This window comes from Lacinutrix gracilariae (assembly GCF_042684485.1).
GTDB lineage: Bacteria > Bacteroidota > Bacteroidia > Flavobacteriales > Flavobacteriaceae > Oceanihabitans > Oceanihabitans gracilariae.
In genome coordinates this window covers 115344-173014 of record NZ_JBHULM010000009.1, presented here as the reverse complement: position 1 = coordinate 173014, position 57671 = coordinate 115344, and the positions used below count along the sequence as shown (strand labels likewise).

52 protein-coding genes (2 of these 52 cut by a window edge) are annotated in these 57671 nt (G+C 31.0%); 15 read left to right on the top strand and 37 right to left on the bottom strand.

The window, feature by feature from the left end; genetic code table 11:
• Positions 1-1800, bottom strand: partial view of a RecQ family ATP-dependent DNA helicase gene (locus tag ACFSSB_RS06960; RefSeq protein ID WP_379902442.1) — the 5' portion only. It extends 402 nt beyond the left edge of the window; 1800 of the gene's 2202 nt are visible here — the first part of the coding sequence; it begins with the start codon at positions 1798-1800; its stop codon lies beyond the left edge, outside the window.
• A gap of 198 nt (positions 1801-1998) precedes the next feature.
• Between ACFSSB_RS06960 and ACFSSB_RS06955 the strand changes: the two genes are divergently transcribed.
• The 4 genes from ACFSSB_RS06955 to lptB all read left to right on the top strand — a co-directional run bounded on the left by ACFSSB_RS06955 (position 1999) and on the right by lptB (position 5023).
• Complete coding sequence (locus ACFSSB_RS06955) at positions 1999-2964, top strand: KpsF/GutQ family sugar-phosphate isomerase (protein WP_379902439.1); 966 nt, start codon at positions 1999-2001, stop codon at positions 2962-2964.
• Positions 2964-3806 carry a twin-arginine translocase subunit TatC gene (tatC, locus tag ACFSSB_RS06950; RefSeq protein ID WP_379902437.1) on the top strand — a complete coding sequence of 281 codons (843 nt, stop codon included), beginning with the start codon at positions 2964-2966 and terminating at the stop codon, positions 3804-3806. Before ACFSSB_RS06955 ends, tatC begins: the two co-directional genes overlap by 1 nt.
• Positions 3799-4149, top strand: coding sequence for a carboxymuconolactone decarboxylase family protein (locus ACFSSB_RS06945; RefSeq protein ID WP_379902434.1), 351 nt, complete (start codon positions 3799-3801; stop codon positions 4147-4149). Before tatC ends, ACFSSB_RS06945 begins: the two co-directional genes overlap by 8 nt.
• Before the next feature lie 133 nt (positions 4150-4282).
• A complete protein-coding gene (lptB, locus tag ACFSSB_RS06940; RefSeq protein WP_379902431.1) occupies positions 4283-5023 on the top strand; it encodes an LPS export ABC transporter ATP-binding protein in 741 nt (246 codons plus the stop codon).
• Between the two features lie 337 nt (positions 5024-5360).
• On the opposite strand, the gene ACFSSB_RS06935 is transcribed toward lptB, so the two are convergent.
• Both ACFSSB_RS06935 and ACFSSB_RS06930 read right to left on the bottom strand, forming a co-directional pair.
• Complete coding sequence (locus tag ACFSSB_RS06935; protein ID WP_379902429.1) at positions 5361-6242, bottom strand: DUF808 domain-containing protein; 882 nt, start codon at positions 6240-6242, stop codon at positions 5361-5363.
• Between the two features lie 38 nt (positions 6243-6280).
• Positions 6281-7021, bottom strand: coding sequence for a CDP-alcohol phosphatidyltransferase family protein (locus ACFSSB_RS06930; RefSeq protein WP_379902426.1), 741 nt, complete (start codon positions 7019-7021; stop codon positions 6281-6283).
• 275 nt (positions 7022-7296) lie between these two features.
• Here ACFSSB_RS06930 and ACFSSB_RS06925 point away from each other — a divergent pair, with 275 nt between their 5' ends.
• Together ACFSSB_RS06925 and ACFSSB_RS06920 are read left to right on the top strand one after the other, a co-directional pair.
• A complete protein-coding gene (locus ACFSSB_RS06925) occupies positions 7297-8367 on the top strand; it encodes a putative type IX sorting system protein PorV2 (protein ID WP_379902423.1) in 1071 nt (356 codons plus the stop codon).
• 15 nt (positions 8368-8382) lie between these two features.
• Positions 8383-9546: a lipoprotein N-acyltransferase Lnb domain-containing protein gene (locus tag ACFSSB_RS06920; RefSeq protein WP_379902421.1), complete on the top strand. Its 1164-nt coding sequence runs from the start codon at positions 8383-8385 to the stop codon at positions 9544-9546.
• 167 nt (positions 9547-9713) lie between these two features.
• Here the strand turns inward: ACFSSB_RS06920 and ACFSSB_RS06915 are convergent, their stop codons facing one another.
• From ACFSSB_RS06915 to ACFSSB_RS06820, 20 genes are all read right to left on the bottom strand, one after another.
• Positions 9714-11108: a sugar transferase gene (locus ACFSSB_RS06915; RefSeq protein WP_379902419.1), complete on the bottom strand. Its 1395-nt coding sequence runs from the start codon at positions 11106-11108 to the stop codon at positions 9714-9716.
• A gap of 318 nt (positions 11109-11426) precedes the next feature.
• Complete coding sequence (locus tag ACFSSB_RS06910) at positions 11427-12176, bottom strand: hypothetical protein (RefSeq protein ID WP_379902416.1); 750 nt, start codon at positions 12174-12176, stop codon at positions 11427-11429.
• Positions 12177-13150: 974 nt separating this feature from the next.
• Positions 13151-14161: a glycosyltransferase family 4 protein gene (locus ACFSSB_RS06905; RefSeq protein ID WP_379902414.1), complete on the bottom strand. Its 1011-nt coding sequence runs from the start codon at positions 14159-14161 to the stop codon at positions 13151-13153.
• Positions 14124-15494, bottom strand: coding sequence for an O-antigen ligase family protein (locus tag ACFSSB_RS06900; RefSeq protein WP_379902411.1), 1371 nt, complete (start codon positions 15492-15494; stop codon positions 14124-14126). The genes ACFSSB_RS06905 and ACFSSB_RS06900 overlap by 38 nt, the downstream gene beginning before the upstream one ends.
• Positions 15495-15498: 4 nt before the next feature.
• Complete coding sequence (locus tag ACFSSB_RS06895) at positions 15499-16623, bottom strand: glycosyltransferase (protein WP_379902409.1); 1125 nt, start codon at positions 16621-16623, stop codon at positions 15499-15501.
• On the bottom strand, positions 16620-17726 hold the full coding sequence (locus ACFSSB_RS06890; protein WP_379902407.1) for a glycosyltransferase family 4 protein: 1107 nt from the start codon (positions 17724-17726) through the stop codon (positions 16620-16622). Before ACFSSB_RS06890 ends, ACFSSB_RS06895 begins: the two co-directional genes overlap by 4 nt.
• Positions 17723-19051: a glycosyltransferase family 2 protein gene (locus tag ACFSSB_RS06885; protein ID WP_379902404.1), complete on the bottom strand. Its 1329-nt coding sequence runs from the start codon at positions 19049-19051 to the stop codon at positions 17723-17725. The genes ACFSSB_RS06890 and ACFSSB_RS06885 overlap by 4 nt, the downstream gene beginning before the upstream one ends.
• Positions 19052-19100: 49 nt before the next feature.
• Positions 19101-20969 carry a hypothetical protein gene (locus tag ACFSSB_RS06880; protein ID WP_379902402.1) on the bottom strand — a complete coding sequence of 623 codons (1869 nt, stop codon included), beginning with the start codon at positions 20967-20969 and terminating at the stop codon, positions 19101-19103.
• 26 nt (positions 20970-20995) lie between these two features.
• Complete coding sequence (locus ACFSSB_RS06875; RefSeq protein WP_379902400.1) at positions 20996-21859, bottom strand: sulfotransferase; 864 nt, start codon at positions 21857-21859, stop codon at positions 20996-20998.
• Complete coding sequence (locus tag ACFSSB_RS06870; protein WP_379902398.1) at positions 21852-23015, bottom strand: glycosyltransferase; 1164 nt, start codon at positions 23013-23015, stop codon at positions 21852-21854. The genes ACFSSB_RS06875 and ACFSSB_RS06870 overlap by 8 nt, the downstream gene beginning before the upstream one ends.
• Before the next feature lie 7 nt (positions 23016-23022).
• Positions 23023-23844 carry a hypothetical protein gene (locus tag ACFSSB_RS06865; protein WP_379902396.1) on the bottom strand — a complete coding sequence of 274 codons (822 nt, stop codon included), beginning with the start codon at positions 23842-23844 and terminating at the stop codon, positions 23023-23025.
• 74 nt (positions 23845-23918) lie between these two features.
• Entirely contained in the window at positions 23919-25355 is a 1437-nt protein-coding gene (locus ACFSSB_RS06860) for an MBOAT family O-acyltransferase (protein ID WP_379902394.1), read from the bottom strand.
• A 2-nt stretch (positions 25356-25357) separates the two neighbouring features.
• On the bottom strand, positions 25358-26467 hold the full coding sequence (locus ACFSSB_RS06855) for a glycosyltransferase (RefSeq protein WP_379902392.1): 1110 nt from the start codon (positions 26465-26467) through the stop codon (positions 25358-25360).
• Complete coding sequence (locus tag ACFSSB_RS06850; RefSeq protein ID WP_379902390.1) at positions 26460-27842, bottom strand: asparagine synthase-related protein; 1383 nt, start codon at positions 27840-27842, stop codon at positions 26460-26462. Before ACFSSB_RS06850 ends, ACFSSB_RS06855 begins: the two co-directional genes overlap by 8 nt.
• A gap of 6 nt (positions 27843-27848) precedes the next feature.
• On the bottom strand, positions 27849-29042 hold the full coding sequence (locus ACFSSB_RS06845) for a glycosyltransferase family 4 protein (RefSeq protein WP_379902388.1): 1194 nt from the start codon (positions 29040-29042) through the stop codon (positions 27849-27851).
• Entirely contained in the window at positions 29035-29799 is a 765-nt protein-coding gene (locus ACFSSB_RS06840; RefSeq protein WP_379902386.1) for a class I SAM-dependent methyltransferase, read from the bottom strand. Before ACFSSB_RS06840 ends, ACFSSB_RS06845 begins: the two co-directional genes overlap by 8 nt.
• A gap of 9 nt (positions 29800-29808) precedes the next feature.
• A complete protein-coding gene (locus ACFSSB_RS06835; protein ID WP_379902383.1) occupies positions 29809-30726 on the bottom strand; it encodes a glycosyltransferase family 2 protein in 918 nt (305 codons plus the stop codon).
• On the bottom strand, positions 30716-31594 hold the full coding sequence (locus tag ACFSSB_RS06830) for a glycosyltransferase family 2 protein (RefSeq protein ID WP_379902381.1): 879 nt from the start codon (positions 31592-31594) through the stop codon (positions 30716-30718). Before ACFSSB_RS06830 ends, ACFSSB_RS06835 begins: the two co-directional genes overlap by 11 nt.
• Positions 31587-32408: a glycosyltransferase family 2 protein gene (locus tag ACFSSB_RS06825; protein ID WP_379902379.1), complete on the bottom strand. Its 822-nt coding sequence runs from the start codon at positions 32406-32408 to the stop codon at positions 31587-31589. Before ACFSSB_RS06825 ends, ACFSSB_RS06830 begins: the two co-directional genes overlap by 8 nt.
• A gap of 8 nt (positions 32409-32416) precedes the next feature.
• Positions 32417-33385, bottom strand: a complete 969-nt coding sequence (locus ACFSSB_RS06820; protein WP_379902377.1) for a glycosyltransferase family 2 protein — start codon at positions 33383-33385, stop codon at positions 32417-32419.
• Positions 33386-33484: 99 nt separating this feature from the next.
• Here ACFSSB_RS06820 and ACFSSB_RS06815 point away from each other — a divergent pair, with 99 nt between their 5' ends.
• The gene (locus ACFSSB_RS06815; protein WP_379902375.1) at positions 33485-34144 is read left to right on the top strand and encodes a sulfotransferase domain-containing protein; all 660 of its coding nucleotides are present in this window, start codon (positions 33485-33487) and stop codon (positions 34142-34144) included.
• 140 nt (positions 34145-34284) lie between these two features.
• Here the strand turns inward: ACFSSB_RS06815 and ACFSSB_RS06810 are convergent, their stop codons facing one another.
• The 11 genes from ACFSSB_RS06810 to ACFSSB_RS06760 all read right to left on the bottom strand — a co-directional run bounded on the left by ACFSSB_RS06810 (position 34285) and on the right by ACFSSB_RS06760 (position 45721).
• Positions 34285-35481, bottom strand: coding sequence for a glycosyltransferase (locus ACFSSB_RS06810; RefSeq protein ID WP_379902373.1), 1197 nt, complete (start codon positions 35479-35481; stop codon positions 34285-34287).
• Between the two features lie 5 nt (positions 35482-35486).
• Positions 35487-36509, bottom strand: a complete 1023-nt coding sequence (locus tag ACFSSB_RS06805; RefSeq protein ID WP_379902371.1) for a glycosyltransferase family 2 protein — start codon at positions 36507-36509, stop codon at positions 35487-35489.
• 16 nt (positions 36510-36525) lie between these two features.
• Complete coding sequence (locus tag ACFSSB_RS06800) at positions 36526-37590, bottom strand: acyltransferase family protein (protein ID WP_379902369.1); 1065 nt, start codon at positions 37588-37590, stop codon at positions 36526-36528.
• Positions 37591-37598: 8 nt separating this feature from the next.
• Positions 37599-38546, bottom strand: a complete 948-nt coding sequence (locus ACFSSB_RS06795; protein WP_379902367.1) for a glycosyltransferase family 2 protein — start codon at positions 38544-38546, stop codon at positions 37599-37601.
• A gap of 7 nt (positions 38547-38553) precedes the next feature.
• On the bottom strand, positions 38554-39507 hold the full coding sequence (locus ACFSSB_RS06790; protein WP_379902365.1) for a hypothetical protein: 954 nt from the start codon (positions 39505-39507) through the stop codon (positions 38554-38556).
• The gene (locus ACFSSB_RS06785; protein WP_379902363.1) at positions 39504-40781 is read right to left on the bottom strand and encodes an ATP-grasp domain-containing protein; all 1278 of its coding nucleotides are present in this window, start codon (positions 40779-40781) and stop codon (positions 39504-39506) included. The genes ACFSSB_RS06790 and ACFSSB_RS06785 overlap by 4 nt, the downstream gene beginning before the upstream one ends.
• Positions 40782-40787: 6 nt before the next feature.
• Positions 40788-41852, bottom strand: coding sequence for a DegT/DnrJ/EryC1/StrS family aminotransferase (locus tag ACFSSB_RS06780; RefSeq protein ID WP_379902361.1), 1065 nt, complete (start codon positions 41850-41852; stop codon positions 40788-40790).
• Positions 41849-42493, bottom strand: a complete 645-nt coding sequence (locus ACFSSB_RS06775) for a sulfotransferase (protein ID WP_379902359.1) — start codon at positions 42491-42493, stop codon at positions 41849-41851. Before ACFSSB_RS06775 ends, ACFSSB_RS06780 begins: the two co-directional genes overlap by 4 nt.
• A gap of 3 nt (positions 42494-42496) precedes the next feature.
• Entirely contained in the window at positions 42497-43729 is a 1233-nt protein-coding gene (locus ACFSSB_RS06770; RefSeq protein WP_379902357.1) for an ABC transporter ATP-binding protein, read from the bottom strand.
• A gap of 57 nt (positions 43730-43786) precedes the next feature.
• Positions 43787-44632 (bottom strand): ABC transporter permease, encoded by an 846-nt coding sequence (locus ACFSSB_RS06765; RefSeq protein ID WP_379902355.1) that lies wholly within the window; start codon positions 44630-44632, stop codon positions 43787-43789.
• Positions 44633-44740: 108 nt separating this feature from the next.
• Entirely contained in the window at positions 44741-45721 is a 981-nt protein-coding gene (locus ACFSSB_RS06760) for an SDR family oxidoreductase (protein WP_379902353.1), read from the bottom strand.
• Positions 45722-46094: 373 nt separating this feature from the next.
• On the opposite strand from ACFSSB_RS06760, the gene ACFSSB_RS06755 reads away from it, so the two are divergent.
• Both ACFSSB_RS06755 and ACFSSB_RS06750 read left to right on the top strand, forming a co-directional pair.
• Positions 46095-46466 carry an endonuclease domain-containing protein gene (locus ACFSSB_RS06755; RefSeq protein WP_379902351.1) on the top strand — a complete coding sequence of 124 codons (372 nt, stop codon included), beginning with the start codon at positions 46095-46097 and terminating at the stop codon, positions 46464-46466.
• A gap of 281 nt (positions 46467-46747) precedes the next feature.
• Complete coding sequence (locus tag ACFSSB_RS06750) at positions 46748-46870, top strand: hypothetical protein (protein ID WP_379902349.1); 123 nt, start codon at positions 46748-46750, stop codon at positions 46868-46870.
• On the opposite strand, the gene ACFSSB_RS06745 is transcribed toward ACFSSB_RS06750, so the two are convergent.
• From ACFSSB_RS06745 to ACFSSB_RS06735, 3 genes are read right to left on the bottom strand one after another with little or no spacing between them, the layout of a single operon-like run.
• Positions 46865-48154, bottom strand: coding sequence for a nucleotide sugar dehydrogenase (locus ACFSSB_RS06745; RefSeq protein ID WP_379902347.1), 1290 nt, complete (start codon positions 48152-48154; stop codon positions 46865-46867). The two genes, ACFSSB_RS06750 and ACFSSB_RS06745, sit on opposite strands and share 6 nt — an antisense overlap.
• 32 nt (positions 48155-48186) lie before the next feature.
• The gene (locus ACFSSB_RS06740; protein WP_379902345.1) at positions 48187-50673 is read right to left on the bottom strand and encodes an exopolysaccharide transport family protein; all 2487 of its coding nucleotides are present in this window, start codon (positions 50671-50673) and stop codon (positions 48187-48189) included.
• Between the two features lie 3 nt (positions 50674-50676).
• A complete protein-coding gene (locus tag ACFSSB_RS06735) occupies positions 50677-51471 on the bottom strand; it encodes a polysaccharide biosynthesis/export family protein (RefSeq protein ID WP_379902342.1) in 795 nt (264 codons plus the stop codon).
• Between the two features lie 106 nt (positions 51472-51577).
• On the opposite strand from ACFSSB_RS06735, the gene ACFSSB_RS06730 reads away from it, so the two are divergent.
• From ACFSSB_RS06730 to secA, 6 genes are all read left to right on the top strand, one after another.
• The gene (locus ACFSSB_RS06730) at positions 51578-53440 is read left to right on the top strand and encodes an ABC-F family ATP-binding cassette domain-containing protein (RefSeq protein WP_379902340.1); all 1863 of its coding nucleotides are present in this window, start codon (positions 51578-51580) and stop codon (positions 53438-53440) included.
• Positions 53441-53950: 510 nt separating this feature from the next.
• The gene (locus ACFSSB_RS06725) at positions 53951-54724 is read left to right on the top strand and encodes an O-methyltransferase (protein ID WP_379902338.1); all 774 of its coding nucleotides are present in this window, start codon (positions 53951-53953) and stop codon (positions 54722-54724) included.
• 92 nt (positions 54725-54816) lie between these two features.
• Positions 54817-55503 (top strand): ABC transporter ATP-binding protein, encoded by a 687-nt coding sequence (locus ACFSSB_RS06720; protein WP_379902336.1) that lies wholly within the window; start codon positions 54817-54819, stop codon positions 55501-55503.
• A gap of 492 nt (positions 55504-55995) precedes the next feature.
• Positions 55996-56568: a cob(I)yrinic acid a,c-diamide adenosyltransferase gene (locus tag ACFSSB_RS06715; protein WP_379902334.1), complete on the top strand. Its 573-nt coding sequence runs from the start codon at positions 55996-55998 to the stop codon at positions 56566-56568.
• Positions 56569-56724: 156 nt separating this feature from the next.
• Positions 56725-56946 (top strand): DUF2795 domain-containing protein, encoded by a 222-nt coding sequence (locus ACFSSB_RS06710; RefSeq protein ID WP_006989959.1) that lies wholly within the window; start codon positions 56725-56727, stop codon positions 56944-56946.
• A gap of 342 nt (positions 56947-57288) precedes the next feature.
• Positions 57289-57671: the beginning of a preprotein translocase subunit SecA gene (secA, locus tag ACFSSB_RS06705; RefSeq protein WP_379902332.1), read on the top strand. 2968 nt of this gene lie beyond the right edge of the window; only the first 383 of its 3351 coding nucleotides appear in the window; its start codon is at positions 57289-57291; its stop codon lies off the right edge, out of view.

The following is a 57671-nucleotide window of genomic DNA, read 5'->3' as shown; positions in this document are numbered from 1 at the left end:
TTTACCATATTTTTTTGCTTTTCCATCACCAACACCATGAACATTAGAAAGTTCTGCTAGTGTGATTGGGTATTTTAAAGACATATCTTCTAATGAAGGATCTTGAAAAATAACAAATGGAGGCACTCCTAGTTTTTTAGCGTTTTTCTTACGTAAATCTTTTAGCATAGCCATTAACGCAGCATCTGCTACTGCAGCACCACCTTTGGCTTGTGTGATTATAGAATCATCTGTGGTTTGATCAAAAACGTGATCTTCGGTCATCATAAAAGACTCCGGATTTTCAATAAAATCTTTACCTGCTGGCTGTAGTTTGATAACGCCATAAGTTTCTATATCTTTCTTTAACAAACCTGCTACTAGTGCTTGTCTTATTAAAGCCATCCAGAAAATCTTATCGTGATCTTTACCTTTTCCAAAAAACGGTTGTTCGTTTGTTTTATGCGAGTTTATTAAGGCATTTTCTTTACCTGTAATAACGTTTACTAAATCTTTAGATTTATATTTTTGATTTGTACTAGCTACAATTTCTAGGGCTAGTTTTACTTCTTCTTTTGCTTCTTGCTGCTTTTTAGGATAACGTACATTATCATCCATATCGCCTCCTTCTCCAGTTTCATTGTCAAATTCTTCACCAAAATAATGCAGTATAAACTTTCTTCTAGAAATTGAGGTTTCTGCAAAAGCTACCACTTCTTGTAATAAAGCATGGCCAATTTCTTGTTCGGCAACAGGCTTTCCAGACATAAATTTTTCTAACTTCTCTATATCTTTATAAGCATAATAAGCTAAACAATGTCCTTCTCCTCCATCACGTCCTGCTCTTCCGGTTTCTTGGTAATAACTTTCAATACTTTTTGGTATATCATGGTGTATTACAAAACGTACATCTGGTTTATCTATTCCCATACCAAAGGCAATAGTAGCAACCACCACATCAATGTCTTCCATTAAAAACATATCTTGATGTTTTGATCTTGTTTTAGCATCTAAACCTGCATGATAAGGTACCGCTTTAATACCATTTACTTGTAAAGCTTGTGCAAGTTCTTCTACGCGCTTTCTACTTAAACAGTACACAATACCAGATTTACCTTCGTTTTGTTTTATAAATCGAATAATATCTGCATCAACCGTTTTGGTTTTTGGTCGTATTTCGTAGTATAAATTAGGTCTATTAAAAGATGCTTTAAAGGTCTTTGCATCAGACATGCCAAGATTCTTCAATATATCTTCTTGTACTTTTGGTGTAGCAGTAGCAGTAAGACCTATAATAGGAATATTATCACCTATACGTTGTATAATGTTTCTTAAATTTCTGTATTCTGGTCTAAAGTCATGTCCCCATTCACTAATACAATGCGCTTCATCAACAGCCATAAAAGAAATTTTAACCGTTCTAAGAAACTCTACATTATCTTCTTTTGTTAAAGATTCTGGTGCTACATATAATAGTTTGGTAATACCATTGGTAATATCCTGCTTTACCTGTTTTACTTCTGTTTTGTTCAATGACGAATTTAAAACATGAGCAACACCATCGTGTTCAGAAACACTACGTATGGCATCTACTTGGTTTTTCATTAAGGCTATTAATGGAGAAACAACAATTGCTGTTCCTTCTTGCATTAAAGCGGGTAGTTGGTAACATAAAGATTTACCTCCTCCTGTTGGCATTATAACAAAAGTGTTTTGTCCAGATAAAATACTCTGTATTACACCTTCTTGCAATCCTTTAAACTTACTAAAGCCAAAATATTTTTTTAGAGAAACTTGTAAGTCCTTTTCAGTAATAGACATGTATTGTTTTTAATATTAAAATTATTATAAAAATACACTAAATTCTTTTTGCTATTAATTAGTAGTGTATATAATCAACCTCATTAATTTTTCGTTAACTTTGCAGCTAAATTTTGTAGGTCTACAATTTGAAATTACTTGACCAACATTAAAGATAAAAAAATCTTTATTAGCAACAACTTAAAAAACTCATAAATTTTGAGCAATATACATTCTATTATTTCTACGGCAAAGCAAACTATTGAGTTAGAGAGCAAAGCAATTTTAAATTTATCGCATTTAGTAAATGATAATTTTGCAGAAGCTGTTAACCTTATTTATAACTCTAAAGGTAGAGTAATTATTACAGGAATTGGTAAAAGTGCTATTATTGCTACTAAAATTGTAGCTACTTTAAATTCTACAGGTACACCTTCTGTTTTTATGCATGCTGCAGATGCCATTCATGGTGATTTAGGTTTAATATTAAAAGACGACGTAGTTATTTGTATTTCTAAAAGCGGAAACACGCCAGAAATTAAAGTTCTTGTTCCTTTAATTATGAATGCTGGTAACAAAATGATTGCCATTACAGGGAATAAAGATTCCTTTTTAGGGCTGCAAGCAGATTATGTTTTAAATGCTTTTGTTGAAAAAGAAGCTTGCCCAAACAATCTTGCTCCTACAACTAGTACTACTGCACAATTAGTACTTGGTGATGCTCTTGCAGTTTGCTTATTAGAATTACGAGGCTTTTCTAGCAAAGACTTTGCTAAATACCATCCTGGTGGAGCTTTAGGTAAAAAACTATATCTACGTGTTCAAGATATTTCTTCGGTAAACCAAAAACCAAAAGTATCTCTTAATACAAGTATAAAAGAAGTAATTGTTGAAATTACCGAAAAAATGCTTGGAGTAACTGCTGTAGTTGAAAACAAAAAAATCGTGGGTATCATTACAGATGGTGATTTACGTAGAATGCTTAGCAAAGTAGATGATTTTTCTACCCTTACTGCTAAAGATATTATGAGCGAAAACCCAAAACGCATAGATGTTAACGCAATGGCTGTTGATGCTATGGAGGTTTTAGAAACCTATGGTATTTCGCAAATATTAGTAGAAGACAAGGGCAATTATGCTGGTGTGGTACACGTACATGATTTAATAAGAGAAGGTATTATATAATGGCTAAAAAAAATGTAAATGAGATGTCTTTTCTAGACCATCTTGAAGATTTAAGATGGCATCTAGTACGTATTTGTATTGCTGTAGTACTTTGTGCTGTAGTAGCTTTTTTATTTAAAAGCTTTATTTTTGATGTTATTATACTTGGTCCTAAAGACATGGCTTTTCCTACCTACAGATGGTTGTGTAGCGCTAGCCAATTAATAGGTATAGAAGACTCTTCTTTTTGTGGTGAAAGCTTTCCGTTTCAAATTCAAAGTAGAACCCTTGCTGGACAATTCTCTGCACATTTATGGACCTCTATTTACGCTGGTTTTATTATATCGTTTCCATATATATTATACCAACTCTGGGCATTTATTAGCCCTGGTATGCATGAAAATGAACGCAAACACTCTGGTGGCTTTATTGTAATCTCTTCTATTTTATTTTTTCTAGGGGTACTTTTTGGTTATTATATAGTAACCCCTTTATCTATTAACTTTCTTGGTACCTACTCGGTTAGTCAAGAAGTACATAATGATTTTGACTTAGCTAGTTATATTGGACTAGTAAGAGCTACTGTAATTGCTTCCGGATTAATTTTCGAGCTTCCTATTATTATCTACTTTTTAACCAAAGTAGGTCTTGTAACACCAGAATTCTTAAAAAAATACAGAAAATACGCCCTTGTAATAGTGCTTATTCTTTCTGCAATCATAACACCTCCAGATATAGCAAGTCAAATTATTGTTGCTATACCTATATTAATACTTTATCAAGTAAGTATCTATATTTCAAAAATTGTAGTACAAAGAGAGGCTAAAAAAAATCCAGATAATAAAATAACAAAGCATGTCTAATATAGTAAACGAATTTAACGAGTATCGTTCTAAGATGAATGATAAAATTCTTTCAGATAATAATAAAGTAATCAAACGTATTTTTAATTTAGACACAAACGCTTTCGCGGAAGGAACACTAGATAAAAAAACCAAAGAACTTTTAGGGCTTGTAGCATCTATGGTGTTACGTTGTGATGATTGTGTAAAATACCATTTAGAAGCCTGCTACAAAGAAGGACTTACTAAAGAACAAGTGGTAGAATCCTTAAGTATTGCCAATTTAGTTGGTGGCACAATTGTAATTCCGCACTTAAGAAGAGCCTATGAATATTGGGATGCTTTAGAAGAAGCCCAAGGTTAAACTTTACTTAAATTAATAGTGTATACCTTATACTATTATGGTTTTTATTATTTTTAACCACAAGTACACAAAAAATAAAGCAAGAGCATTAACAAGCAAGATGTGCTAAATAAACAACAATAGATCTAAACATATGAAACTTAGAGCAGAACATTTAATGAAATCCTATAACGGACGAAAAGTGGTAAAAGACGTTTCTTTAGAAGTAAAGCAAGGAGAAATTGTTGGTCTTTTAGGTCCTAATGGAGCAGGAAAAACAACTTCGTTTTATATGATTGTTGGACTGATAAAACCTAATGGTGGAAACATTTATTTAGAAGATACTAATATTACAAAATACCCAATGTACAAACGTGCTCAAAATGGTATTGGGTATCTAGCACAAGAAGCTTCGGTATTTAGAAAACTAAGTATTGAAGATAATATTTTAAGCGTATTACAACTTACCAAACTAAGCAAAAAAGAACAACACCTTAAAATGGAATCTTTAATTGAAGAGTTTGGTTTAGGACATATTAGAAAAAGTAGAGGCGATTTACTTTCTGGTGGAGAACGTAGACGTACCGAAATTGCACGTGCATTGGCTACAGACCCTAATTTTATTTTATTAGATGAGCCTTTTGCTGGTGTTGACCCTGTTGCTGTAGAAGATATTCAACGTATTGTAGCACAACTTACCAAAAAGAATATAGGTATATTAATTACAGACCACAACGTACAAGAAACCCTTGCCATTACAGATAGAACGTATTTAATGTTTGAAGGTGGTATTTTAAAAGCAGGAAAACCAGAAGAACTTGCTGAAGATGAAATGGTACGTAAAGTATACCTAGGACAAAACTTTGAACTTCGTAGAAAGAAAATAGATTTTTAATTCTTGCTTTTGGGAATCCCTGTGAAAACAGGAGTTTTTGTCACATTCCTGCGCAGGCAGGAATGACAAACGACAATAATTTTAGAACGTTTAAAATAATACGAATCACAAAAAGACACCATACTGTCATTCCTGCACAGGCAGGAATCCACACATAAAAAGAAGAATAAAAACAGCAAGAAAACACCCATCATTCTTATTGATTCCTGAGTTCCCAGGAATAACGAACAACAGTAATTTTAGACACTTAAATTAATCATACTCACAAAAAGACGCATTACTGTCATTCCTGCGCAGGCAGAAATCCATAAGAAAAACCAAGAAGCCCTTAAAAAGCCTACTGCTTTTCCTTTTTAGGTAAAAATAACTTTACCAATTTCACAACCAATAAAGCCGCAAAACCTACCAATAAACCAACAAGAAAGTCTCTAATAAAACTAGGAATCTGCTCTAAAAAGTGATGAAAGAAATCTACATTATGAACAAAAATACCTCCTGCAACTAATACCAATGCAATAGTACCAATAATTGACAAAGCCTTAATAACTACAGGTAGTGCATTCACTAAAAGGTTTCCTATAAAGGTAGCCACACTTTTTTCACCTTCTCCTAAACGTACCAATCGATACCCAAAGTCATCCATTCTTACAATTAAAGCTACAATACCATAAACTCCAATAGTAGCAATAATAGCCACTATAGTTACTACTATTATTTGAAAATGAATAGGTTTTCCTATAACGGTTCCTAGAGCTATAATTACAATTTCAACAGACAGAATAAAATCGGTAAAAATAGCCGACTTTACTTTCTTTTTTTCTGCAAGAACAATCTCTTCTTTAGTAAGCGCTGTTGTTGCGTCTACCTCAACTGTTTCCTCTTTATGAGGCACAATAAATTCGTAAATTTTTTCTGCTCCTTCAAAAGCTAAATAAATTCCTCCTAATATTAAAGCCAATGTAATTGCCCATGGAGCAAAAGCACTCAATAAAAAAGCAATAGGCAAAATAATTAACTTATTTAAAGCAGATCCTTTGGTAATTGCCCATAAAACAGGAATTTCTCTACTAGCAACAAAACCCGTTGCTTTTTCGGCATTTACTGCTAAGTCATCTCCTAAAATACCTGCTGTTTTCTTGGTGCTAATCTTACTCATTACAACAACGTCATCCATTAACGCTGCTATATCATCTAATAATGCAAAAAATCCTGATGCCATGTACTATCTGTATTTTTGTTTTAAAACCACGTAGGTTTTTATTGTGAAACTAAGGATAAAATAATATACGTAAGAATAATTAAAGGGATTGCTGCAAATTGAAAAACAATTAAAAACACCAAGCTTAAAAGTATAAAGGTATAACGTATGGCATTGCCTTTAAATCCGTAAGTTTTAAATTTTAAAGCAAATAGTTTCACCGAACTATTTAACATATAACAACTTAAAATAGTTATTGCTAATAAAACCCAAGTATTTAAAATAATAGCATTCATAGCGTCGCTATTTTGATATTCTAAAATTAAGGGTAAAGAAATAATTAGCAAGGTATTGGCTGGCGTTGGTAAGCCTTTAAAGTAAGACTGCTGTTCTTCATCTAAATTAAATTTAGCCAACCTATACGCAGAAGCCAAAGTAATGCACAAACCTACTAATGCTAACGGAACCACCTTAAAGCTATCTCCTCCTAAAAAAGAGCTCCATGAAGAAATTTCAATACCTGGATTGTCACTCGCTAAAGTAATTAGTTTATACATAAAAATACCAGGAACCAAACCACTTGTTACCATGTCTGCAAGCGAATCTAATTGTATTCCTAATGCACTTTGTACATTTAGTTTCCTAGCAAAAAATCCATCAAAGAAATCAAAAAATATTCCTAGAAAAACAAATAATGCCGAAGCAACAAATAGGTTGTTTACTGCTAAAATTACAGCAATGCTTCCGCAGAATAAATTAAGTAAAGTTATAAAATTCGGAATGTAGCTTTTTAGTTGCATAATCTTGTATAAGTTGTAAAAATAGCAAACTATTTTCGTCTAAAACAAAAGTTCCTCTTTAAATTTACTACCAATAGGCTCCTTTTTTCACTTCTATCTTTCGTAACAAAAACAGGAATAACTATGGCTATGATTGATTTTCTTAAAAATAGAAGACTAAAATAAACCTCTTTTATTTCTTTTTTAACCAAGTATAAACGTCTGCAAACAATATCTATTGCTTTTTCAAGTTTAATATGTTGAAAAATAATAGCATATTTGTAAAAAATTTATTCTTGAAAAATCTACTAACTATACTACTACTAACTTTTTGTGTATCTGTTTCTGCACAAACCACACGAAAATATTCTAATGAATTTATGAATATTGGTGTCGATGCTGCTGCTTTAGGTATGAGCAATGCAGTAACCGCATTCTCTCACGATGTAAATTCTGGTTACTGGAATCCTGCAGGATTAGTACATATAGAAGACAAACAACTTGCTTTAATGCATTCTAGCTACTTTGCAAACATTGCTAATTATGACTACGCAGCCTTTGCAATGCCTATAGATAATAATAGTGCTATTGGTATTTCTTTAATACGTTTTGCAGTAGATGATATTTTAAACACCACACAATTAATTGATGATGACGGAAACATAAACTATGACCGAATTAGTTTATTTTCTACAGCAGATTATGGGGTTACATTTTCATACGCTAGAAAACTACCTTTTGAAGGTTTAAACTATGGTATTAATGCAAAAGTAATACGTCGTGTTATTGGTGACTTTGCAAACTCTTGGGGATTTGGTTTAGATGCTGCCATACAGTTTGAAACTAGAAACGAATGGAAATTCGGAATTATGGCTAGAGACATTACAACCACCTTTAACTCTTGGGCTATTGATGAAGAGGAGTTTGCTACAGTACAGGATGCTGTTGAAGGACAAAATCAAGAACTACCAGAAACTACAGAACTAACAATACCTAAATTACAATTTGGTATTGCTAAAAAATTCATTTATCGTTATGACTTTTCTATTCTTACAGAAGTAGACCTAAATATAAGGTTTGAAGAAAATAACGATTTAATTTCTACTTCCATAGCTAGTATTACTCCTTCTTTTGGTTTTGAAGTAGGCTATATAGACATGATTTACCTAAGAGGTGGTGTTGGTAATTTTCAAAATGAATTGCAATTAGATAATTCAGAAAAGGTAAGCTTTCAACCTAGTATAGGTATTGGTTTTAAATACAATTGCATTCAAGTAGACTATGCATTTACAGATATTGGCGACCAAAGTGTTGCTTTGTACTCTAATGTATTTTCTTTAAAAATAGACTTTAGCTGTTTTAGATAGTTAATACCGTAAAAAATGACAAAACGCTTTCTAGTTGTAGTATTCTTTTTCTCTTTTGTAATTACCCAAGCACAAAATGTATATAACCATACAGAAATAAGCATTTTAACCATTGGGCCTGGTACTTCGTTAAATGATGCTTTCGGGCATAATGGTATTCGTGTAAAAACTCCATATACAGATGTGGTGTATGACTACGGAAGGTTTCCGTTTAACGACCCTAATTTTTACTTAAATTTTGCTAGAGGAAAGCTCTTATACTCTCAAGGCCATAGTCCTACATATCCTGTTATTGACTATTACAAAAGGCAAAACAGATCTATTAGAGAGCAAGTTTTAAATCTTACTACAAAAGAAAAGCAAGACATGCATGCCTTTCTTGAAACCAATGCTTTACCTCAAAACAAAGATTATTTATACGATTTCTTTTATGATAACTGTGCAACTAAAATTAGAGATGTTGCCGAAGAGATTACAAACAAAAACATACAGTTTAATACTCCTCCTGATCTAGGAGAATACACTTTTAGAGATTTAATTCAGCATAACTTACAATGGAACTCTTGGGGAAGCCTAGGTATTGATATCGCTCTTGGGTCTATAATAGACAAACAAGCCACGCCTTATGAGTATATGTTTTTACCTAAATATATACATCTGTTTTTTAATAATGCAAGTATTAAAACCACAGGAGAAAACCTTGTAACCAAGCAAGAAACACTATATAGCAAAAAAGAAGTAAAGCAAGAACAGCCCTTTTTTAGTAGTCCTATTTTTGTTTTAGGCCTACTAGGTATTTTTATACTAGGTCTTACTTATAAAGACTTTAAGCAAGGTAAAAGAAGTAGATGGTTAGATACTGCCCTTTTTATTATAACAGGTGTTATTGGTGTGTTTATTTTATTATTATGGTTTGCTACAGACCATACAGCAACAGCCAACAATTATAACCTGCTTTGGGCCTTTGCACTTAATCTTTTTGTAGTAAATCAAGTACTAAAAACACAACCTAAAAGCTGGTTTATTAAATATATTAAACTGCTTATTATCTTGTTATGCTTATTAGTATTTCATTGGGTAATGGGAGTACAACGATTTGCTTATGCACTAATCCCTTTACTAGTTGCTTTAACCGTAAGATATGTATATCTGGTGCGTTACTATACCAAAAGCAAGTAAGCTCCTAACTGTCGATCTTTTTTACTAAAGCAAGCTATATATCTCTATTTATAAAAAACTAGAAGGTTTAACACTTCCTGATACCTAATACCTAATACCTCATCCCTAACACCTAACACCTAATACCTACTCCCTAACACCTCATGCCTAATCCCTAAAACCTACCCCTACTGTCCTCTAAAAAAGATCATAGTACTCATGGTCTTAATAATAATATTAGCATCTAAAAAGAAACTTCTATGCTTAATATAGTACAGGTCATACTGTAACTTTAGTAAACTATCATCTACACTAGAACCATATCTAACTTTTACTTGTGCCCAACCTGTAAGTCCAGGTTTTACAATATGTCTAGTCTCATAAAAAGGAATTACTTGTGATAGCTCTTCGACAAAACATGGTCGTTCTGGTCGTGGACCAATTAAACTCATATCTCCTTTAAGTATATTAATAAACTGAGGCAATTCGTCTAACCTTGATTTACGCAAAAACTTACCAAAAAAAGTAACTCTAGCATCGTTTTTACTTGCCCAAACCGCTCCGTTTTTTTCTGCATCTGTAACCATGCTTCTAAACTTAACAATATTAAAGAAGTCTCCGTTTTTACCAACACGTTCTTGGGTATAAAATAAAGGACCTCTGTTTCCTAATACATTTCCTAGTAGTATCAATGGCATTATAAAAACAGTAGCTACAATTCCTAGAATAGACAGGAATATATCAAAAAGGCGATGAAAAAATAAATAAAGCTTATTTTGGTTACTTCTACTAAAAGGGAAATATTTATAAAAATCTTTACCTACAAATTGCACAGGTACACGATTAGTCATGTCCTCATACACCTGGGTATATTCTCTAATAGGAAACCCTTTTTCTAAAAGGCTTATTAAGTCGTGGTAAATTTCTGGAGTAATGGTCTCAGAGTTATAGCTAGCTACTACAACTTCAGAGATTTTTTCTTTAATAATAATCTCTCGTAATACGCTAGGCTGAAACTCTTTAACCCCATTAATTTTAATAGTATCTGCTCGTTTTTCTTCACAGTTAATAAAACCAACGACCTTATAATTAGGATCGGCAATTTTAAAGGCATTAATAATGGGTTGTATATTAGAAACCTCTCCTACTATCAATGCTTTTTTATAAAATCGTGGGGAGGTTATAAAAGTAATATAAGCCAATCTCCAGACCACTAGAGCTATGGTTATTGCTAAATAAAAGTATAAAATCTGTAACCTATTTTCAGGTAAAAAAGGAGTAAAAAAGGGAGTCAGCAAATAAAACAGAACAGTAACCGATACAGTTAATACAATATTAGCTAAAACGGACTCTTTTTTACTTGCTTTTTGTAAGTCGTACAATTCAAATACAGTACCAAAAACGGTTAAGTATATAGCCAATACCGTAATCCATACACAGTTTTCTACATCTATATAAAAGTAATCAAACTCAAAAAAATGACCAATAATATAAAGAGATACAAAGACAGATAACAGATCAAAAATACGTAGCAGTATTTTTCTTTCTGAAATATTAAAATGAATATCTACTTTGTTGGGCATACAAAATCTTAGTTAGCGTAAAGATACTAAGTTAGGATAATTATGCAAGTATTTATTGAAGTAGTTTATACTGCTTGTACTTTGTATGCTGGAGCTTAAAAACTACAAAGTTTTTATTAGGGATTTCCTTTATTGATTTAGGCATACTTTTGATTCTAAATTCTCCGTTTGGACTTCTGTTACCTCTCTAGACCGTAGAGTTTATTATGGGAGGAGGTTTTATTTTATTATTTTTAGTGTTACTATACTAGCATCCTAAAATAAAAAAAGGACTGTACCTATGAACAGTCCTTTTAAAACACCTATTTGTCTAAAGGTTTATATTACCTCTATAAGCTGTAAGGTATTAAACGCCCCATTATTAAGCGGGTATTGTACCGCATTAATCTCTTGAAAAAATGCTGCTTTTAAAAAATAAAAATCCTGTCCGGTACCAGCAGGAACTCCTAGAGGTGTTAATGTTACCGTAGAAACCGTTGCGTCTATAGCTAGATTTACAAAATTGCTTAACTGTAAATCTTTATCACCAGTTTCAAAATCTAGGTTTAAAAAGCCAGCGCTAAACTCAACGTGCGTAGCCCCTTCTGGAGACTCTAATTGCTGTATTGGAATTAGGTCTGGAATAGACACTTCACCAGTAGTAGTATTTAAAGTAAAAGCGGCCTGTAAAACACTCTCTAGAACAGCTTTTTTATTAAAATTAAATCCTTTTAGCCTGGATTTTCCTAGAGGAGTTAAGATACCTGTAGCCACATTACGTTCTCCTCTAGGAGATGTTAGATCTTCATTTTTAACTCTACTCATAACTTGAGTCAATCTTGAAGACACACGATTGTCTTTTGCATCGTTCATTAAACTAACAATACTTCGACGTAGCATTTTACCACTGGTAGCTGAATTTCCAAACTCGGTAAGATTTTCTCTAGTTCTTGCAAAAGCAGGATCGTTTAAAATACGATTTTTACTTACTCCTCCTTTGCTACGGATATAATATTCTGATTCGTTTTTATAAAAGGTTACTTCTCCCAGTGTTCCTTCTACATTAAATAATGACTTTACTTTTGCCATGATTTCTAAGTTTTATGCAAATAGATATAGCTTTGGAATATTTCATTTTAAAAACTATATCTATTTACTGATTAAACAATTCCTTTTTAATGGGTAGGCTGCATAAACATGTCGACCTATTTATTTTGCGCAAGCTATCTACTCTCATTATCATAAAGTTAGCATCCTAATCTTTGCATAATGACAAGAATTCCCATATATGGTAATTGTTTCTATTATTTACTGAAAATAGCTCTGAAATATCTTTTATTTACCTGATTTGTCTTTTTTGTACTTTTTGGTACTTTTTTTTCCGTTTCCTTCTCGTTATTTCCCTTTACTTCCCTATTTGTTTTTCTATAGGGTTCCCCCTAGGTATCTATAGGGTTACCCGCTAGTAGGTATTGGGTTGGTATTATTACAGGGTAGAAAATCATCTAAACAACTCAATTTTAAGCATTTAACAAGATTTTAAGACTTGAAATTGTAGGAAATATATTATTAATTTATTATTTTAGATAAAAGTTCCTAAAAAAAAACAAGACTAAGCCCTTGAAAATTTTTGGATAGATTGTTTCATTATTTATTCCCCAAAAAAACAGTTTGAAGTTATGATTATTCCATTTTTATACACAAAAGATATAGAACTGATAAACGGCATCTGTTCTAAAAAAGCGCGTCAATACATTAAAGACATTAATTCACACTTTGGTTTACCCCCTAATAATTTTGTTAGTCTTAAGGCTTTTTGTGAATATTTCAGGGCGGATGAGAAGCATATTATTGCGCAATTAAAATCAAAGAACTCTGAAGATAAACGTTGATTTTTTTCTTTTATTACCGCTTTTGAAGGTTTACAAAACCTCCGTATCGTTTTTCTTTGGCCAGGTATAGCCATGGATCAGCTCTTCCCTACACTAAAAAAGAACAGGTACTAATTTTTCACGCTTGGTCGTCTTTCACTAAAAGGAGAAGCTAGTAAAAAGAAGAACGTATTAACTTAATATTTCCATCCATTGTTTTTTCATCAAGTTCCAACTGAAGGATTCTACTTTTTTTCTGGCATTTATGGTCATGCTTTGTGTTTTGTTTGGATGCTGTACTAGTTGTTTTATAGCATTTACAAAAGCATCTACATTATTCTTTTCTACCAACAGCCCATCTTTGCCATCTTCAATTAAATAAGGCATCCCTCCTACATTGGTGGAAACCACAGGTAGTCCTAAAGCCATGGCTTCAATGACACTTACTGGCATGTTGTCAAAATTGGTGGTATTTATAAAAACATTATAGTCTTTAGACAATGCTATCCACTCTTCCTTAGGTAGTTTTCCAGTAATTGTAACTTCAACCTTAAGATTTTCTGCTAATTGTTTTACTGTTTCCATAGTCCCATCCGAGTCTGGGCCTACCATACACAGCCTGGTTGGAATACCAGAATCTTGTAATATTTTTAACAACTTGACAGCCAACTTCGGATTGTAGATACTTGCAAATGAACGCACCCATAAGAGCTTTACTTCTTGAAAATCTTTTATATGAAACTTGTAATTTTCCATATTTAAACTGTTAGGAATATAAGTCACCTTTTGATAGCCATGTGCTTTAAATGCTTCTTTTAAATAGACCGAAGGAGAAACTAATTTGTAGGCATGAGCAAAAATAACACGACAAAGCCTTGGGTTATTTTTTAAACGCATAGGCAAATTACCTCCATTTAAACTAGTAACATATTTTAGTTTTAATATTCTACACAATTGACTTGTTACCAATACATAATAAAAATTCAAAGTGCTATATGTATCTATAATTACAATATCTGTACTATTTCTATATTTAAAACAATGCCAAAGCATGTCAAGCATGCGTATTATTTTATTTGGATAGGTAGATGCATACCTAAGGGTATAGCCTTCCTGTTCTAGCCTAGGCCCTAAAACGCAAATGGAAGACAGGTTACTGTTTTTATTATTTAATTTGTTTCCTATGTACAGGATGTTTTTCATATTTTACATTTAATAAAGAAAGTGCATATAATAATGCAGGAGCCGCAATACGCATTCCTGAATGATTTATAGTTGCAAACCAGAAACATAAAAATGCATAAAAATAATTATTCCGTTTATTTTTTGATCTATAAATAAGAGGTCTTAGGCCTAATATCAAAATCATTACAATTCCTAGCAAACCATGTTCTGACAGCAACCTTCCAATTTCATTATGAGAAGGAAGTCTTTTACCTTCTTTTTCTACACGTATATTTTGTGTTTTACTAATTCCAATACCTAAAAAGGGATTCTGTAAAAATCCTTGCATTTCTTCTTCGAATAATTCAAATCTCCCAGTAGATACATCTCCTTTATCTCTACCCAATGAATCTTTATTGGAATATCTTTTATCAATTAAACCGTAAGTTAATGTTGAACTAATTAACCAGGTAACTACTATTGCAATACTTAATAAAATAAATGAAGCTACGATTTGATTTTTTACTTTAACAGATGATTTAAAATAAATAGTAACTAAAAAGGCTATAATTACTATAATTGCGGCAAAAACACCACCACGACTAAAAGTAACAAGAGCTCTAAAAGACATAGCTATTAAAATAGTTAGATTTATTATTTTTAAGATTAATGTTGGAGATTTCACAAATAATCTAACGACTAAAGCAAACATACCTAAACCTAAAGCTGTTGATACTTGGTTAGGGCCAAAACCACCTGATGAAGCAGCATTTGATGCTGTACCAGATAAGGTTTCTTTTATACTTGGATTATATATAAATAAGTACATTGTTGTAGCAATAGATGGTAGTGCTAAGAAATTTATAATTTCTATTAAGGTATTTTTTGTGACCTTTCTATCAAAACAAAATAAAGCAGCAATACCTAAACATACTGGTCCACTTAAAACAAAGGCTACCGCTGTTCTAAAATTAGCACTATATCCTAAAGTAGTTGACGCAACTAAAACTCCTGGAACCAAAAGTATTAGATACAAAAAATACACATATCCTTTACCTGAAATACCTCTAAAGAACATCCCCATTAACATAAATAATATTACTAAATATTTTGATGCTTCATATGCTAACCCCCCTTTAGTCATCCTAAATAAAACTTCTGCTCCAGCAAAGTAGGCACAGGCTAAAAGCACTTCTTTGGTTTTTTGTGAAGCCGGGGACATTATTATTCTAAATAGAAAATACAATAAAGTAACAATAAAATATAATTTTGAAAGTGGCTCAAATAGATATAAAGCAACCCCTATAGCTAAATGAATAAGCACTAAACCTATATAATTATCTTTTTTATTTTTTAGAAACCTGGAATTCAATGAATTAAATTATATCGTTTAATATTCTATTATTATAGTGTTGAAAAGTAAATTTACTAACTACTTGCTCACGTTTAATTACTAATTTCAAATAATCCTCTGTAGTAAAATCTAAAACCGTTTTTATATGTTTTTCTATATTTTCAATAGTTACTTCTTTTATTAAGAAACCATTTTCATGATCTATTATATACTGACCGATGGAAGATATATTAGATACAATTGGAATACAACCAAAATTCATTGCTTCTGCAATTACTTTTGGAAACCCCTCTGAAGCTGTAGTTGGCATTAAAAAAAAGTGAGATTCTTTGTATACATTAAAAACCTCTTTTCTAGATAAAAAACCATGAAATACAATATTAAGCCCACTGTTTTTGGCTAATTCTCTAAAATAATTATAATCGCTACCATTACCAACTAAATGTATTTTATCAACCTTTTGTTTATGTTTTAAAGATAAACTTGTAAAAGCTTTAATAATACGCTCCACTCCTTTTTCTTTTTCTAATCTTCCTACATAACAAAATGAGACTTTACGAAATGTTTTTTTAGATGTAATAATTTGTTCACCTAATGTTACTTCTTTAACGGTTAAACATGGGTTTTCAAAAGTATAACAGTTTTTGGGTTGGTTTTTCCATTTTCCGTTAATGGTTACTTTTCTGTTTTGATGTTTCAGCATATAACGTTGTAATCGATACCCTAAAGGTGGATTTTTTTGATTCCAATTTCCTGCATATTTATACCATCCTTTTTTATTGGAAAAAAATGTAAAATACGGAATTAAATAAACACCTATTCCTGTAGGTGTTCTTAATTGAAAAACATCTACTTTTTTAAGTGTTTCTGACACCGTTTTTAAAACACTCGGAGCATTATAAACAGAATGTAACTTACTTAAGATGGTTTTACCTCCAGATGGTTTTAATGCTACAAACTTTATTCTTTGGTTAGAATAAGCCATTGCACTTTTAGGTGCTTTGCCATCATAGAGCATAGCTACATGATAAATTTCATCAAAAACATTTAGTAAATGATTAATTTCATTAACCGTTGGGCTCCAACCAACAATTTCCCCATTATTTGTTTTATAATGTTCTGTATGCGAAATAATAGCTAGTTTCAATATTCTATTTCTTTAATATATTGTTTTACTATAGAATTCCATTCATGTTGCATCGACCATTTTTTTGCATTTTTTTTGTAGGCTTCATAATTTGCTATAATATCTTGAATGGCAGTTATAAAAGCTTTTGCATTACTAGGTTCTATTAATTTTCCTGAATAATTATTTTTAATAGCATCTTCAATACCACAACCTGTAGCACCTATACATGGTAAACCCATATAATTAGCTTCAATAAGAGCAATACCAAATCCCTCAACATCTCCAGTTTTAGTTAAACCACTCAACATAACAAAAATATCACTTTCTTTTAAACAACTTTTAAGTTCTTGATCGGTTGCCCTTCCGTGAAATGTAATATAATTTAAAACATTTAATTCTTTAGCTATTTGAGAAAATTGTTCTTTTTGCGTAGGAAGACCTATACAATGATAATGTATTTCTGGATAATATTTAATTAATTCTGGCAGATGTTTTATAACTTGTAATTGGCCTTTTCTTTCAGAAACATTTCCAACGGTAATCAATTTTGGATAACCAATTAATGTTTTATTTTTTAATGGTGTTTTATTTAAATTCTCTGCATTTATTCCGTTTGGAATAACAACAACATTTGAACAAACATTTTCAACCAATCCCTTTGTGTAATTAGAAACAGCTATTATTTTAGAAAATCGTTTTAAAGATTTATTTGTAATTGTTTTTAAATATGTATTTGAAAAATTCACTTCACTTCCGTGAATAACAGCTATATATTTTTTTTTATAAAAAACACTTACAAAGGCAACTATCCATAGAGAGAATTTTCCTGAAGCAATGACTTTATCAACAGATTTAATAGTATCAAATAATAAGATTAACCGCTTAACATACATTAAAAATCTAATTTTAGTTATGTGTACGCGATGCACTTTATAATTAAGCATTGCATCAAAACCCTTTTCTTCTTCCCCAGAAACGGAACGTTGATCTGTAATTACTTGCACTGCATAATTATTTTCTAGAAGCTGTTTTGCTATGTTATAGGCATGATTTCCTATACCTCCAGGTTGTGGTGGAAACTCTGATGTAACGAATAGAATATGTTTGCTTTTCTCTATCAATGGTATGATTCAATTAATGCTCCTTCTTTTAGTTTTTTACTTGATAAACGCCAAGATTTAAATACTTGAAAAAGTACAAGTGGAATAAGTAACAAAGAAACAAAAACGCCTAGAACCATCATGCTTTTGTTTGTTTTAAATTTATAAGGCATTATAGATAATGGCACTGTGCGTAACAATGCTAATTTAGTTGTTTTATTACCAAAGTATTTTCTAAAAAAGTATAATACACTTGGTATAGGTCTAGGTGCAAACCATTTTTTAGTCCTAAAAGCATCCCAACTCCCCATTTCACGCAAGCCTCCCGAATCTACTTTTAAATGAAGTCTTTTTGCATAAGGGTTTGAAACATTTAAAAACCCTTGTAAATAAGTTCTTAATCCAAACTCACCATCTCCCATACGTTGCTTTTCAAATTGTCTATCAAACAATCCTAGGGTATTAAAAACATCTTTATTTATAAGTACATTTCCGGTATCTAATTGATCACTTATTCTAAAAAAAGAATAATGCTCTGGTACTTTTGCACCTACAGTTGAAATAGAAACACCAGATGAAATCTCTGCATTAAAAAAGTCTAAACATTTTAAGTGATTACTAATCCAATCTGGATCTACTCTACTATCATCATCAAAAAGCAACACATAATTTCCTTTTGCTTTTTTTATTGCATTATTTCTAGCCAACCACAATGCTTTTTCTTCTTGAAAAGCCACATGTAAATCTAGAGAAAAGGAATCATAAAAGTTTTTTTGAAATGGTTGGGATTGGTCTACAACAATCACTTCAAAATTACTATAATCTTGTTTTTCTAAATCTTTTAAAACGTCTAATAAGTATTTGTATCTGTTTAATGTTGGAATGATAACAGATACTTTAGGTTTTTCTATAAGAAGCGAAGAATTATAGGTTACAAATTCATTATATAAAATTGGCGCCTTTAAATATTTACTTCTTTTTATATTTCTTGAGTTATAAAAAGCTGCAATTTCTGTAAATGGGTTATTAAAACTTAATAGGCGAAGGCACAGTACATAAAAGACCCAAAAACGGCTAAAATACTTTCTGGAAAATATATAGTTATCTACTAATGCTACCTCTTCAAATTCAGAATACTTTTTAGATTTACCAATAAACCCTTTTTGTGCAGCTTGCCAAGACAAGTCATATTGTTTAGCTATTTCAGTTTTAAAGTTTGAATCAACAGTTAACTGCTTTATTATTGCTTGTGGTAAATTGGATACAACAGGAAATATAGTTTCTCCATCTTTATTACGCAGTGAAAAGTAGCTTGTTGGTTGTAAATATTTTAAAAATTCAAACATTCATTAATTTTGCTAGTGGTAAAAGTAAGAAAGCTAAGTGATACGTATCTTATTTTTTATTTTTTTTTAATGGTTTAATAAGGTGTAATTCACTATTTAATGAGGCTAATGAAATAATATCAGAATTAGTTAATGGCCATTTTTCTAAACTTTGTCTTTTCAAAATAGTTTCTTTATAATTATTCACTAATTCTTCACCTAAATAATTTGTATTAAAATAATTATTTAATCGTTCTTTAATGTTTTCATTTTGATATATTTTCACCCAATTTAAACCTTTAAAAAGCCTATATCTTAAATTTGGATTTTTCTTTTTTAAAACTTTTCTTATTAAATATTGATCTATTTTAGAACGGATTCCCCAAACAGCAAACACCAAAATACTTGGAAAATTACGTGGTATTATAGGCGATTGGTTTGTTGGTATTCTATTTAATTTTTTTAATTCTTTATTGGATGCAAAGAGAGCATTCATGAACCTATAATTTAATCTATTATTGGGATGAATTTTACTAGCTGCTCTTAAAACCGCGATAGTCATTGAAGGTGAGATAGCACTAAATTTACTATCACAAATTAATATTTGTTTACCCATAGGAATTCTAGCATGTGTATACCAAGAATACAGTTCATCATAAAGTTCTACATACGGTAATTTATGTGCTTCTACTCTACCTAATAGTTCCTCTAAATCAAGCGTAACTTTTTTAATAAGATCTTCATAATCTATAGTTACCTCTAATTTTGCAAACTTTTGTTTCGTGTAGCGCTGTAATTCTTTTTTTATTTTGGCATTTTTCCACGAAATAAAAGTAGCATTGTTTGCAAGTGTTAAGTTATAATCTTTATTTAAAACATGGGTTTTAAAAAAATTACTTATCCTGGATTCTCTACTAGAAAAAGTCTTTATGTTTCTAGCTGGTAACACTTCGCACATATCACCAAGTAAAATTACAGCATCTTTATCTTGACTATAATTCTCTAAAATCTCTAACCAACTAGCTATATTTAATGCTTCGGTTTTTAATGTATACTTCTGAATAATTTTTGGAGATGGAAAATACAAATCTAAATCAGAATAATTTTTAAATTCGAAACCTTTTAATGTTGCTAATCGCTTAGCTATTTTCACTTCATAACTTTCAGAATTACCATAGGTTAAACAAGTGGTGTTAGAATTATCTGAAAGTGTTCCTAATAGAAGTCTACTGTCCATTCCGCCACTTAAAGCCAAATATGTTTTATTAAACTTTGCAGTAGCGTAACTGACTTCTTTTTTATAACAACTCCAAAATGTTTTATAGTTGTTTATAGTAAGTTTACGCTTAGTGGTATTTATTTTATATAAAGAGTTATCATATTTTTTAATGATAGAAAAGCTTTTATTTTTTAGCGAAATATACTCCCCAGGTAGCAAACGTCTAAATCCGTTTAGGATGGTTCTAGACCCAATATTTGAAAACTCTTTTCCTATTGCTCGTTGTGTAATTCCTACAGCATCTAGTTCTATATCTTCTGCTAAACTGGCAAATATTGTACTAGAAGCAATAATGATACTTTCTTTTTTTATACTATAATACAATGGGTAAACCCCTATTAAGTCATTACAAAAAATGATTTTAGAATCTTTTTTACTAAATATTACTAGCGTAAAACTTCCGGTAATTTCATCAGGAACTGGCCAATTTTCCACTATTTTATTTACTGCAGAAAAGATTTGTTTTTCTACAGCTTCTTTGGGTAAAGATAAATCACTAATATATCCTCTTATACAGACCACATACTCAGAATTCTCATATACTTTTGCATTCTTTTCTGTATATACATTGTATTCACCTATACTTTTCTCTTGTATTTGTATAGCTAAAGTCTCTGCTTTATTAAAATCTATGGATGTATTAGTTATAACAAAATTCATCTATCTAATATTTTCAGGAATAAGAATTACCATTTATTATCTTTTTCATATTCTAATACAATAAGTTCTTTACCTGCTAAATATTTAAAAACAGCTTTTTTAAAAAACTTCCAATGGTTCCATTTGTTAGAGAATTTAAATTTTGATTTGTCGGTTTCTGGTGTCCAATTTGGTTTTGCCATTTTTTTGGTATCTATACCAAAAGAGCTTCCAACCACTGGAGCTTGCAAACAGGCATTAAGTATATCTGCATTACAACGCAACTTAAAATGCTGTAAAAGCTTTTCTATATTTTCTTCGGAATTATTTAAATCTTCATATTTAAACTTCTGAACCTGTTTTGTATTAGCTATTGAAGCTACTTTATTTGCTGTAACCACCCAATCTTTAGTATGATTAATAAAAGACCTTCCAGAATAATAATTCCATCTTTTCTTTAGTTTAATGGAAAATGTATGCCAATTTCTATTGTCATTTGAAGCTTTGACAGAAGAAATAACATTGTCTCTACCATCTCTATAAATTACGGCGATTTGCGATTCAGGAAATGTTTTTTCCCATAAATTAATAGTATGAATGACTGGTGACTTAATAAATATAATTTGATCTTCTTTAATCGCATATTTTTTAATTAATAGTTGCAACCAACTCGCTCCATATAATTTTAAAAAGCCATCTTGTTCTTTAACAGAAACCTCTAATCCAAAACTCTTTTGAGCTACTTTTATAAAAACATTATCAATTATAGCATTATCATAAAACAAATTAAACTCTCCTAATGATTTATTTGGAGGTAAAGTAACCACATCTGGATGCATAGCCATGGTAGAGCCCACAAAATTGGTTCCGCTTCGTACACGTTGCCCTAATAAAATAATCACTTTACTCATAAAATGCTACAAATTGTTTTTCTTGCAATTGCAAGTTAAATTTTTCATGTACTCTTGCTATTGCTTGTTTAGATATTTTGTTTTTTTCTACTTCTGGTAAATGTATCACTTCTATTATTTTATTAGCTAAAGCTTCGGGATTTCTTTTGGGTACCACCCAACCTGTTTGCTTATCTAAAACATTTTCAATTAAACCGCCTCCATTAGATACGATACAAAGTAATCCCATAGCTTGTGCTTCTAACGTTGCATTACAAAAACCTTCCGAATTACTGTATTGCAAATACATATTCGCCTTAGAAAGATAATTAATAATATCTTTTTGAGGCTTATCACCAACTAGAACAACTTCCTGTTTTAAATCTAATTCATGAATTGCAAAAGAAAGAGATTCAAATGCTTTACCAGAACCAATGATGGTGTATTTAAAGTTAACTCCTTTACTTTTTAAAATAGCAAGTGCTTCTAGTGTGTAATGTAATCCTTTCATCCAATGCAATCTTGAAATCGTTACAAACTCTATAGGCTTGAGTTGTAAAGCACTTGGATTTATAAATTTGGATGTATCTAAAGCTGGAGTAATTATTTGATAAGCTATATTTTTTGATAAGCCCAATACATATGCTTTTTCTAAAAGATAGTTAGAGATACTATGTACTTTATCTACATGTTTCCATATAGAAACATATTCCTCTTTGTGTTTTAATGGAAATACATCTACATCAAAGCCTCTCATACTAATAGCCATTTTAGCGTTAATTGCTTTAGCTACATGTTCACTCTGTATAGCCATAGTGACAAATCCAAAATGCACCCAATCTAATTTAGTAGTTAAAATATGTGCATTGGTATACAGGTTTTTAAAAACCTGAGACCAATTTTTATTCTCTTGTTTTTCTAATTGTATAAATTTTAATATTCGTCTTGAAAAGAAGATGAATTTCAAACCAACTAAAAGTGTAGTAAAAAACTGTAGAAGCAAATTTTTCTTATAAACAGCAGGTGCGACTTTTGTTTTGCATAATTTAAAATTGGAATCCTTTTTTTGCACCAATAAAACTACATCAAAGCCATTAGACTGAAGCCCTTTTATTTTAGAATTAAAAAAGGTTTCTGAGTACGTAGGTGGTTTAGATAAAACGATTCCTATTTTCATTTATTTCCTACTTATTATTATTGATTCTATTAACAATTAATTTAGATACTTTTTTACTTGATTCTTTATAAAGATGATTACCATCTGTATAATCAAACTCATTGTTAAATTTGGTCATATCAAAATAATCATTACTTAAATTAATTGCTTCGTTAATGTAACCATTAAAGTTTGCCATATACTGCATTTCTACTTCCATTAATTTAGGATGTATTGGAAGTCTTATCAAATACACCTTTCCATGTTTTTTTAAAAATTGAATAGTTTTTAATAGGTATTCAAATCTTACTTTTGAGAAAGTGTTATTAGGCATTATTTCTTCTTTATAAAATTTTACTCTTTCATTTATTCTTACACTATCCATTTTTTTTACATTTACCTCCAACCATCCATCATCATGTAAAAACATCTTTTTGTTTTTATTAAATAAATTAATATAACTTTCATTATAGTTAAATAATAAATATTGAACATTTGGCTTAGAATTAACAAACCAAATAGTTTCTACACATTTCCCATTTTCTATGAATTTTAAAATATTATTCTGATCTTCCTTATCTGCCGAAATACTCCAAGGGTCTACCGTAACGATATAAACACAATCATTTGAATTCTTTACAATCTTTTTCTTTATACTTTCTAAATATACAGGTCCATATGAACTATGTGCAACGGTAAATGAATAATTAAATATATCATCTCTTCCTAGTTCTTCGTTTAATACTTCAGGAACAATCCCTTGTGCTGCTCTGGAAGTACCAAGTACTAAAGAACTTTGTTTAGGCGTAGTAAACCTAGAATAAAAAGCATCAACATGCCCATTATTCACATTATAGAAAATTATAAAAACTGAAACACAAATCAATCCTAAAAACAATAATATATTAATTAGAAATTTTTTCATCAGAATTGAAAATATATAAAATCTTGTTCTTTACCACTAAATAAAAAAATCGCAATAGTAATAGTATAATAAATTGCTAATCTTACAAATTTCGGATATTTAAACCATAAGCGCTCTATTGCATATTGATTACATCTACCAGACCACTCCACAACAATAAAGATAAAGATTAATACGAATAAATATGTTGGGCGAATTTCTGGAATAGAAAATAGAGATAGATTGATCATACCGTTCAAATAATCTAATGCATGACCAATGTTTTCGGCTCTAAAAAACACCCAAGCTAAAACAGTCATTAAAAAAGTAATACTCATATTAATAAACTCTTTAATACTTGGTAATAAACTTTTTTGTGCTACAACATCTGTATTGCTTCTGTTTTTATTTAAAAGTAATAAAGGAACAAAATAAAGTGCATTTAGAAATCCCCAAACAATAAATGTCCAATTCGCTCCATGCCAAAAACCACTTACAATAAAAATAATAAACACATTACGTACTTGTCTACTCTTAGTTCCTCTAGACCCTCCTATAGGAATATATACATAATCTCTAAACCAAGTCGACAATGAGATGTGCCAACGTCTCCAAAACTCAGCAATATCTCTTGAAAAATATGGAAATGCAAAGTTTTGCTTTAAGTTAAAACCAAATAAACGAGAAGTACCTATTGCTATATCGCTATATCCTGAAAAATCCCCATAAATCTGAAAAGCAAAAAAGATACCACCAAAAAGTAATGTACTTCCTGAATAATCTGCATGGTTAGTAAAAATAATATTTACAAATTGCGCACAATTATCTGCAATCACTATTTTTTTAAATAAACCCCAAAGAATTTGTCTTAATCCATCTACCGCATTCGCATAATTAAACACTCGTTTTTTATAAAACTGCGGTAACAAATTAGAGGCACGTTCAATAGGACCTGCTACTAATTGCGGGAAGAAACTTACAAAAGCAGCAAAAGCACTAAAATCTCTAGTAGGTTCTAAATTTTTCCGATACACATCTATGGTATAGCTTAAGGTTTGAAAAGTGTAAAAACTAATACCAACTGGTAAAATGATATTCAGTGTATTTGTCTGAATTTCTTGTCCAAAAAAAGAAAAGGCTTGCACAAAATTGTCTGCAAAAAAATTGTAGTACTTAAAGAAACCAAGTAAACCAATATTAACAATAAGACTTGTCCATAGCAGTATCTTTCTATTTTGTTTTTTTTTAGATAAAAATAAATACTTTCCGATAGTAAAATCTACTAGTGTACTAAAAAGAATTAAACTTAAAAACCGATAATCCCACCACCCATAAAATACATAGCTAGAAATTACGATTAATAGGTTTTGAGCTCTTAAATTCTTCTGCGCTACAAACCAATATAAAACAAACACAACTGGCAGAAATATCGCAAAATCTATAGAATTAAATAGCATAGTTAGTTCTTCAATTTAAGGTATAATTCTTCATGTTTTTCAACAAATGATACTACAGACAATTCTCGCTTAACATATTCTCTCATGGCATTAGCTAGTTTTTGTCTTTCATTCATTGACATTCCTTTTATTTGATGAATTTTTTCAGCTAAATCGGTAATATCACTGGGTGAAAATATACATTGCGGAAACTCTTTTAAAACATCTTTAACCCCAGAAATATTAGATCCAACTACTATTCTCCCGGAGGCCATAGCTTCCATAGGAGCAACAGGCAAACCTTCTTTTCTCCCCTCATCTTTTGTTGGTATTACAAACAAATCTGCCATAGCCAAATACGGTCTGACATCTAAATGCTTACCTAGAAATGAGAAGTTTTTATTATCTGTATATTGTTTTATAAGTGTCAAACCATAATCATTATTATAATCGCCTACTATAAATACTTTTATACTTTTATCTTTTAATTTATTTACCGCTTCTAATAATATTTCAATACCTTTTACAGGAACAAGATTTGCCACAGAAACAATTATAAAATCATTTTCATTAAAAACAACTCCGTCTGGAGCCTCATTAGATTTTTTTAAAGGCTGAAAATGATTAATATCTACAGCTAGAGGAATACGAACAACTTTAGACATCATAGAGGTGTTTTTATAGAATTGCGTAATCATATCTTCATTTACAGCAACAATTTTTGTACTTAATTTTGAGCGCCACACCCAAGCTTTGTTTCCCCAACCCATTGCTTTTTTTGTAAAAACAAACTTCACTCCTGCTAATTTGGCTGCTAAAGGTTCAGAAAAATCAGAGCTCCAATGCCAAGAATGAATGATATCAAACTTATTTTTTTTAAAGAATTTAGAAATTTTCCATACACGCAAAGGAAAACCTAACAATGGTTTATATGCTGTTTTAAAAGCATTTACATGTATTTTTACTCCTAATTGTTCTATTTCCTTAAATAATTCTCCTTTATTATTTTGGCAGCAGACTTCTGGCTCAAAAACATCTCTATTTAGTCCTTTAACCATATCATATACAGATTTACCACTTCCTGAAGTATCAAAATTAGAGATTGTAAAAAGTATTTTAATTTTTTTAGCCATTATATTTTTGATTAAATTTTGCCAATACAAGCAATATATTTATAGCATGTGCATTTTGCAAATGATCTGTATTAAAAAATGAATTATAATAGTTAGCTAGTATAGATTTTGGTATCCATTTCTTTAAATCACTATCTAACAGTACTTCTTTTAGTTTTTGTTTATTGGCATCTCCTAAAAACTGCAATTCCCAATTACGTTGTATATAAGGTTTACCTGAAACAGCTTTAATTTCTCTCTTAACTTTATTCGCTATTCTATAAGGTAGATTATAAGGTATTTTATTATACCTGAAATTATTTAAGTGAAATGGCCTCTGGTCTTGCCATTGTATTCTTGCTAATTCTGGTGCTTTAGATTGTATATAGGCAATTTGTAATTGTCTGTTTTTAAGATATTCTTCTGGAATGGTACAAATAAATTCGCACATTCTTTCATCATAATAAGGCAATGTAATTGGTTTTGCTTTTTCAAAAACGGCAAGGTTAATTGAGGTCCAACGTGGCGCCCAATATTTAGATTTAAAGGCTCTTAACTTTGCGTTAGTATCTTTAATCTCAATAGTGCCTAGCAATCCTTCAATTCTAGAGGCAAAATAAGTATTAAAATCTCCAGGTAGTCCCCATGCATTCCATAAAGTATTTGCAAAATCTACACCTCCTCTTTTACATAGTTTCTTTTGAAGTACCCGCACTTCTTCTTCTTTAGATAATTGTGAAACGTTCATAGAATCGAACAACACATCTCCCCAATGTCCTAAAGAAAAAACATCACCCATTTTAGCATATTCTTCAAAAATGGCCATTTGTCGCGGGGCAGTAAAATCAGAATATCCTTTATTTAATTGCAACAAATCGTCTATAACACCCCATAAATAGGCATTAGATATTTTAAAACGCTTAAAATCGAAATGTGATGCTTCAGCAATTTTTTTAGCAATAGAAGTTTCATCAAAACCATTTTTATATTGGTAGCTATACGAAAAAACATCTGCATTAATTTGCTTTAATGCTACTGCCTGCGATCTACTATCTAATCCGCCAGATAATGGTAAAATTACTTTTTTACCTTGTGTTTGTTCTTGCATTATGGTTTCAAACAAAGACGAAAACTCCTTTAATGCTTGGTTAAAGGTAATATCTCTTGGCGTATAATGCCAATGAAACCAGGGTTCTGAGTTTACAACAAATCCTTTTTCATTTAACTCATACTTAGTACTTGGAGCCAATACCACCTCATCTTTATAATAAGTGTCTTGATCTAAAAAAAAGCCAATAGCAGCAAAAACACATATAGCTTCTAAGTGTAACTCATGAGGAGCATCTACTTTAGCAAAGCTTTGTTTTGTGGGTATTATTGCTGTTTTTATTTTCATATTTTATTACTTATCAAGTACCAATTGGTATAATGCTTCAAACTTTTTGATACTTTCATTTCCATTAAACTCCTTTTTTACTAATTGGTATGCGTTTTCTGTAATACGTTGTATTTCTTTTTCTGAAGTTTCTTTTACCTCCATAATTGCATTTGCTATTGCTTTAGGGTTTCTAGTAGGAACAAGCCAACCCGTTTCATTAGGTATAACTACTTCTGCCATACCACCACAATGGGTAGCTATTACAGGTAAACCTATAGCCATTGCTTCTAAAACAACATTTGCTATTCCTTCTTTTAAACTTGGAAGAACTAGTACATCACAAGACTGCATGGTTTTAAATAACACTTCTTGATTTAAGTTACCCAAAATCGTTATACTTTGAAATAAATCTAATTGGTTTATTTGAAAAAGAGCTTCTTCAGGCAAACAATTTTCTCCAATACATATACATTCAAAGGTTTTATTTTCTTGTTGCAATACACGTAAAGCATCAAATAGATAACGCATTCCTTTAATCCAATGAAAACGACCAACAACACATATTCTAATGGTTTTTGATTTTGACTTTTCAACGTTTTTGTAAAGATTGAATATTTGTTCTGTTATAGGTGAATGAATTACTTTTATTTTTGAAGCTTCTGCATTATATTTTTGTGCTTCTATTGCAATTGCTTTAGAGACAGCATGAAATGCATCTACTTTTGGAAAATTTCTTTTATAGCTTTCTGCTAAAGTAGGACTTGCTATTGGTGAATAATTAATGTGTGCACCTCGTAAACTCAAAATGAGTTTAACCCCTAGTTTTTCTTTTAAAAACATAAAACGATCTACGTCTTTAGCCCATTGTACATGAATTATATCTGGAAGAAAACGCATTATAGGAATTAACCTAGTAAAGGCATGCCATTTAGAATATAATGATTTATGTTTTTGTATCTCTTTAATAACAATAAATAATCGTTTAGGATTTGTAAAAAGCAATACAAAAACATGCCATTTTGTTTTTATAAGATTTATGAATAAACTTCTTGAAGTACTATGCACTTTAATATTAGCAGAAGCATATAACTTGGGTGTGTTTTGCACGCCAAATATTAATACATCATAATGCTTAGCAATTCCAACTATTAAACGCTCCACAAAAGTTGTGCTAGGAATGGCTCCAGAATAAATGGCTATTTTCACTTTTTTACTCAACGTTTATTGGTTTTTCAAAAATAGCTATTATAGATGCGCTTAAATACTTGGATGGATTTTTCATCAAGTACGGATTTATTTTTTTAAACACCAATCGCGTAGTTTTACTAATTACTTTTTGAAAGGCATTTTGTTTTTGGTGAACCGAAAAAGGGAAACCACCATAGTACTGATGCGTTTTAATTTTTAAATCATTACGCTTTGCATACTTTTTAAAAACAGACAACTTCATACTTTTAAGGTTATGTGCTTTTAAATTATTATAATCACACAAGTAACCATAAATTTTTCTTAGATATCTTTTATTTGGTATCATAACCAGCATGCTTCCTCCCGGTTTTAAATATTGTGTATGTAAGTCTAAAATGGTATTAAAATCATCAAAATGTTCTATAAACCCATTAGAAATCACATAGTCATATTGTTGTTTTGGTTGGTATTTGGTGAAATCTTCTTGTAAAATATTAAAGCGATCTACTTCCATTATTTCAAAAGAATTTTTAATTTGGCTTTCGTCTGAATTAAAATCTAAACAGGTAGGAACCAAACCAAACTTTGAAGATAGATACGCTAAGTATCTTCCGGGAAATCCACCAATTTCTATAATAGATTTACCTTTGCTATTTTGACTAATTAACTGATCCCAAAACGGATCATAATAAGAACATACATTAACTATATGCTTTTTATTTGCATGGTTTTTACTGTAATATGTTTCCCAGTATTTTTGAGTTGTTAATTTATTAGGTTCTTTCATATACTACTTTTAATTTTTAACAAAATAGCTTTTAGTTTTATCCAATACATACATTAAAAAATATGTATCAAAATACAATAAAAAGTAATATAAGCTTCTAAAAATAATTCCTAATTTAGTGTGATGACCAAGTTCAATTTTTCGATGCATTTTTAATGCATTATTATACGTCCTTTTAGAAATTTTTTCTGGAAATTCTTTTCTGAAATTTTTCAACAACTGCCTTGATGCTTTATGTTGCGAATCTTTATCTCTAGTTACAGAATCATTGGTTAATGTTCTATTCATAACCACTAACTTTTTAGGTATTCCATAAATATTAGAAACTAATGAGAACCGCAAAATATAATCCCAATCTATATTAAAATTGCCATAGGTATTCCGAAACTTTAACTTGTTTTGTTCATGCACAGATTTTCTAAATAGCATACACGTATTTACTACTTTTAACTGATTTATGTATAAATAAGTAAATAATGCTTCTCCTTGTGGAAACGGTTTCCCTTTTACCAAAATACCAGGAAATAAAATACTTTTAGATTTCCCTTTAAACTCTACAATTCCGGAAACCAAACCTACTTCTGGATGCTTTTGCATGATTTCTACTTGCCAAGCTAATCGTTCTGGCACATAATAATCATCTTGCTCTGCCATTGCTATTAAATCACTATCTGCAGGTACTAGTGTCATTAATTTATTTACATTATCTGCTAAACCTAAATTAACTGGATTTTCAAAAATGTTGATTCTACTATCCTTATATGCTTCTGCTATAGATTTTGATGCATCTTTAGTACCATCAATCCCTATTATAATTTTAAAATGGGTATAGGTTTGTGCCAACAAGCTATCTAGTGTTGCTTTAAGGGTTTTTTCCCCATTATATACCGGAAGTATTATCGTTATTAAAGGATTTTTATCTACCATTAAAACGTTGTTTTATTTGTGCTAAAGTCTTAAATAAAGGATGATATAATTTAAGAAGTTTCCTTTTATTTTTAGGATGTAAATACTTAAAGATATGTGTATAATATTGTTTGTACATTAAATCTTTATCGGGTATTTCTCTCTTTTTATTTACACTACTTGCTTGTTTATCGTGTAATCTAAAGCGTGCTAAAGAGGCATCTACAAAACCTACATCATAATAAGCCATTACACGATACCAATAATCACTATCTAATGCTTGTTGTAAGACTTCATTAAAATAACCTACGTTTTCAAAACAGGACTTATTAAGCAATACATTTGTAGGCTCCCCAATTTTATTTTTTGGTGAATTTAGTAACTGCCTATCTTTTAAATATGCTCGCCCAGATAGAATACCTGGTGTAACTTTAACATCCTGCCAAGTAGTATGTGCATTTCCGTAGTAAGCAATAAAGTCTTTTATTTTAGGGGTAAGTGTTTCATAAATAAAGTCTCGTTTACTATATACTAAACCTACATTAGGCTGTATAGCAAGAGGCATCATTTTAGTAATACAATCTGGTGTTAAAGCATCATCTTGAAATAAAAATTTAATATAGGCACCATTTGCTTTTCTTACCGAATGATTCCAATTAGCACCAATACCATTAGGTTCATGATTATAGATATGTATTGGAATCTTGGTTTGCGCTTTAAAGCTTTTAATAATAGATATTGTATTGTCTTTGGAAGCATCGTCTGACACTATAATTTCTAGATTTGGATAGGTTTGTGCAATAGCAGACTGCATGGCTTCTGCTATAAATGCTTCGCCATTATACGTTGGTATACAAATAGAAACTAATGGTTGTTTGGTTTTAGTCATTTGTATATAGCTTTTTATGTATTGGGTTCTTTAATTCTCCTTCTTTATCTAACTGCCAAGATGCAGAATCATTTGCCGTTTCAATATAGTATTCCTGCTCTTCCGATAAATTATTTATATCTATATACCAACCGCCATGTTTTGCTTGTAACGGATAATCTGTTCGCCAACCTTGCGTAAACCCTTTGCGTTGGTATTTGTAATTAGGTCTATACAATGCAAAAGTAGTATCAATATGTGCTTTAAAAACATTTGGTTTCACTTTCGTTTTCCAGAACTGCGCTTCCCATTGTTTAATTTTTTCTTTATTTGGGTTTGTATCTGGTATATCCTCTACCTTTAATGAGAAACCAACTTTTGTTCTTGTATAAGCTTCATCTAATAGATTTCTAAAAGTTACCATAAAATCATCCGGGCAGTTAGCATCTGGAACAATATCTGCATCGGTAACGACATAATACCCTTTACTATATTTTTTAAAAATAGATTCCGTTTTCCAAAAAGATAAATGGCCAATATTTTCTTGTAGTCTATAAATTTTAACCTGTTTTTCTATGGTATCCAAATAATCTAAAAGCGGTTGGTAAGTAGAGTTATTATCTATAATTACAAGGTTAGTAAATTCATGTTTTATTAAAAATGCAACAAGTTGTTTTAGGTAGAATAACTGATTAAAACTAATAATTACAATAGGTATTTCTTTTGGGTTTTTTATTTGTGCTTTTACGGTAGCATTAAAAGTATTATGGTACCAGCATTGCCACTTATGGCGAATAAGTGTTTTCAACTTCACTACTTGTGCTTTTGAAATCATAAATAACGTTATCCTATGGGTTTAATAATAGTATAGCCTTTATTAAAAATAAAATAAGACCAGTATGCTACTGGCATTTTAATACAAAATACTATTTTTTTTACAATAGATATTTTGGTTTTAAGTAATGTTTTAAACATTAAATAACCAAGCTTTCCTGCCAGTTTAAATTTTCTTGCTTTTAGTACATCTTTAAACATAAGGGTCTGTATTTCTAGAAGTTTTACAACTCCTTTTTCAGATAATTTATGCAAGTACTTGTGTACTATTTTTTCTTTGACTTTTATATTAGACTCGAGTTTGCTATAATTTTCAAAAATATTATTAGATAAATTTTCGTCATGTTTATACATGGAAACCAATGCCTCATCTAAAGCTATATAATTTGAATTAATAGCTAATGCTTTTATATGAAAATCATATTCTTGCGATTGCTGTAGGGTTTCATCAAATGAAAAACCATTTACTTCAATAAAACTTCGTTTCCAAACGGGAGCTAGAATAGACCAAAATATTTTATATAATATATAATCTTCCATTCTCTTTTCAGAACTAATCTGCTTCGCTCTTAAACCTAAAAAAGCATTTGTATTTTTATCTATCCATTTGGTTTGACAAATACAGTAAGGAGCTTCTGGATTTTGTATAAGTGCATCTACTTGTACTTGTAGTTTATTAGGCTCCATAACATCATCACTATCAAACCAATTAATAAAGTCTCCTTTACTTTGTTTAAACCCAAAATTTCTACATGCATTTGCGCCTTTGGGTTTGTGTTCTGGTCGTGTAAAAAACTGAAACCTAGCATCTTTACCAATATACTGCTGTAACAATATAGCGGTGTTATCTGTAGAACCATCATCTACCACAATACATTCCCAATTGGTATAGGTTTGGTGTATAATAGAATCTAGCGTATCATTTATTAAATGTGCACGATTATAGGTTGGTATAATAATAGAAACTAAAGGCTTCAAAATAGCGTGTTTTTGCTAAAATAAGTAAATGAAAAATAAAATAACTAAAACTTTACATCTTCTTTTATATATTGCAATTATATATATTAATACTATAATATGGATAATCATTTTATAATAATAGGAACAGCAAAGAGCGGCAGTTCTACACTATATGAGTATCTAAAAGCACATCCTAAAACCAAGTTAGCAAATACCAAAGAACATAATTTTTTCATGAATATTGGTTATAATTGGAAAAGTAGTAATTATAAAATATTTAAAAGAAAATTAATTTTCACTTTAGGTGCTCATAATAAATTTGTAAAAAATAAAATTATTAATCGCTATAAAGAAATTTGCAAAAATGATAAAATACATATTTCAGGAGATGGATCAATAAATTATTTTTACTTTAAAGAAGTACCTAAACGTATTAAAACCTTTGCACCAAAAGCTAAACTAATTTTAATTTTACGAAACCCTATAGATAGATTGTATTCTAACTATTGGATGAATTACAAACAAGCAGAAAAAGATGCCAATTGGCAATGGCCATGGAATTCTTTTGAAGATTTTATTGAAAACGGAGGCCATACCCATGCCATTAACCAATATACCACCAACCTAAAAAGGTGGCTACGCTATTTTTCTTTAGAGGAAATTTTAATCATTGATAGTAGCAACTTATTTAAAAACACCAACCAAGTACTACAAGAAGTAACATCCTTTCTTGGTGTTGCATCTATACATTATACCGAAAACATTTGGATTAAATAAACCAAACGATTACCCAAAAATAAACCCAGAAACAAGGGCTTTTTTAAAAAACTATTTTATGCCACAAGTACAAGAACTACAACAACTTACTGGTAAAAAATTTAATTGGAAGGATTTTGAATAAGAAGCAAATTGAATACTTACTTTTTATAGTATTCTAATAACGTATTGGCTTGTTTTGTAATGCTATAGTTCTCTGTTATATATGTAGAACCTAAAGCACTTGATGCTAACCAATCTGATTGCTTATCTAAAAGCGATAATAAACCCGTTGTAAAAGCCGCTGTATTTTCAGACTGTACCACTACCCCACTTTTAACCATATCTTTTACAGAACCCACATTTGTAGCCAAAACAACCAATCCTGCTGCTTGTGCCTCTAACAATACTGTAGGCAAAGCTTCTGCCTTACTAGATAACAAAAACAAATGAGAAGATACCATTGCGTCTCTTACTTGCGTAGAGTTTTTTGCTCCTAAAAGTTTTATTTGTGATGAAAGCCCTAAAGCGTCTATTTTATTTTGCAAAGTATTTCTTGCTTCCCCTTCCCCAATAATATGATATTCTATATTTGGATATTTTTCTATGGCTTTAGAAACTGCATGAATAGCAACAGATAAATCTTTTTCAGCTACTAATCTTGCAACTGTTAGTATTTTTATTTTATCTGTTTTTATTAAAGGTGTTTCTCTTTTAAAAAAGGAAACATCTACACCATTAGATAATGGCAATATTTTATTTTTTGGCGCTCCAAAATGTAATAAACTAGTAGTATTATAATTGGATATAGAAAAAATACCATCTGCAAATGCAAATAAATCGGTATAAATTTCACCTCCTTTCTTCTCAGCCAATCTAATATCATAGCCATGAAAAGTGGTAAATAATTTAATTGGTAAACCTATTTTTTTAAAAACAGTTGCATCTTGCCCATTGGGTCCAAAATGTGCATGAATTATCTCCACTTTATTTTTTAATAAAAAATGTGTTTTAAAAAATAGCTGTAATGATTTAGCTTCTGCATTAAAAGATTTTACATCTAGCGTCTTTACATAATATTTAAGATTTTTAGAAAAAATATTTTGAAGAATTATTTGACTAAAACGCAGTATACGCTTCCATTTCTTTCTAGGAAATAAAACGTCTATTGGTACCACTTTATCTTGTAAGTTATATTTTTCAAATCCAGTAAGCGCATTTAATTCGGAAGTATTTATTTTCCTATTTTTAGTATGAATAGTAACCTTGTGATTATGAGCTACCACACTAATTATTTGATCTCTAATGAAAGTTTCAGAAAGCAACGGAAATTTATCGACCCAAAATAGTATATGCATTGCTTTTATTTTACTTGATAAAAAATGATGGATTTAAATACCAATCGCAATATTTGCATTAAAGACAATTGATAGGCACTACTTTTTCTTAATGCAAAATACTGTAAAAATGTATTGGGATAAAATTGCTTTCTATTGGTAAAATATTTTTCAACAGCTAACGTATTAATATTCTCTAGATATTTGGCAAATGCGTCTTTTTTAAAGAAAGATACAGCATTTGATTGTATTAGTTTATTCTTTATTTCTACAAACTCTTTGAGCTGCTTAAAAGTTAAACTATCTTTATTAAGAACCTGTTTAACTGTAGTATATGCTTCGGCATTTAAATTGGCATTTAAATATTTTAAAAGCTGTACTCTTGTTTCTAATTTGCTCTCTAATTGTTTTTTCCTTCTAGTTACAGAAACCTGCCCAGCATGTAATCTATATTGTAATAAACACTCTTGAATATTTGCCAATGCGCCAAATTGCAACAAGGTTACCCAAAGGGCATAATCTTCTGCTGGTTCTTTTGTGGTATCATATTGCAATCCATTAGCATCAAAAACACTTTTTCTAAGCATTACCGTTGGATGACCAAAGCACGTTTCTTTTAAAAGTTTTAGTTTAATAGCTTCATTGTTTTCTGGTAATATTATTTTTTTAGTACTACCAATAATAGAATAATTAGTACCACAAGCTACTATATTAGTATTGCTTTCTAAAAAGGAAACTTGTTTAATAAACCGTTCTGGTAAACTTATATCATCGGCATCCATTCTAGCAATATATTTTCCTTTTGCAATAGATAACCCATGGTTTAAACTGTTGGTATAACCTGAGTTTTTAGGCTTAATGATTAATTGAATTCTAGAATCTTTAATAGATTGTAAAACAGAAACTGTTTTATCTGTAGAAGCGTCATCAATAATAATACATTCAAAATTTGTATACGTTTGATTTAAAATGCTCATAACTGCTTCTTTTACATACGCCTCACAATTATAAGTTGGGATTAAAACAGTTACTAAAGGATTTTTTGACATTTTTAAAAGATAGATCTTAATGAGGTTTAAAGCGTCTTTTTAATTGTAAAATTGGTTTTTCTACAAAGTAATAAGATATTATAGCAACTACAAAAACTAATATAATATTTAATGGGAATTTTTGAATCTCTAAACTACCACCTGGACCTGTTCTTAAAAACAAGCCTTGATATACATATAAACCATAGGATATTTTACCTATAAAGGCTATTGGTTTATATTCTAATACGCTAACTATTTTACTCTGTTGATTAAAATAAATCCATAATAAAAACACACAAACTGCAATAGGCTGTGCGGTTTCTATTAGTATAAAAGGTTTATATGCAATACATAGCTGCATGCAAAATAATACCAATGCAAAGGCAAGCGGCCATTTTTTATTGAAAAAAATATTTTTAATAAACACCTTTTTTTTGAAAAGGAGAATTGCAGATAAAGCGCCTAACATTATTGGTAAACAAGCAGGAATAAACCATCTATTTGGAAAAAAATAATCGAATAAAAAATACGTTTTACCAGATAAAATAATTGGATCTCTATAAAACACTTTTACTAGAATGCATAAAGCAGATAGTGCTATAATAATATAAACTACACTTTTTATTTTTTTAATAAAGCGAAGTAAAAAAGGCCAAATTAAATAAAATTGTTCTTCCATAGCCAAAGACCAAGTATGCCCTAACTCACTAACATAATACTTTAATGGCACAAAATTATACAAATAGAAAAAAGAGATACCTAGTGCTATATAATTTTCTGGTAAATATCCAAATAGCATCAAACCAAACACAATACTATAGAATAAAAGCAATGGAGGTAATAATCTTAAAAACCGTCTAATAAAAAAGTGTTTTATGTGTATTTTTTGAAATGTGTTTTTTTCATTTAACAACAATAAAGTAATTAAAAAACCACTAATAGTGAAAAATATCATTACTCCTGTAGAACCAGAAATAAGGTTGTAGTTTGTTTTTAAAAAAGTTCCATCTGCAAAAAAACGACTTAGACCAAGATGGGTAAGTAAAACAAAAATGATTGAAACCGCTCTTAAACCATCAAAACCTTTAATGTATTTCATTTGTGTCTTTAGCTTTTAAATAAATTATTTAAACGTAAGTATGCATAATAACACAACATTTTCCATTTAGAATTACTGTATTTAATCTTTGCTATTTCCTTATGTTTCTCCTTTATTTTCACTTTTACTACTTGCTTTTCTTCTGTATCTAAATGAGGAAAGATAATTTCAAAAAAGTTCAAATAATTTTGTCTAGCTTTTAATAGGTTTAAACCAGAATAAATTCCATTATCATGTACTCGATATACACATGTAACTTCATTTATACATTGTATTTCTTTATTTTGTGCTACTAATTTATAGATACTAATATCTCCAAATGGTACTTTTAAAAACCAATCTGGTAATACAAAGGGATTTGGTTTTTTAAACATCACGCTAGCGGTAACAATAAAATTATGTTTTTTTAATAAGTCAATATATTTAAAAGGCTCATTATTAAATACCTTAGGAATTTCATGTAATTTTAAAGTATTATTGGTTAAAACATTAGCACGAGTAAAACATATATTTACATCTGGATGCGCCTTTAAAAAATCAACTTGCTTTTGCAGTTTTAAAGGATCTGTCCAATAGTCGTCGCCTTCACATAAAGCGATGTATTTACCATTGGAATGTTTTAAATTCCACAAAAAACAATAACGACCTGTTGCACTGCCATTAATTTTTATATTATTCTTTCTATCATGAAGAAATAGCCTTATCGTTTCTGGATATTTCTCGGCATATTCTATACAAATTTTCCTTGTCTCATCACTTGAGTCGTCTTCACTAAGTAATATTTCATAAGAAAAATTAGTTTTTTGCATTAAAATACCGTCTAAGCACTGTCCTATATATTCACCGTGATTATACGTTTGAACACATACTGACAGGATGGGGTTTTGCACCACTTTATTAGATGTTTCATAAACATCTTTTTTTTGATATTTTGACTTAAAATCTTTAAAATTCATGTTATGCTCAAGGGTTAAACGACTCTATCTTTTGTAGAATTAACGTCTCTTGGTCTGTAAATCGTGCTAAGCCTTCAACATCACTTTCACCTACCGTTTCAGATACTTTATTTAAAGCAAGTCTCTTGTTAATAACATTTTCAAACACCTCCTCTTCTTTATAGTCTAGGCCAGACTTATCATAAAGAACTCTATTTCGATGCCTTTCAAATGGTTCATATTGAGATAAACCAACCCCTCTAGAGTGCATTTGATTATAATTAAGCAGAGCTATCAATTGTTTATTAGATATAGACGGATTATCGTTATTTATAGGTAAATTATAATTGTCTAATTCTAAAACGCTAGAGATGGTTTCATTCAAATATTCTGTATTTTTTATGAGGCTTTCAAAACTTAACCAATTTACAGTAACATCATTAAAATGATTTTTAATTTGCTTTTCCTTATTTAAAATATTTAAATCAGACAAAAAATTCCTATCACTAAACAATATACTCTGTCTTAAAAAGTAAGCATAACTATCTTTATACCCCATTTTAACAAATTCTTTATAAAGACTATTTAATAACGTTATAGGTTCTCTTTTTATAATTAAAATAGAAACTTCATAACCGGAAAATAAAAATGCTAATCTCTGTATTTTATCTACGCTATCTATTTGCTGTTCAGAAAATTTAAAACTTAAATGTTCACTTGAAAAAAGAGGTAACAAATCAGAACTACTAACAAATTCGTCTATGATTTTTTTTGCTAGTTTTTTATTTTGATTCCAATAGCTATTATTTGCATATTTCAATAATGACTCAAAAACAAATTCAATATCTTTGTTGTAATAAGAAATGTTATCATGAATACCAGATCCTGCATAATTAATTTGAGGATGTTCCTCAAAAAAACTTCTTTGCAAAGTCGTTGACAAGCACTTAGGATACCCTATATGGAGACAAACTTTTTTCATATATGCATTAAGGCTTCAATATTATCAGGAGCAAAAACAGGTATACTTAAATTTTTATGTACTTCATAGCGTTCAGCGTATGAATCATCAATAAAAATAACATCTTTATCAGGAATGTAATTATATTTTTTATCCGTTGCCTCCAAATGTATAATTTCATCAAAAAGCTGAAGCAATTTGTATTCTTTTAAAGTTTCTATTATATTATTTTTATGTTTTGTAATCAACACTACAAGTTTTTGTTCATTTATCAATTGATAAATAAATTTAACTAAATCAATGTTTATTTTACCTTTTATTAATAAACAATCATCAAAATCTATATAAGCAGAATTATATTTTATGTCAATTCGATATCTATTTGTAAGCGCCCTATCCAATTCGATATTATAATTATTACAAAATATTTTTACATCTATATTAAAAGCATCATAAATACTTAGAAGTGCAAAATTTATTCCTAAATTCCTATATAATGAAGACGAACCTGCTAATCGGCTAGCTATTTCAAGTAAAACTAACTCTTGATTTATATTCTCTTTGACTTGAAAAAACCATGCTCCACGAAACTTTAATGTTTTATTAATTTTTTCTGCAATCTTTAAAAAACTGTCCTCATCTTGAACAGGAACAGTTTGTACACTAATTCCATTCTGTATACGTTTTCGCTCACGAGCGCCAGCAAAAAGTAATTCGCCATGCCTATTTGTAAAGCAATCTACTGTATATTCATTTCCTGGTAAGTATTCTAAAATAATACTAGTTGGAAATAGTTTTAAATGTTCCTCTCCTTCTGAAATGGAATGAATTTTTTTCGCTCCTCTAGACCCATACCCAATATCAGGTTTCATAAATACAGGAAAGCTTCTAATATCATTGAGTTTACTGTATACCGTTGGTGTTTTAATTAATTTATGGTAAAATTGATATGTTTTAGTTTTTGACAGACATAATTCTGTTGTATCGGCTTCAGGTGTGATTAAATTACAATTTAACTCAAATTTATTTTTTGATAAAAAAGAAATCACACTATCCATTGCAGGGTAAATTGCATCAATTTCATATTGCTCTACGATACTATTGAGTACTTCTAAAAACCCTTTCTCAGAATAAAAAGGTAAACCTCCAATATATGTTTCATACATCATTCTACCATGATCTTGAACACTACTAGCTCCAATGAGGTTTACATGATTTGAGAATTTTAAAGATCTATGAATTTCCAAACCAATTTCTGACCCACATGGGAATACTAAAACATTTAAATTTTTCATTAAAAACTATTCAATAACTCCATAAATTATTTTACTTAAAAGCTCGTCATCCATACCAAAAAATAAAGGTAAACATAATATTCTTTTGGAAATACTTTCAGAAATCGACATTTTTTGGTTTACTAAATAAGGTAGTTGATTTAAACTAGGGTAAAAATACCTTCGGGGATATACTCCTTGAGACTCCAATCTATACTTTACAATTAATAATTTTTCTTCTGTATCAAAGATGACAGGAAAATAACTGTAGTTCCAATCGGCACCTTCACGTACCTTCAAATACTGTAGCCCATTTGCTATTAAAACATTCTTATATTTTTTCACAGCTTGTTTTCTACTACTTATAATTTTTGTCATATAAGGCAATACAGCCAACCCCATAGCTGCTTGTGGTTCACTCATTTTCGCATTAATCCCTAAACCTTTAAAAGCCTCTGGCCCATCATGTCCAAAATTATGATGGGCAAACATGGTTTCAAAATACTTGGGCTTGCAAAATAAAGCCCCGCCTTCTCCGGTATGAAACAGTTTTGTAGCGTGAAAACTACAAGTACTCACATCGCCATAATTAAAAATAGATTGCCCTTTATAAGTTACACCAAAACAATGTGCCGCATCATAAATAACTTTTAAGTTATATTTTTCTGCAATGTTATCAATAGCTTCAATGTTGCATGGATTTCCAAATACATGTGTTGCCAATATGGCTGTAGTTTTATTAGTAATTGCAGCTTCTATCTTCGTTTCATCTATGGTTAAATAGTCTGGATGAATATCTACAAAAACAGGGGTACAACCTTCCCAAACAATACTAGAAGTGGTTGCTACATAACTAAAAGGGGTGGTAATAATTTCACCTTGCAAGCCTAAAGCCTTTATAGCTATTTGTAAGGGCAAAGTGCCATTCGTCATCGCTATAATATTAGATGTTCCAAGATACGTTTGTAATTTCCCTTCTAATTCTTTGACCAAAACACCTCGATTTGTCATCCATCCCGTATCCCAAGCCTGTTTTAAAACTGCTTGATATTCTGCTTGTGGTGGTAAAAATGTTTTAGTGACGTTTATCATTTTATGCCATTAGTTTTATTTTCCCAAGGAAATGTTGTGTATTTTGGAATTACCCCTATAAAATCAGCAAGCTTCGTAACACTATCTGCTTCTGAAACATTAAGTATCAATAAATTATTTTTATTTTTAAAATAATCTTTAACCCCTTTATTTCTACTTTCGTAAATACCAATTAATTTTTCTTTATTATAAATATCGCCAACCGTTTCCCCATATTTTTCGTAAAAAGTTTTCCAAATAAAGCCTTTATAAATATACGTTCCGTTTTGCAAATCTTCTTTAGTGGGAATCCTTCCTTTTTTTCCAAAAAGTTTACTATGAAATTTTGTAATAGAATTATACCATTCTTCAGAAGTGCTACGTTCTGTTAAAACAAACTTAGCATTAGGAAAATAATGATCTAATAAAACATATAAATAATCATTACTAAATGGAATATCTTGAAATACCTGAGCTGTTTTACAGTAATTTAAAATAGGTTTCCAATTTCTATTTATATACGCATCAATAAGTAATTCTGCTTTACGTTGATTCCCTACATTATAACCATGGTCTTTAAAAAAAGTTTCTAATGAGGTAGTTCCCGTTTTATTTTGACCAATACAGAATATTTTTTGTTTATTTCTTCTTAAAAAACACATAGGCTATATCATTGCGTAATTAGCTTCTAACAAAAATGGCGGCCAAGTCTCTATCTCATTAATCATTTGAAAATCTAAAACCCCATTAATTCTTAAATAAGGTTCTTTACTCTTCATGTTATTAACGGAAACATTAACACTATAAACTCCTTTTGAGAGTTGTAAATTTTCATGTGTAATTCTAAACTGAATCTCGTTAGTAGAAAAAGTAATATCAGATCTTTCTGTATTAGGTTCTAATAATGCTACAGGGCGTTGTTCTTTGTCAAAAATGGTTATATTAAAAAGCGGTAATTCTTTTAAAGTATTATTCTTAAAAGTTAAATCCATTGTCAGGTCACTGCCCCATTCTACTTGAGCAACATCATTTATGTTTTTTTTATTTAAAATTTCAATTTTGTCCAATGCCAAACTACCATCGTCTAATACAACATTACTTTTATTATTAGCAAAGCGAGTATAGTATAAATCAATAGCTTTACCCACTTCCTGTCCTTGAAACTTTGCGCATCCATGTTCCATTAATATTATCTGGTTACAAATTCGCGAGACCATCGGCATATTGTGACTCACAAATATAATAGCTGTATTAGGTAAGATGGTATCAATTGTTTTAAAACATTTTAGCACAAACCCTAAATCCCCAACCGCAAGTACCTCATCAATTATCAATACATCGGGTTCCATTTGTGCGGCAACAGCAAAACCCAAACGTACTTTCATACCAGAACTATAGTGTTGTACAGGCATATCAATAAACTCTTCCAATTCTGAAAAAGCTATTATTTTATCTAACTTAGTATCTATTTCTTTACGGCTAAAACCTAAAATAGCACCATTGTTATAAATGTTTTCTCTACCACTAAGTATTGGGTTAAAACCAGCGCCTAATTCTATTAAAGCACCTACACGCCCTTTTATAGTTACGCTACCTGCATCTGGGTTAATAAGTCCATTAAGTATTTTAAGTAAGGTACTTTTTCCTGCGCCATTATGCCCTATTAATCCCAAACATTCTCCTCGTCGCAATTCAAAATTAATATCTTTAACTGCCCAAAATTCTTTATGGCGTAACGCATGCTCATTAGTAGAAGTAGAACCTCGTACACCACTCATTAAATCTTTTACACCATACCAAAGACTAGTTTTAAGATCCTTGCAAAATTTCTTGCTTAAACCTTCTACTTTTACAAGTACTTCTGGAGTATTAGATGGTGTATCATTATTTTTAGACATGTAATCTATTTTATATTTTCATTTTTATTCTCTCTCCTCTATTCTCCAAACTAAATATCAAGCACTTAAACGTTCTACTATTATAGGAATAGAAATTCGGTAAATAATTAAACCTAAAAACAATAAGGGTATACAAACTAACATTACTCCAATAAAATAGTTAATATGTGCAGGGTGAAAACCAACCACCAAATCTCTTGCGGTTAAAACCAATGGTGTTATAGGATTCCATGTCATTAAATGATGCATAATACCTGTTTTAGGTATGGCATAAACTACCGGCGTGGCATACATTAAAAACTGTAAACCAAAAGTAATAATCTTACCTATATCTTTATACAACAACCCTAATGGGGTTACAAATAAACCAAGAGTAGTACCAAACAAGACGGCACCTATTATGGCTACAGGAAACAATAATAGACTCCAATGAAAGCCTACACCGTAAATAAACACAAACAACACCAATAAAATAATTTTTATAAAACTATCAAACAACAACTTGTATATTCCAGATACTAGAAGCGCTTCTTTAGGAAAATTTATTTTGGTTAAAATACCTTTAGCGGCATTAGTACTTTGCATAGGGGAATTAATAGAAGCTACAATAATAGACCATATTAAAGTACCCGAAAAGGCATACACTGGATATGGTATTCCGGTATCTGATAATTTTACGGTACCACTATTATTTAAAACAATCCAAACCATTGCGGTTGCTAATGGCATTACAAAAGCCCAAACAATACCCAAATATGATTGGCGGTATTGTGCTTTTATATCGCGTTCTGCCAATTGTCTTGCCAAAAAACGAGAATGATACATATCCCTTAAACTGGCTTTTAACAGCCCTCCAAACTTTATGGTTCGTTCTTTTTGATAAACTCTAGTCTCTAATGCCATGAATAGGTTGCAATGCTAATAATATATTGAAAAGTAACTTAGGGCTAATATAAGAAAACACAAGGTTTTATCTAAAAAAGATTCAAGATATTTGATCTATTGAAAACATTAGTCTTTAAACCAATCCCAAGTAATTTTCAATCCTTGACCAACCGTATATTCTGGCGCATACCCCAGAAGCTTTTCTGCTTTGCTAATCTCTGCTAATGAATCTCTTACATCTCCTTGACGTGTAGGACCATATATTGCTTTTAACTCTTGATTTGCTGCTTGGTTTAGGGTTTCCCATAAATAGTTCACAGAAATACGTTCTCCACAGGCAATATTAAACACTTCATTACTCGCGTCTTTAGAAGCAAAGAAGCCTTTTACATTGGCTTGTACCGCATTGGCAACAAAGGTAAAATCTCTAGTTTGCTCGCCATCGCCATGAATGGTTGGCGCTTTCTTATCTTTTAATGCCTGCATAAACAAAGGAATTACTGCAGCATAGGCACCATTAGGACTTTGCTTGGGGCCAAAAATATTAAAGTAGCGTAAGCCTATAACATCGGTATTATAGGTTTTGCCAAATACATCGGCATACAGCTCATTAACGTATTTAGTAACCGCATAGGGAGATAAAGGTTTCCCTATATTGTCTTCTACTTTTGGCAAGGCTTTACTATCGCCATAGGTAGAACTGGATGCTGCATATACCATACGTTGTACCGTAGTGCTTTCTTTTAAAGCAACAAGCATATTTAAAAACCCATTTATATTTACCGCATTGGTAGTTATTGGGTCGTTTATAGAACGTGGTACCGAACCTAATGCTGCTTGATGCGAAACATAATCTATATCTACCATGGCCTTTTTACAAGTTTCTAAATCTCTAATATCGCCTTCTACTAATTCGAATGCTGGGTTCTCCATAAATTCGGTTAGGTTTTCTCGGTATCCATTAGAAAAATTATCTAATACACGTACTTTTTTTGCTCCGAATTTTAATAGATACTCCACTAAATTAGAGCCTATAAAACCTGCTCCTCCTGTTACTAAAAAACGGGAATTTGATAATTCTTGTGTGTGGTATGGTTGTGTGTACATGCTATTTTTATTTAGAATTAAAAGTAAAGGTTTTTAATTAACATAGAAAATAAAAACAGTTTATAGTTCATTTTATTAGTTAAAAAACACAAACAACAACACCGCTCCCCTCTTTAGTTAAAGAAGGGAATGAATTTACCGAAGTGCAACAAGGTAAAGAAAGGGGAGTTTGAAAAAAAACAAACATATAATTGGAAAATAACCCCTCCGTCTAACCCTCCTATCGTCAGACATGGCCATGCGCTAGCTCGCCCCTACACTAAAATAGTCCACAGGACTATTTTTTCACGTTTGGTCGCCTTCAACTAAAAGGAGGAGCTAGAGTACATGTAACTTTTTAAATAAATATTAAAAATTTCTGTATTTTTATATAATGGCTAATCAAAAGTTACATAATAAAAAAGAATTTCAAGAACGTAGAAAACAACTGCGTAAAAACCTTACTCCTACCGAAGCTTTTTTATGGTCGAAATTAAAATCTAGACAACTAAACAACAAACGTTTCACCAAACAACATGGTATTGGCTCTTATATTGTTGACTTTTATTGTGCTTCTGAAAAATTAGTCATTGAATTAGACGGTGATGTACATAACAACCCTATTGCTCAAGAATATGATAAAAAAAGAACTCTTTTTATTGAAAACAAAGGCTATAAACTTATCCGATTTGAAAACAAAATGGTTTTTGATCATTTACCTTCTGTTTTAAAAGAAATTCAGGATAACTTTAATACAACCCAATAACAATACAACACCGCTCCCCACTTTAGTTAAAGAGGAGAATGCATTTATCGCAGTGCAACAAGGTGAAGAAAGGGGAGTTTGAACAAACAAACAAACAAACAAACAAACAAACAAACAAACAAATACTTGGAAAACAAACCCTCCGTCTAGCCCTCCTATCGTCTGACATGGCCATGCGCTAGCTCGCCCCTACACTAAAATAGTCCACAGGACTATTTTTTCACGTTTGGTCGCCTTCAACTGAAGGGAGGAGCTACTAAGAATTAAAAATTATTCTAATTATGAAAAATATTATTGCAAGACAGCTCCCCACTTTAGTTAAAGAGGGGAATGTATTTACCGAAGTGCAACAAGGTAAAGAAAGGGGAGTTTGTATAAGCAACCAGCTTCAGTTAGATCTATAACCTTCCGTCTACCTGATTTATAGGCAATAAAGACTTTACATCAAAAATTACTCCTATAGGTGATTTTAACGCATCAATATCTAAGGATAAAAACTCATTATGGGAAACTGCTAAAATAATAGCATCATAATTAGCGCTAATTTCTGTTTTAGAACATAACAAATCAAAACCATATTCGTGCTTTACTTCTTCTGAAGAAGCCCAAGGGTCAAAAACATCTACATCTACATGATAAGTTTCTAGTTCTTTAATGATATCTATCACTCTAGAGTTTCTAATATCTGGGCAGTTTTCTTTAAAGGTGATTCCTAAAACCAAGACTTTAGCACCTTTTATAGTAGCCCCTTTTTTTATCATCATCTTCACGGTTTCTTGTGCTACATAACTACCCATACTGTCATTCATTTTACGTCCTGCTAAAATAATTTCAGGATTATAACCAGACTCTATGGCTTTTTGTGCCAAATAATAAGGATCTACACCAATACAATGCCCACCTACCAATCCTGGAGTGAAGTTTATAAAATTCCATTTGGTCCCCGCTGCTGCTAAAACCGCTTTAGTATCTATATCTAGTATTCTAAATATTTTAGACAACTCATTTACAAAAGCTATATTAATATCACGTTGTGAATTCTCTATAACCTTTGCTGCTTCTGCTACTTTTATAGAAGGTGCCATATGGGTTCCTGCAGTGATGATCGTTTTATATAAATCATCAATAACTGTGGCTATTTCTGGAGTAGAACCAGAAGTTACTTTTAATATTTTTGTTACTGTATGTTTTTTATCTCCCGGGTTAATACGTTCTGGGGAATAGCCTGCAAAAAAGTCGACATTAAACTGTAATCCGGATTGCTCCTCTAATATAGGAACACAAATATCTTCGGTAACACCAGGATACACGGTAGATTCATAAATAACAATATCTCCTTTTTTCAACACCTTAGCTACCGTTTCACTGGCTTTTATAAGTGGTATAAAAATAGGTTTATTTAATGCATCTGTAGGCGTAGGTACCGTAATGATAAAAATGGTAGATCCTGCTAAATGTTCGGGTTTATTAGTAATAAAAAGCCCTTTTTCTATAGTTGTTTTAGACACTAATACTTCTTGTAACGCAGGGGGTTCTACCTCTAAGGTTTTGTCTACTCCTTGCTGTAACTCGCCAACGCGATGTGTGTTAATATCAAAGCCTATAACAGGATATTTTTTGGCAAATTCTACGGCCAATGGTAAGCCTACATACCCTAAACCAATAACGGTTATTTTATGCATTTTCATTATTTTTATAGATTAATAGCGATAACAATATATTAAATACTTTTAATAAATGCTTTAACTTTTTTAAATAGTGACTTTTTAGTGTCTTCATGATAAGCATTTCCGTAAACACCATAGCCATAACCGTAGCCATAACCATAGCCATAACCATAATTATGGTTAGACTTATGTTTATAGAAGTTAAGCACAAAACTGATATTTTTAACTTCGCCTGCGCGATACTTGGCATTTATTAGCTGTAACATTCCTTTTTTAGTATAATCTAAACGTACCATAAAAATAGATGCATCTGCATACTGTACCAACTCTAAAGCATCGGTTACCAAGCCTAATGGAGGTGTATCTAACACAATCATATCATACTCTTGACGTAATCGACCTATTAGCTCTCCCATTTTATCACTCATAAGCAACTCGGATGGATTTGGAGGTATAGGTCCTGAGGTAACAACACTTAAATTATCTATATGCGTCGTATTTACCACAGCATCAAAGGTACTATCGCCAATAAAATAGTTAACAACACCTTGCTCATTAGTTAAGCCAAAATCATCAAATATCTTTGGTTTACGTAAATCTAAGCCCAATAAAATGGTTTTCTTTCCTGATAAAGCGTATACTGTTGCCATGTTAATAGAACAAAAGGTTTTTCCTTCTCCACTTACGGAAGAAGTAATTAATATCGTTTTACCTTTTTCGTCATCACTTTTTAACTTGTTTTTATAAAAAAACTGCAAACTAGATCGTATCGCTCTAAAAGATTCAGCTACCGCAGACTTTGGTTTTTCGAAAACTACTAGATTATTATGGTATTTATATTTACCTATTAACCCTAATATTGGAATACTAGATAATTGCTCGACCTCATCTGAACCATGAATTGTACTATCTAATAAATAAATAATAAAAATTAGCAACATTGGTGCAAAAAAACCAACCATCAATGCCATCATATAATTTAAAGAGGTATTAGGACCAATTTTCCCACTTCCAATGTCTTTTGCTTCATCTATAACGGTTATATCAGATATATTTGCCGCTCTCACAATTGCTGCTTCCCCTCTTTTAGCTAAATAAACATCATAAGCCTCTTGACTGATATTAAGCTTTCTTTGAATTTTTAAATATTGTTGCTGATCTTCTGGTAATCCACTTAGCTTAGCACTTAAACCATAAATTGTTTTAGTTAGATCACTCATTTGCTCACTAATGGTTCTTTTAGTTGCGTCTATTGTTTCTAGTAAAACATTTCTTTCTGCATCTATCTGCCTATCTATATCTTTAAAAAGTGAAGACCCTTCTTTAGTTGTATATTCTAAATTCTTTCTTTCTATAGCTAAAGAAGTAATTTTACTAACACTGTTTAAAATATTCCCTTCATTAATACCAACTGAAGTTGGTGCGGCGATATTGGTATAATTAGTTTTTGTTCTTAAGTACTTTTCTAAAGTATTTAAATAATTTAATTTAGATTGCTCTTCCTCTTTTTGTAACTCATACCCCCTTAATTTAGATGACACTTGAGACATCTCTTCGTCAATATTAAATACTTTGTTATTTTTTCTAAAGGAATTCATCTCATTAGTAACATCTTTTAAATCACTATTAACAGCAGCTAAACTACTATCAATAAACTTAATGGTATTGGTTGCATATAGATTTTTCCTTTCTAATTCAAACGCACTTAATATTTTGGATGTAGCATTTAGATAATCGACTATTTTATCTTTATTTTTACCAATAAGAGACAACTTTAATACTGAAGAAGAGGAAGCCGAAAATGGTGAGATTTTAACACCTCTTTTATAAAAATAAACTATATTATCAAAATCTCTAAATCTTATAAAAAATTCAGATCCGCTTTTAATATTTTTGTTATTCCTTTTATGCACAGTCAAATTTAAAAACGGTAAAGATATTTGTTCTCCAATTTTAAATTTTTGACTAAAAAGACCTGGTGTCACATTAGCAGATCTTTTAGTTTTAGTTTCATCATATTGCTGCAAAGGCACTTTGCTCCCTTCAAAATTCACAAAAACCTCAAACTCGGTTTGATTTAAAAACCGAATTCCGACATCCTTACCTAGAATTTGCCCTTGCGTATTATCTAATTCTACAAAAAAAGGAGCTTTTTTATAAATGTCAACTTTATTATACTTTCCTTCTACTAAATAATCTATATAAAATTGAAGTGAATCTACTACTTTTTCATTATGACTTCTCGTTTTAAGTGTTGTTATCACTTTCCCTACTTTACCTGAAACCCCTCCCCAATTAAAAGAAATACTGGTATTAGCTGTAAAAAAAGGATTTTGATCGTTTTCTATACTTATTAAAGAATCTAGCTTATACACATCTTGTTTACGCACATTAATAAGATAGGCTATAATTAAAGCAGCACCAATACATAACAGTACAAACTTCCATAAGTTTATGACTTTAAACAAAAAGCCTTTAAAGTCAAAAGCTACATGGTTAGATTCTAAACCTTCTATATCATCAAATTCGTTGTAGGCCATAAGTTATATACGTTGTAATAATATTATAGTAGTAGAAATTAAAGATAACACAGTAGCAACTGCCCCAATATTTTGTAGCACATTGGTTCCGGTTCCCCAAGCTTTTTGCTTTAAAGGTTTTACATAAATCATATCATTGGGTTGGATATAATAATATGGGGATTGCATCACATTTACATCGGTTAAATCAATATGATGTATTTTCTGCCCTTGCGGATATTGCCTAATAATTAACACGTCTTTTTTATCCCCTGTTACCGGAATATCGCCAGAATTAGCAATAGCTTCTAATATATTTACTCGTTCTTGATATAAAACATTGGTTCCAGTATTACCAATTTCTCCTGTTGTTACATACTTTAACCCGGTAAGCTTTACCGTAACAAATATATTTGCTGTTTCTTTAAATTGCTCTTCTAGCAACTTTTCTTCTATCCTCTGCTCAATCTCTTCTGTAGTATAGCCTAGTACATTCATTTTACCCAAGGTTGGTATTCTAATATTACCATGTAAGTCTATGGTAAATCCATCAAAGTAAGATTTTTCTACGCTACTAGCGTTTAAATCGCCATTTCCTATAGGGTTAAAAATCTGTACATTTTCTTGGTCTAGGGCTTTTACGCGAATGTTTAATATATCGTTAATTTGAACGCGGTAGGCTTTTTGTTGCTCTACTATAGTTTGTAAAGAATCTACTTGATTCCCCTTATTTTGAATATACAAAGTATCTTTGTGAGGAATACATGAACTAGCAAATACAGTAAGGAGTAAAGAGAGCGCAAAAAAAAGTTTCTTCATTGTTGAAGTTTAATGTTACGTAACAAATATAAGTTTTCGGTAGGAATATAAAAACTTATAGAACTTTTTTTGGTATTTTATACGTTATTTGTAAAAAAGACAAAAATTGAACTATCTAAACGTAGAAAACATATCGAAATCTTATGGAGAGCTTACGCTTTTTCAAGACATTTCATTTAGCATTCATAAAGATCAAAAAGTAGCCTTTGTGGCTAAAAACGGAACCGGAAAAACATCTATTTTAAACATTCTAGCCCAACTAGATCAACCAGATACAGGGCAAGTAATTTTTAGAAAAGATATTGTTGTTTCCTTCTTACCTCAAGAACCGCTATTAGACCAGAACCTTACTATTGAAGATACCATCTTTAGTTCTGATAATGAAATTTTAAAAGTCATTAAAGCCTATGAAACTGCCCTTTTAAACCCAGAAGATACAGAAGCTTACCAAAAAGCTTTTGAAAATATGGACAGACATAACGCTTGGGATTTTGAAACGCAGTACAAACAAATACTCTTTAAACTAAACCTAGAAGACTTAAACCAAAAAGTAAGTGCGCTTTCTGGAGGACAAAAAAAACGTCTTTCTTTAGCCAATGCACTAATTAACAAACCCGATTTACTTATTCTAGATGAGCCTACCAATCATTTAGATTTAGAAATGATTGAGTGGCTAGAAAGCTTTTTTGCTAAAGAAAATATTACTCTTTTTATGGTAACGCACGACCGCTACTTTTTAGAACGTGTATGTAATGAAATTATAGAACTAGACCAAGGCGAATTATTTTCGTACAAAGGAAACTACTCGTATTACCTAGAGAAAAAAGAAGAACGCATAAACAGAGAGGCTGTAGAAACAGGTAAAGCAAAACAACTGTTTAAAAAAGAGCTTAGCTGGATGCGTAGACAACCTAAAGCTAGAACTACAAAATCGAAATCTAGAATAGATGATTTTACCGAAATAAAACACCGAGCACACCAGCGCAGAAACGACCACCAAGTACAACTAGAACTAAACATGGAAAGGCTTGGTAGTAAAATTATTGAGCTGCACAAAATATCAAAATCCTTTAAAGACAAAACCATTCTTGACCAATTTGAATACAACTTTCAAAAAGGAGAACGCGTGGGTATTATTGGTAAAAACGGAACAGGGAAGTCTACTTTTTTAAACATACTTACCCAAAGCATACCACCTGATTCTGGTAAAATAACCATTGGAGAAACTGTAAAATTTGGCTACTATACCCAAGGCGGCATCACAGCAAAACCAGACCAAAAAGTAATAGATGTTGTTAGAGAGTTTGGTGATTATATTCCTCTAAAAAAAGGAAGACAAATAAGCGCGCAACAGCTTTTAGAACGTTTTCTTTTTGATAGAAAAAAACAATACGACTTTGTAGAAAAACTTAGTGGTGGTGAAAGAAAAAGACTTTACTTATGTACTGTTTTAATTCAAAACCCTAATTTTTTAATCTTAGATGAACCTACTAACGACCTAGATATAGTAACCTTAAATGTACTTGAAAGTTTCTTGCTTGATTTTCCTGGATGCCTTATTGTAGTTTCTCACGATAGGTATTTTATGGATAAAATTGTAGACCACCTTTTTGTATTTAGAGGCGAGGGTGTGGTAGAAGATTTTCCTGGAAACTATAGCGACTTTAGGACTTATGAGGATAGCCAACCTGTAAGCAGCGAAGACAACAGCGATAAGAAAGAAAAGAAATCTTGGAAAAAAGATAGCAATACCAAACTATCTTACAACGAACAAAAAGAGTATAAGAATATTGAAAGTAAACTAAAGTCTTTAGAATTTGATAAAAAGGAATTAGAGGCTAAGTTTTTAGACGAAAGCCTAAGCCAAGAAAAGATTACTGAGCTTTCTGAAAAACTACAAAGCATCATCACCGAAATGGAAACGAAAGAAGAACGCTGGTTTGAACTTATGGAGAAAATGGAGGAATAGGCACTAGTTTTTGGTTTTTGGTTTTTGGTTGTTGGTTGTTGGTTGTTGGTTGTTGGTTGTTGGTTGTTGGGCGAAAATTGTCAATTTAAGTTTGTAAGGGACTTTTCTTTAATCTTACAACGAAAATATAAAAAACAAGAGAATCCTGAAAATACACTACACCAGGGTATACCGAGGAATAACAGCACAAGTATGCATGTGAGATTCCTCGACTGCCCTCGGAATGACAACCCCAAAAAGTCCGTTTAATTAAAATTGTTTTTTTGCAATTTTGAATCGATAACAATAATTAAAATCAACTAAAAGGGCCTCGCTTTTATAGTCAGACCATCCGATTTTTTTTTGGGGAAATACAAAAAACCATTTTGCTTTACTTAAACATAGTAGTCCTTACCAATAATTAATTTAAGCACGTACTAACATAACTTCCTCTAAAATCTCATATCCTCTTTTCTACTTTTCACCAATAACTTCTTACTTTTGCTAAATTACTTATCCTTTTTACCTAAAATGCTATACCAAGTATCCGAGTACCTTAAATTCTTAAAAAAATCTACCAACCAACATGGTGTGCACTCCCCTTTTGTATACAATCTAGTAACGCAATGTTTTTATAACAAAAAAAAATATGAAGACTACAGCGTTTTAAAACAACACAGAGAAAACCTATATACAAACAAAACCACTATTTCTGTAACAGATTTTGGCGCAGGAAGTCGTGTTTTTAAAAGCAACCAAAGACAAGTATCTAAAATTGCAAAAACTGCAGGGATACCAAAAAAAAGAGCGCAATTATTATATAGAATTGCCAATTATTTTCAGGTTAAAGACACGTTAGAACTAGGTACCTCTTTAGGTCTAGCTACTGTAGCCTTGAGTTTAGGGAACAAAAAAGGAAACGTAACAACGATTGAAGGCTGCCCAGAAACCGCAAAAATAGCTTTGCAAGAATTTAATAATTGCAATAGAGATAACATTCAATTAAAAGTGAATGACTTTACAACAGAACTAGAGCTTTTAAAAAACAAAACTTTTGATCTTATCTACATAGATGGAAACCATCAAAAAGAAGCTACACTACATTATTTTACGTCTTTATTAGCTAACATTCATAATGACTCCTTGATGATTTTTGATGATATCCATTGGTCTCCTGCTATGACAGAGGCTTGGAATGAAATTAAAGAACACCCTAGAGTCACAGTAACTATTGACAGCTTTTTTTGGGGATTTGTATTTTTCCGTAAAGAACAAAAAAAAGAACATTTTACCATTAGAGTGTAACAACATATCCTATTTAGCGTCTTATTGTAAATAAGAAATAAGTACCTTGCAACATAAGGCATCTATAATTAAAAACTTACATCTTAAAATTTATGAATAACGTTATTGAAATTAAAAATATTATTCGCGATTTTAAACTTGGCACAGAAACCGTTCATGTTTTAAAAGGAATAGATTTAAACATACAACGTGGTGATTATGTAGCTATCATGGGACCTTCTGGTTCTGGTAAGTCTACACTTATGAATCTTTTAGGATGCCTTGATACTCCTACTGCTGGTAGTTATTTATTAAATGGTCAAGATGTGAGTACCATGTCTGACGATCAACTTGCAGATATTAGAAATAAAGAAATTGGTTTTGTTTTTCAAACCTTTAACCTTTTACCGCGTACTACTGCTTTAGACAACGTAGCTTTACCAATGGTATATGCAGGAATTTCAAAAACAGCACGTCATAAACGTGCAGCAGAAGTACTAGAAGATGTAGGCCTTGCAGATAGAATGGATCACAGACCAAACCAACTTTCTGGTGGACAACGCCAACGTGTTGCTGTAGGTAGAGCCTTAGTAAACAAACCTTCTATTATTCTTGCAGATGAGCCTACAGGAAATCTAGATTCTAAAACTGGAGAAGAAATTATGGGCTTGTTTGATACCATACATAAAGCAGGAAACACGGTTATTATGGTAACACACGAAGAAGAAATTGCAGACCATGCACACCGAGTAATCCGTTTACGTGATGGACTTATTGAGAGTGATACAAGAAATAGGTAGATTGGGTTTTGGTTGGTAGTTGTTGGTTTTTGGTTTTTGGTTTTTGGTTGCTAAATATTTTAAAAAAGTGCTTCGCCTTTTAGGGCAAACTTTCCGGGTTTTTGTTAAAACAAAAAACCACCTTCCTTTAGCTAAAGGAAGGAGCTGAAATGGAGGACCTTTTTGACATGTTAAGATAAAACCATCCGCAGACACCTAAAATCCCTCACTCCTAATCCCTAATCCCTACCACCTACTACCTCACACCTACTACCTCATACCTACTACCTCATCCCTACCACCTCATCCCTACCACCTCATCCCTACCACCTCATCCCTACCACCTCATCCCTACCACCTCATCCCTACTCCAAAACTTTTAACGAGCAATCCTTTTGTCTTTTCCCTGATTACATTTAACTTTAAACTTTTAACAGGAAGTGAGCATATTAAACAGGTATTACTTAGTAAAACACATGATACCCTTAAGCTCAAAACGATAACAACAAACAGATGAAAGTATACACAAAAACAGGAGATAAAGGTACCACTGCACTTTTTGGAGGCACAAGAGTACCTAAACACCATATTAGAATAGAAAGCTATGGTACTGTAGATGAGCTAAACTCGCATATAGGTTTAATTAGAGACCAAGACATAAACAGCAGATACAAAGAAACACTTATACATATACAAGACAGACTTTTTACTGTAGGCGCTGTTTTGGCTACAGATCCTGAAAAAGCCATTCTTAAAAACGGAAAAGAACGTTTAAATATTCCTAAAATTTCTTCGGAAAACATTACGCTTCTAGAAAAAGAAATGGACAGCATGAATGCGGCCTTGCCACAAATGACGCACTTTGTACTTCCTGGCGGTCATCAAACCGTGTCATTCTGTCACATAGCTCGCTGTGTTTGCAGGCGTGCAGAGCGTTTAGCCACTGCCTTAAATGAAATAGAAACCATAGAACCTAACACTTTAATGTACTTAAACAGATTATCAGACTACCTTTTTGTATTGGCACGAAAATTGTCTAATGATTTGCAAGCAGACGAAGTAAAATGGATACCTGAAAAACAGTAATACGTTTTGTCTGTAATTAATAACACTGCAAAATACTTTAGTATCAAGTAGTTTCAGTAAAAAAGACGTTCTTATAATTATTGAAAAAATAATGCACTTTTTTCTTGACTATTTAAACTAAAAATTTATTTTTGCAAAAAATAAAATCATTTAGAAATGTATTGGACTTTAGAATTAGCATCTTATTTAAGTGATGCACCTTGGCCAGCAACAAAGGACGAACTTATTGATTACGCAATTAGAACAGGAGCACCTTTAGAAGTTGTTGAAAATTTACAATCAATTGAAGATGAAGGAGATTCTTATGACTCCATTGAAGAAATCTGGCCGGATTATCCAACAGACGAAGATTACCTCTGGAATGAGGACGAATACTAATATCAAATAAAATTACCATTAAAAAGTCTCATTTCGAGGCTTTTTTTGTGGAAACAAATGATAACATTTTGTTAATTGTGGAAAATCACATGCTTATTTTTTACAATATTTATAAATAACATAACAACATAACGTATCTTTGAAATGAATAAAAGGTACTGTAAGATTTTGCCTTATAGTAGCTATTGAAATTAGCATTTTCTTGAAATAAGAACCTTGCAAATTTCTATTTTATTTTCATTAAATACACAATAACAATTAAAGCTTGTTTTAGCTACGTGTTTTGAAATAAACAAAGTAAAAACACCTAAAAAAACGAAGCAACAAAAAAAACATATACACATGAGTTTTTTAGATTCTGTACTAAAAGTATTTGTTGGCGACAAATCTAAACAAGACGTAAAAGCCATAACGCCTTTAGTAAATAAAATTAAATCCTTTGAATCTGCTCTAGAAGCTTTATCACATGATGAACTAAGAGCAAAAACAGCTTTCTTTAAAGAGAAAATAGCAGAAGCTAGAAAGCCGCTTCAAGATAAAATTGATGCGCTTTTAACAGATGCAGATAATGAAGAAGATATAGATAAACGTGAAGATATTTATCTAGAAATTGATGCTATTAAAGACGAAGTATATAAAATTACAGAAGATGTTTTAAACGATATCTTACCAGAAGCTTTTGCTGTAGTAAAAGAAACAGCAAAACGTTTTACCAATAACACATC

What these genes read in the sequence shown, in the direction of transcription:
- tatC (WP_379902437.1), top strand. Translation starts at nt 2,964, where the DNA reads ATGGCTAAAAAAAATGTAAATGAGATGTCTTTTCTAGACCATCTTGAA.
- ACFSSB_RS06945 (WP_379902434.1), top strand. Translation starts at nt 3,799, where the DNA reads ATGTCTAATATAGTAAACGAATTTAACGAGTATCGTTCTAAGATGAAT.
- lptB (WP_379902431.1), top strand. Translation starts at nt 4,283, where the DNA reads ATGAAACTTAGAGCAGAACATTTAATGAAATCCTATAACGGACGAAAA.
- ACFSSB_RS06935 (WP_379902429.1), bottom strand. Translation starts at nt 6,242, where the DNA reads ATGGCATCAGGATTTTTTGCATTATTAGATGATATAGCAGCGTTAATG.
- ACFSSB_RS06930 (WP_379902426.1), bottom strand. Translation starts at nt 7,021, where the DNA reads ATGCAACTAAAAAGCTACATTCCGAATTTTATAACTTTACTTAATTTA.
- ACFSSB_RS06920 (WP_379902421.1), top strand. Translation starts at nt 8,383, where the DNA reads ATGACAAAACGCTTTCTAGTTGTAGTATTCTTTTTCTCTTTTGTAATT.
- ACFSSB_RS06915 (WP_379902419.1), bottom strand. Translation starts at nt 11,108, where the DNA reads ATGCCCAACAAAGTAGATATTCATTTTAATATTTCAGAAAGAAAAATA.
- ACFSSB_RS06910 (WP_379902416.1), bottom strand. Translation starts at nt 12,176, where the DNA reads ATGGCAAAAGTAAAGTCATTATTTAATGTAGAAGGAACACTGGGAGAA.
- ACFSSB_RS06905 (WP_379902414.1), bottom strand. Translation starts at nt 14,161, where the DNA reads ATGAAAAACATCCTGTACATAGGAAACAAATTAAATAATAAAAACAGT.
- ACFSSB_RS06885 (WP_379902404.1), bottom strand. Translation starts at nt 19,051, where the DNA reads ATGTTTGAATTTTTAAAATATTTACAACCAACAAGCTACTTTTCACTG.
- ACFSSB_RS06880 (WP_379902402.1), bottom strand. Translation starts at nt 20,969, where the DNA reads ATGAATTTTGTTATAACTAATACATCCATAGATTTTAATAAAGCAGAG.
- ACFSSB_RS06875 (WP_379902400.1), bottom strand. Translation starts at nt 21,859, where the DNA reads ATGAGTAAAGTGATTATTTTATTAGGGCAACGTGTACGAAGCGGAACC.
- ACFSSB_RS06870 (WP_379902398.1), bottom strand. Translation starts at nt 23,015, where the DNA reads ATGAAAATAGGAATCGTTTTATCTAAACCACCTACGTACTCAGAAACC.
- ACFSSB_RS06860 (WP_379902394.1), bottom strand. Translation starts at nt 25,355, where the DNA reads ATGCTATTTAATTCTATAGATTTTGCGATATTTCTGCCAGTTGTGTTT.
- ACFSSB_RS06855 (WP_379902392.1), bottom strand. Translation starts at nt 26,467, where the DNA reads ATGGCTAAAAAAATTAAAATACTTTTTACAATCTCTAATTTTGATACT.
- ACFSSB_RS06850 (WP_379902390.1), bottom strand. Translation starts at nt 27,842, where the DNA reads ATGAAAATAAAAACAGCAATAATACCCACAAAACAAAGCTTTGCTAAA.
- ACFSSB_RS06840 (WP_379902386.1), bottom strand. Translation starts at nt 29,799, where the DNA reads ATGAAAGAACCTAATAAATTAACAACTCAAAAATACTGGGAAACATAT.
- ACFSSB_RS06835 (WP_379902383.1), bottom strand. Translation starts at nt 30,726, where the DNA reads ATGGTAGATAAAAATCCTTTAATAACGATAATACTTCCGGTATATAAT.
- ACFSSB_RS06830 (WP_379902381.1), bottom strand. Translation starts at nt 31,594, where the DNA reads ATGACTAAAACCAAACAACCATTAGTTTCTATTTGTATACCAACGTAT.
- ACFSSB_RS06825 (WP_379902379.1), bottom strand. Translation starts at nt 32,408, where the DNA reads ATGATTTCAAAAGCACAAGTAGTGAAGTTGAAAACACTTATTCGCCAT.
- ACFSSB_RS06815 (WP_379902375.1), top strand. Translation starts at nt 33,485, where the DNA reads ATGGATAATCATTTTATAATAATAGGAACAGCAAAGAGCGGCAGTTCT.
- ACFSSB_RS06810 (WP_379902373.1), bottom strand. Translation starts at nt 35,481, where the DNA reads ATGCATATACTATTTTGGGTCGATAAATTTCCGTTGCTTTCTGAAACT.
- ACFSSB_RS06805 (WP_379902371.1), bottom strand. Translation starts at nt 36,509, where the DNA reads ATGTCAAAAAATCCTTTAGTAACTGTTTTAATCCCAACTTATAATTGT.
- ACFSSB_RS06800 (WP_379902369.1), bottom strand. Translation starts at nt 37,590, where the DNA reads ATGAAATACATTAAAGGTTTTGATGGTTTAAGAGCGGTTTCAATCATT.
- ACFSSB_RS06795 (WP_379902367.1), bottom strand. Translation starts at nt 38,546, where the DNA reads ATGAATTTTAAAGATTTTAAGTCAAAATATCAAAAAAAAGATGTTTAT.
- ACFSSB_RS06790 (WP_379902365.1), bottom strand. Translation starts at nt 39,507, where the DNA reads ATGAAAAAAGTTTGTCTCCATATAGGGTATCCTAAGTGCTTGTCAACG.
- ACFSSB_RS06785 (WP_379902363.1), bottom strand. Translation starts at nt 40,781, where the DNA reads ATGAAAAATTTAAATGTTTTAGTATTCCCATGTGGGTCAGAAATTGGT.
- ACFSSB_RS06780 (WP_379902361.1), bottom strand. Translation starts at nt 41,852, where the DNA reads ATGATAAACGTCACTAAAACATTTTTACCACCACAAGCAGAATATCAA.
- ACFSSB_RS06775 (WP_379902359.1), bottom strand. Translation starts at nt 42,493, where the DNA reads ATGTGTTTTTTAAGAAGAAATAAACAAAAAATATTCTGTATTGGTCAA.
- ACFSSB_RS06770 (WP_379902357.1), bottom strand. Translation starts at nt 43,729, where the DNA reads ATGTCTAAAAATAATGATACACCATCTAATACTCCAGAAGTACTTGTA.
- ACFSSB_RS06765 (WP_379902355.1), bottom strand. Translation starts at nt 44,632, where the DNA reads ATGGCATTAGAGACTAGAGTTTATCAAAAAGAACGAACCATAAAGTTT.
- ACFSSB_RS06760 (WP_379902353.1), bottom strand. Translation starts at nt 45,721, where the DNA reads ATGTACACACAACCATACCACACACAAGAATTATCAAATTCCCGTTTT.
- ACFSSB_RS06755 (WP_379902351.1), top strand. Translation starts at nt 46,095, where the DNA reads ATGGCTAATCAAAAGTTACATAATAAAAAAGAATTTCAAGAACGTAGA.
- ACFSSB_RS06750 (WP_379902349.1), top strand. Translation starts at nt 46,748, where the DNA reads ATGAAAAATATTATTGCAAGACAGCTCCCCACTTTAGTTAAAGAGGGG.
- ACFSSB_RS06745 (WP_379902347.1), bottom strand. Translation starts at nt 48,154, where the DNA reads ATGAAAATGCATAAAATAACCGTTATTGGTTTAGGGTATGTAGGCTTA.
- ACFSSB_RS06740 (WP_379902345.1), bottom strand. Translation starts at nt 50,673, where the DNA reads ATGGCCTACAACGAATTTGATGATATAGAAGGTTTAGAATCTAACCAT.
- ACFSSB_RS06735 (WP_379902342.1), bottom strand. Translation starts at nt 51,471, where the DNA reads ATGAAGAAACTTTTTTTTGCGCTCTCTTTACTCCTTACTGTATTTGCT.
- ACFSSB_RS06725 (WP_379902338.1), top strand. Translation starts at nt 53,951, where the DNA reads ATGCTATACCAAGTATCCGAGTACCTTAAATTCTTAAAAAAATCTACC.
- ACFSSB_RS06720 (WP_379902336.1), top strand. Translation starts at nt 54,817, where the DNA reads ATGAATAACGTTATTGAAATTAAAAATATTATTCGCGATTTTAAACTT.
- ACFSSB_RS06715 (WP_379902334.1), top strand. Translation starts at nt 55,996, where the DNA reads ATGAAAGTATACACAAAAACAGGAGATAAAGGTACCACTGCACTTTTT.
- ACFSSB_RS06710 (WP_006989959.1), top strand. Translation starts at nt 56,725, where the DNA reads ATGTATTGGACTTTAGAATTAGCATCTTATTTAAGTGATGCACCTTGG.